We start from the raw sequence: 56,527 nt of genomic DNA, 5'->3' as shown, positions 1-56,527 counted from the left end.
GCCCGAACTCGGGCAGCCGGTTCCTCCTGGACGGCGAGTTGACCACGGCGGGACGTCACCCGCAGAGCGACATCTTCCTCGACGACGTGACGGTCTCCCGCCGCCATGTGGAGTTCCGCCGGGGACAGGACGGCACCTTCACGGTGTCGGACGTGGGCAGCCTCAACGGCACCTATGTGAACCGCGAGCCCATCGAGTCCGTGGTTCTGTCCAACGGCGACGAGGTGCAGATCGGCAAGTACCGGCTGGTCTTCCACTCGAGCCAGCGGGGCGCCTGACGTCCCGGAGAACCTTCAGGGAAGGTCCATGCTGCGAACACCGACGGGCGGTGCCGGTTCCGGCGCCGCCGGCGCGGGCGACCGGCTGGTCAGCATCGGTACGGTGCTCAACCAGCTGCGCGACGAGTTTCCCGAAGTGACGATCTCCAAGATCCGGTTCCTGGAGGCCGAAGGCCTGGTCGAGCCCCGGCGCACGGCCTCCGGGTACCGGAAGTTCAGCCCGCAGGACGTCGAGCGGCTCGCTCGGATCCTGCGGATGCAGCGGGACCACTACCTTCCGCTGAAGGTGATCCGCGAGCATCTCGACGCCCTGGCCCGGGGCGAGCGGATCGCGCTGCCGGTGCCCGGCCGCCGCGACCCGGCGGCCGACGACGACCCGGCCGACCAGGAGCGGCCGACGGCCGCGCGGATCGGCAGGGCCGAGCTGCTGGCCGCCACCGGGGTCGGCGAGAGCGAACTCGCCGAATGGGAGTCCTACGGTCTGATCGCGGAGACGACGGGCGGCGGCTACGACGCCGGGACCGTGACCGTGGCACGGCTCGTCGCGGACCTCGGGAGGTTCGGTCTCGAACCCCGCCACCTGCGTGGTGTCAAGGCGGCCGCGGACCGCGAGGCGGGGCTGGTGGAGCAGGTGGTCGCGCCGCTGCGCCGGCACCGGAATCCGCAGACCAGAGCCCATGCGGAGGCCACCGCGAAAGAGCTCGCGACCCTCTCCGTACGGCTCCACGCGGCACTGGTCCAGACCGCGCTCGGGGTCCGCCTGCCGTGATCTTGTCCGGGCCCGACTATCCAAACCGGTCGGGCACGTCCTAGGGTTGCTGTGTGAACGAGCTCGACGTTGTGGGTGTCCGGGTCGAAATGCCCTCGAACCAGCCGATCGTGCTCCTGCGCGAAGTGGGAGGCGATCGCTACCTCCCCATCTGGATCGGACCGGGGGAGGCGACGGCCATCGCCTTCGCCCAGCAGGGCATGGCGCCGCCGAGGCCGCTGACGCACGACCTGTTCAAGGACGTGCTGGAAGCCGTCGGCCAGGAGCTGACGCAGGTCCGCATCACCGATCTGAGGGACGGGGTCTTCTATGCCGAGCTGGTCTTCGCCAGCGGCGTGGAGGTGAGTGCCCGGCCGTCGGACGCGATAGCGCTGGCGCTGCGGATGGGTACGCCGATCTTCGGCAGTGACGGTGTCCTGGACGACGCCGGCATCGCGATCCCGGACGAGCAGGAGGACGAGGTGGAGAAGTTCCGCGAGTTCCTCGACCAGATCTCACCGGAGGACTTCGGGAGCCAGTGACCGACGGCCGGGAGCCGTTCGCGGGGCGCTGTCAGAGCATTCGAGTAGCCTTTCCCCGGAGAGGGACACGGGAAACCACCCTCAGGGTGATTATCACTCGGCGTGCCGAGTGTGGCGATCGTTGACGCACCCCAAGTGACTGCCTACCTTCGTGTGGGCAGGTCAAGGACGGAGGGTCGGCGTGATGAGCAGCGCGGACGGTACGGCAGGGAGCTCCCTCGGACGCGTGTCCGGAGAGAGCGGGCCGTATCCGCTTCACGACAGGGTGGGCGACTTCGGCACGGACGCGGGTGAGGGCCTGGCGGACGACGCCGTGGGCTACCGCGGTCCGACGGCCTGTGCGGCGGCCGGCATCACCTACCGCCAACTGGACTACTGGGCGCGCACCGGGCTCGTGGAGCCGAGCGTGCGGCCCGCCTACGGGTCGGGGACACAGCGGCTGTACAGCTTCCGCGACGTCGTCGTCCTGAAGATCGTCAAGCGTTTTCTCGACACGGGCGTGGCCCTGCAGAACATCCGGGCCGCCGTCCAGCACCTGCGGGCGCGGGGCTTTCGGGACCTCGAGCGCATGACGCTCATGAGCGACGGTGCCACCGTGTACGAGTGCTCCTCGCCCGACGAGGTGGTGAGCCTCCTCCAGGGCGGTCAGGGCGTCTTCGGCATCGCCGTGGGCGTCGTCTGGCGCGAGGTGGAGGCGGCCCTCTCGCAGCTGCACGGTGAGCGGGTCGACACCGGTGAGACGCTGATCGGGCACAATCCGGGCGACGAGCTGGCCCGCCGGCGGCGCGACCGGGCCGTCTGAGCCCGCGGCACGGCGGCACCGGGTCCGGCCGGTCTCCTGTCGGTGGGGCCGATGTCAGTGGCATGGGGCAGCATCGGAGGCGTGAGAGCCGCGCCGACGATCCTGCATCTGGACATGGATGCGTTCTTCGCCGCCGCCGAACAGGCGGCGAAGCCAAGCCTGCGCGGAAAACCGGTGATCGTCGGCGGTCTCGGGCCGCGTGGCGTGGTGGCCACCGCCTCCTACGAGGCGCGGCGCTTCGGGGTGCACTCCGCCATGCCGATGGGGCAGGCGCGGCGGCTCGCGCCGAACGCCGCCTATCTGGTGGCGCGCTTCGCCTTCTACCGGTCGATCAGCGAGCAGGTGATGGAGCTGCTCGGGCGGCTGTCGCCGCTCGTGGAGCCGCTGAGCCTGGACGAGGCCTTCGTCGACCTGGAGGCCGGGGGAGTGGCCGACGACAGCGCGAGCGCGCGGGCCGCCGGGGAGCGGCTGCGGGCCGACATCCTGGCCACCACCGGCCTGACCGGTTCCGTCGGGCTCGCCGGATCCAAGATGATCGCCAAGATCGCCTCGGAGGAGGCCAAGCCGGACGGGCTCGTCCTCATCGAGCCGGGTACCGAGCGGGAGCTCCTCGGGCCCCGCTCGGTACGGATCCTGCCCGGCGTCGGTCCGGCCACCGGGGAGCATCTGCGACGAGCCGGGATGACCACGGTCGGAGACCTGGCGGAGGCCGGTGAGGACGAGCTCGTACGGCTCCTGGGGAAGGCGCACGGAGCCTCGCTGTACCGGATGGCCCAGGGGTACGACGACCGGCCCGTGGTGGCCGAGCGGGACGCGAAGTCGGTGTCGGTCGAGGACACCTTCGACGTGGACCTGCACGACCGGGTGCGGATCCGTACGGAGGTGGAGCGGCTCGCCGAGCGGTGCGTGGGGCGGCTGCGCGCCTCGGGGCACTCGGGGCGGACCATCGTGCTCAAGGTGCGGCGCTACGACTTCTCGACGCTGACCCGCTCCGAGACGCTGCGCGGGCCCACCGACGACCCGGTGGTGGTGCGGGAGGCGGCCGCCCGGCTCCTGGAGGCGGTGGACACCACGGGCGGGGTGCGGCTTCTGGGGGTGGGGGTCAGCGGTCTCGCCGACTACACGCAGGAGGATCTCTTCGCCCAGTTCGCGGAGGCGGCACAGGCCACGGTCGGCGGGCGGGACACCGGGGAGGCCGAGGCCGCCGCGGCCCAGCCGGCCGCCTCGCCGCCGGGCGGCCCCGGGCAGGCCGCTCCGGCCGAGGAGCGGCGCTGGTCCCCGGGGCAGGACGTACGGCACGCCGTGCACGGGGCGGGCTGGGTCCAGGGCAGCGGGGTCGGGCGCGTCACCGTCCGCTTCGAGGAGCCCTGGTCCGCGCCGGGGCGGGTGCGGACCTTCGCCGTGGACGATCCGGATCTGGAGCCGTCCGAGCCGCTCCCGCTGGTGCGCGGGACCGGTGGACCGGAGCGCGTGGAGGCGGCGGGTGGCGGAGCGGCGGCCTGACGCGTCGCCGAGCCCCCGAACCCGTACGCCCGGCGGCCTGACGCGGTGCGCGGGTTCTCAGGGGCCGTCCTGGCCCGCCAGGCGCCCGAAGTCCGTGTCCGGGGCGTCGCCGGGCGGGGGCGGCAGGGCGAGGCTGTAGTGACGGTAGAGCTGGAGCTCCTGCTCGGGGGAGAGGTGCCGGCCGACGCCGAAGTCGGGGGCGTCCTTGATCAGCGACCGCTCGTACGGGACGTGGAGCCCGTCGTCGACCAGTTCGCTCGGCGCCAGGGGGACGAAGGCGTCCCGGCTGAAGAGGCCCGTGCGGACGGCGGCCCACTCCGGGACGCCGGTCGCGTCGTCCAGGTACACCTCGTCCACCGTCCCGATTCTGTGTCCGTTCCGGTCGTACGCCTTGCGGCCGATCAGGCTGCGCGGATCGATGTCGGTCTGCACGGTCCCTCCAACTGGTCGCAACTGCTCCACACCCCTACGAAAGTGCACATCCGAGATGTCGGCCACTTGAGCGATGGGCGGCACAACCGCGCTGGTAGGCTGGCTGTGGCTGTCGACCCCGTGCGGGAGAGTCCCCCGGAGAAAACTTTCCGGTGGCGCCGAAGGAGCAAATCCTCCCCGGAATCTCTCAGGCCCCTGTACCGCGCGGACGAGGTCACTCTGGAAAGCAGAGCGGGAGTCCGACGGCATCCGCTCTCACCGACGGTGAAAGCCGGCGTGCCCCCGTGGCGTGCCGGTGAAGCTCTCAGGTTGAGATGACAGAGGGGGAGGCCGTCCGGGCACCCGCGCCGTGGTGCCCCTCGCAGGTCGTGACGACCAGGAGGCCCCCGCACATGACCGCCAACCGCATCCCGCTCTCCGAGCTCGAGCAGGGCATTCCCTTCGAGCAGCGGCACATCGGCCCCGACGCCGAGGCGCGCGCCAAGATGCTCGCCCAGGTCGGGTACGGCTCGCTGGACGAGCTCACCGCCGCCGCGGTGCCGGACGTGATCAAGAACGCCGAGGCACTGGGGCTGCCCGGTGCCCGGACGGAGGCCGAGGTCCTCGCCGAGCTGCGCGACCTCGCCGACCGCAACCAGGTCCTCGCCCCGATGATCGGTCTCGGCTACTACGGGACCTTCACCCCGCCGGTGATCCTGCGGAACGTGATGGAGAACCCCGCCTGGTACACGGCGTACACCCCGTACCAGCCGGAGATCTCCCAGGGCCGCCTGGAGGCCCTGCTGAACTTCCAGACCATGGTCGCCGACCTGACCGGTCTGCCCACCTCGGGCGCCTCCCTCCTCGACGAGAGCACCGCCGCCGCCGAGGCCATGGCGCTCTCGCGGCGCGTCGGCAAGGTCAAGAACGGCGTCTTCGTCGTCGACGCCGACGCCCTGCCGCAGACCATCGCGGTCATCCGGACGCGGGCCGAACCGACCGGGGTCGAGGTCGTCGTCACCGACCTGTCCGCCGGCATCCCGGCCGAGATCGCCGAGCGCGGCGTCTTCGGCGTGCTGCTGCAGTACCCGGGCGCCTCCGGTGCCGTGCGGGACATCAAGCCGGTCATCGACCAGGCCCACGAGCTCGGCGCGATCGTCACCGTCGCCGCCGACCTGCTCGCCCTCACGCTGCTCGCCTCGCCCGGCTCCCTCGGCGCCGACATCGCCGTCGGCACCACCCAGCGCTTCGGCGTGCCGATGGGCTTCGGCGGCCCGCACGCCGGCTACATGGCCGTCCAGGACAAGCACGCCCGCTCCCTTCCCGGCCGTCTCGTCGGCGTCTCCGTCGACGCCGACGGCAACCGCGCCTACCGCCTGGCCCTGCAGACCCGCGAGCAGCACATCCGCCGCGAGAAGGCCACCAGCAACATCTGCACCGCCCAGGTCCTGCTCGCCGTCATGGCCGGCATGTACGCCGTCTACCACGGTCCGGACGGTCTCAAGCAGATCGCCGAGCGCACCCACCGGTACGCCGCGATCCTCGCCGCCGGTCTGCGCGCCGGAGGCGTGGAGCTCGTCCAGGGCGCCTTCTTCGACACCCTGACCGCCCGCGTCCCGGGCCGCGCCGACGCGGTCGTGGCCGCCGCCCGCGAGGCCGGTGTCAACCTGTACCGCGTCGACGCCGACCGCGTGTCGATGTCCTGCGACGAGACCACCACCCGCGCCCAGCTCGCCGCCGTGTGGGGCGCCTTCGGCGTCACCGCCGACGTCGAGGCGCTCGACGCGGTCACCGAGAACGCGCTGCCCGCCGACGCGCTGCGCTCCGACGCGTACCTGACCCACCCGGTCTTCCACGCGCACCGCTCCGAGACCTCGATGCTGCGCTACCTGCGCAGGCTGGCCGACCGCGATTACGCGCTCGACCGCGGCATGATCCCGCTGGGGTCCTGCACCATGAAGCTCAACGCGACGACCGAGATGGAGTCGGTGACCTGGCCCGAGTTCGGCCAGATCCACCCCTTCGCCCCGGTCGAGCAGGCGCAGGGCTACCTCACGCTCATCACCGAGCTGGAGGAGCGCCTCGCCGAGGTCACCGGCTACGACAAGGTCTCCCTCCAGCCGAACGCCGGCTCGCAGGGCGAGCTCGCGGGTCTCCTCGCGGTCCGCGCCTACCACCGCGCCAACGGCGACGAGCAGCGCACGGTCTGCCTCATCCCCTCCTCCGCGCACGGCACCAACGCCGCCTCCGCCGTGATGGCCGGCATGAAGGTCGTCGTCGTCAGGACCGCCGACGACGGCGAGGTCGACGTCGAGGACCTGCGCGCCAAGATCGCGCAGTACCGCGACGAGCTGTCTGTCCTGATGATCACCTACCCGTCGACGCACGGCGTCTTCGAGGAGCACGTCGCGGACATCTGCGCCGAGGTGCACGAGGCCGGCGGCCAGGTGTACGTCGACGGCGCCAACCTCAACGCGCTGGTCGGCCTCGCCAAGCCGGGCAAGTTCGGCGGCGACGTCTCGCACCTGAACCTGCACAAGACCTTCTGCATCCCGCACGGCGGCGGCGGCCCCGGCGTCGGCCCGGTCGCGGTGCGCGAGCACCTCGCCCCGTACCTGCCCAACCACCCGCTCCAGCCCACCGCGGGCCCCGAGACCGGCGTCGGGCCCATCTCGGCCGCGCCGTGGGGTTCCGCCGGCATCCTGCCGATCTCCTGGTCGTACGTCCGCCTCATGGGCGGCGAGGGCCTCAAGCGCGCCACGCAGGTCGCCGTCCTCGCGGCGAACTACATCGCCAAGCGCCTGGAGCCGCACTACCCGGTGCTCTACACCGGTCCGGCCGGACTGGTCGCCCACGAGTGCATCGTGGACCTGCGCCCGCTCTCCAAGGCGACCGGGGTCAGCGTCGACGACATCGCCAAGCGCCTGATCGACTACGGCTTCCACGCGCCGACCATGTCCTTCCCGGTCGCCGGCACGCTGATGATCGAGCCCACCGAGTCCGAGGACCTGGCCGAGCTCGACCGTTTCTGCGACACGATGATCGCGATCCGGGCCGAGATCGAGAAGGTCGCCTCCGGCGTGTGGCCGGCGGACGACAACCCGCTGCGCAACGCCCCGCACACCGCCGCCGCGCTGGGTGGCGAGTGGTCCCACCCGTACACCCGCGACGAGGCCGTCTTCCCGGCCGGCGTCTCGGCCGCGGACAAGTACTGGCCGCCGGTGCGCCGGATCGACGGCGCCTTCGGCGACCGGAACCTGGTCTGCTCCTGCCCGCCGCTGGACGAGTACGACCACTGAGCCGCGCGGCTCGCACGGCCGAGGGCCGGCCCGGAGAACTCTCCGGGCCGGCCCTCGGCCGTTTCCGCCGCGGTCAGGCGGCGGTCGTGACCCGGCCCGTCGTCAGCGGCCGGTGCGGTGCGATGATCTGGCCGTCCGGCAGCAGTTCACCGGTGTCCTCGAAGAGGAGGACGCCGTTGCACAGCAGGCTCCAGCCCTGCTCCGGGTGGTGTGCCATCAGGCGGGCCGCCTCCCGGTCGGGGGAGTCGGCGGTGGGACAGGCAGGCTGGTGCTGGCACATGGGTGGGTTCTTTCGCTGCGTCGTGGTGGATGTCCTGCGGCTCGCGCTCATGGCCGCCCCCGTCGGTCGGTTCGATGGTCCCAGTCTTGCCTCACGGACGGCCTTCCGCAGGGATTTCGGGTCAGCTCGTCCTCTCCCGGGAAGACGCGTCACCCGCAGGGGCGGTTCAGGGCAACCCCCCCGTCCCTTCGGGTGGTTCGGGATGGCCCGAGCGGGCTAGTCCGTACGGGAGGGGTGTTCGGGCGCGGTGTTCGGCGGGATACGGTGCCCGGTCCCGGGCAGCGGTGCGCCCCGTGGTCCGGCCGGACCACGGGGCGGTGTCGGGGTGCGGCGAGGGGGGATCAGGCGGGCGCCGCCGAGCCCGCGAGGGGCGGCGGCGACGCGAGGCGGGTCGTCAGCACGGGCAGGAGGTCGGCGATCCGGTACGGGCGGTGGGCCGCGATCCCGGGTGGCGCCGGGGCCAGCGGCACCAGGAGGTCGGCCGCCGCCGGCGCCGCCGGGGTGCCCTCCTCGTCCGGTTCGGCGTGCAGCCAGAGCGTCAGCATGTAGAGCTCCGGGATGGAGAGCAGCCGGGGCTGGTACAGCGTGGGCAGCGCCTCGGCCTGGGCCAGGGCCCGCTCCGTCGAGAGGACGTAGGGCCCTTCGAAGAAGTGCGAGAAGGACCAGCCGTCCGGTGTGAGCATGGTGTCCCCGGCGGCGATCGCCCGGTCTCCGCTCCGGATGAGGAAGCGCCAGCCGACGAGCCGGGTGCGGGGTGTCACCGCGGAGGGTGCTCCGGGGGCGGCCCCGGGGACGCCGGTGACGCCGAGGACGTGCACGGGCAGCGGGAGTTCGGGGCTCAGCGGCCCCTGTGCGGCCCGCAGTGCGGGAGTTCGGGTCTCGCTCACCGCGGTGGGGGAGCCGAGCGCCGCGAGGACACTGCGGAGGGCCGGCGCGGGGGCCGGGGAACGTCGGAGCATGGTGGGTCGCCTCTCACTCAGGAGACACGGTGACGCGTGGGCAGGTACACGACGGCGCTGTCGGCGAGCGGGGCCAGAGAGGGGCCGTGCGGCCATGGCCGGGCGCCAACACTCTGCCTCGTCCGCGGAGTTTATACGACACGTGTTCACACAGTGTTTCCGCTAGACGGCCCCGTTATTCCTGACAAGACGTCAACAAGCCGTATTACGAGGCACTTGAAACGGAATAGTGACATCGACGGGACCGCCGCCTGCGCATTCCCCGCAGTGGCGGACGGCTGAATGACGACCCCACTCGGTAAGTCAATATGACATTGGTATATGACGTCGCGGAGTGTCCTCGGACCGTGCCGGTGGAGTGCCCGGTGCAGCCTAACCGCCGACGGCTTCGCGCGCAGGGGTTGTGGATCAGCGGGATGGGCACAATCGTCCGTGACACGCGGCCGTCGTGGCGGCCGCCCAGGGCGGGAGGGACCCTTAGATGGGGGAGAAAGTCGTGGCGGACGGGTTCGCCCCGTCCGACCGGCAGCGGTACCGCACGAAACTCCAGCAGTGTCTCGCGGGACTCGCGAGACTGCTGGCGGAGAAGAGGTTCGACCGTCCGAGAAATCTCATGGGACTGGAGATCGAACTCAATCTCGCGGGCGCCGACGGGCTGCCCCGCATGCTCAACGGACCCGTTCTCCAGAAGATCGCGAGCCCCGATTTCCAGACGGAACTCGGAATGTTCAACCTGGAAGTGAACATCGCCCCCCACCGCCTCGCCGGCCGGGTATTCGACCGGCTCGCCGAGGAGGTGAGGACGAGCCTCGGGTACGCCGACCGCAAGGCCGCCGAACTCGACGCGGGCGTGCTCATGATCGGCATACTCCCCACGCTCGCCCAGCGGGATCTGGTCTTCGAGAACCTGTCGGCGGCCGACCGCTACACGCTGCTCAACGACCAGATCCTCGCCGCGCGGGGGGAGGACTTCACCCTCGACATCCACGGCGTCGAACGGCTCCTGTGCACCTCGGAATCGATCGTCCCCGAGGCGGCCTGCACCTCCGTCCAGCTGCACCTCCAGGTCACGCCCGCCCGGTTCGCCGCCGTCTGGAACGCGGCCCAGGCCGTGGCCGGCGTCCAGATAGCCCTGGGGGCCAACGCCCCCTTCGTCTTCGGCCGCGAACTGTGGCGCGAGTCCAGGCCGCCCCTCTTCCTCCAGGCCACCGACACCAGGCCGCCCGAACTCCAGGCCCAGGGCGTACGGCCGCGCACCTGGTTCGGGGAGCGGTGGGTGGACTCGGCGTACGACCTCTTCGAGGAGAACCTGCGCTACTTCCCCGCCCTGCTGCCGATCTGCGACGACGAGGACCCCCTGCTCGCCCTCGACGAGGGCCGGGTGCCGCGCCTTCACGAACTCGTCCTGCACAACGGAACCGTCTACCGCTGGAACCGCCCCGTGTACGGCTGGGTCGACGGCGTCCCCCACCTGCGGGTGGAGAACCGGGTGCTGCCCGCGGGGCCCACCGTCACGGACGTCATCGCCAACGCGGCCTTCTACTACGGCCTCGTGCGCTCGCTCGCCGACGACCCCCGCCCGGTGTGGAGGCGGATGGAGTTCGCGGACGCGGAGGCCAACTTCGACACCGCCTGCCGGCACGGCATCGAGGCGGAGCTGCGCTGGCCCCGGCAGGGGCGCGCCGGCGGGGTCGCCACCCTGCCCGCCGTACGGCTCGTCCTGGACGAGCTGCTGCCGCTCGCCGCGGCCGGGCTCGACGCCTGGCACGTGGAGCCGGCCGACCGGGACTTCTACCTCGGGGTGATCGAACAGCGCTGCCTGCGGCGGGTCAACGGCGCCTCCTGGCAGGCCGACACCTTCCACAAGGCGCGGGGCGACGGCCTGGACCGCGAGGCGGCGCTCGCCGCGACCACCCGCCGCTACCGGGAACTGACGCTGACCGGCGAACCCGTGCACACCTGGCCGGTGGGGACCGGCTGACGCGGCCGGCCCGTCTCCCGCTCCGGTGCCGCCGGCGCGTGCGCGATCATGTCAGGGTGGTCGTGCTCGGGGCGTGACCGGGAACGGGAGACGGGTGTGGTGGTGTCGGAACGACGGATGAGCGAACCCCTGCCGGCCGAGGGGCCGCCGCGCCTCCTGCGCTCCGAGACGCTTCTCGTGCTGGCCCTCTCGCTCGGCGCGAGCGCGGTGTCCTCGCTCATCAGCTTCGTCGGCTCGCTCACCAGGCCCGGGTCGCTCAAGGAGCAGGCGGCCACGCTCAACGGCTCGTACGCGCCCGGGCGGCCGTGGCTCGACCTGTCCTGGCAGCTGTTCGGCATCGCCACGGCGCTGGTGCCCGTCCTCCTCGTGGCGCACCTGCTGCTGCGGGAGGGCGCCGGGATGCGGGCGATCGGCTTCGACCGGACGCGGCCCTGGCCGGACCTGGGGCGCGGGGCGCTGGTCGCCGCCGCGATCGGCGGCGCGGGCCTCGCCTTCTACCTGGCGGCGCGGGCGTCCGGATTCAACCTGACCGTGGTGCCGGAGTCGCTGCCCGAGGTGTGGTGGAAGTACCCCGTCCTGATCCTCTCCGCGGTGCAGAACTCCGTGGTGGAGGAGGTGATCGTCGTCGGCTACCTGCTGCGCCGTCTGGACGGGCTGGGCTGGTCGCCGGTGGCGGCGCTGGCGGCCAGCTCGGTGCTGCGCGGCTCGTACCACCTCTACCAGGGTGTCGGCGGCTTCGTCGGCAACGTCGTCATGGGCGTCGTCTTCGTGCTCCTTTACCGGCGCTGGGGACGGGTCGGTCCGCTGGTGGTGGCGCACGCCCTGCTCGACATCGTGGCCTTCGTCGGCTACGGACTGCTGGCGGGCGAGGTGGGCTGGCTGCCGACCGTCTGACGGCGGGCGTGTGACGAAGGGGCGTACGGCACCGTGCCGTACGCCCCTTCGCCGTACGGCAGGGGGCGGCGGCCGGTCGGTCAGGCGTGCAGCTCGCCGTCGATGACCGTGCGCGCGTGCCCGGTGAGGAGCGTGCGGTCGCCGCGCAGCCTGGTCCGCACGAAGCCGGTGCGGGTGCCGCCCTGCAGGCCGGTCAGATCGTCCCGTCCGAACCGGGCCGCCCAGTACGGGGCGAGCGCCGTGTGGGCGCTGCCGGTGACCGGGTCCTCGTCGATCCCGAGGGCGGGGAAGAAGCAGCGCGAGACGAAGTCGTGCCCCGCGTCCGGGTGCCGGGCGGCGGCGGTCGTGACGATCCCGCGCGAGGACATGCCCTTCAGGGCGGCGAAATCGGGGGCGAGGGACCTGACGGCCGTCTCGTCACGGAGTTCCACCAGGAGGTCTCCGAGGTGCGCGGCCGTGTCGTGGACGGCGACCACCTCGGCGCCGAGCGCCCGCGCGAGGCCCTCCGGAGCGGCGACGGGCGTGTGGGAGGAGGTCGGGAAGTCCATCGTGATCGCGCCGTCGTCCTCCGCGGTGGCGCCGAGAACCCCGCTGCGCGTCGCGAAGCGGACGGGACCGTCCGCCCGGCCGGTGGAGCGCAGGACGTGGGCGGTGGCGAGGGTGGCGTGGCCGCACATGTCGACCTCGGTGGTCGGGGTGAACCAGCGCAGCGCCCAGTCCGCCTCGCCGCCGGCGGGGAGGGGATGGGCGAAGGCCGTCTCGGAGAGGTTGACCTCGGCCGCCACGGCCCGGAGCCAGTCGTCCTCGGGGAACGACTCGAGGAGCAGGACCCCGGCCGGGTTGCCGGAGAAGGGCTGGTCGGTGAAGGCGTCGACGATTCGGATCCGCATGCCCCGGACCGTACCCGTGCGGCCGGAGCACCGGCCAAGGCCAATCCGGGATCACTGGACCGGCCCCTCGCTTGTCGAGCGAGTGCTTCCGATATATCGTTGAAACATCGCGACAGTTCATAGAAGGAAAATCGAAGGAAGGAGCGTTGCGATGCGTTCTCATGGACACGGATACGGGCACGGCCCCGGAGGGGGACACCGCGGACCCGGGCCCCGAGGTGACGTCGACGGCCGCCGCGCCGCCTTCGGCCCCTTCGGGCCGGGCTTCGGCGGCGGTCCCTTCGGTGGGGGTCCCTTCGGCGGTGGGCGCGGGCGCGGCGGAGGCCGCGGGCGGGCGCGGCGCGGCGATGTGCGGGCCTCGATCCTGGCCCTGCTGAAGGACCGCCCGATGCACGGCTACGAGATGATCCAGGAGATCGGCGACCGCAGCGGCGGGGCATGGAAGCCCAGCCCCGGCTCGGTCTACCCGACCCTCCAGATGCTGGAGGACGAGGGGCTGATCGTCAGCGAGAGCGAGGGCGGCAAGAAGCTGTTCACGCTCACCGAGGCCGGACGCGCCGAGGCCGGCTCGGGACCCGAGGCCCCGTGGGAGGAGGCCGGACGCGGCGTCGACTGGGAGGCCGTGAACGAGATCCGGCAGGCCGGTCTCGGTCTGATGGAGGCGTTCGGGCAGGTCTGGAAGACCGGCAGCGCCGAGCAGCGGCAGAAGGCGGTCGACGTGCTCAACGACGCCCGCAAGAAGCTGTACCTCATCCTGGCCGACGAGCACTGAGGCGGCCGTGGCCCGCCCGCCGACGGCCCATCAGTTGCGGTGGGCCGTCAGCTCCGCCGTGGCCGGACCCGCGCCGTGGCCGATCCACCAGATCTCGGCCGAGTCGAAGGAGTCCGAGGCGCGGGGCGCGCCCTCGTCCTCGTGGCAGTGGTACGCGGCCCAGAACAGGTCGGCCCGCAGCGCGTCGCGCGGGGCGTACACCCGGTACACGTACTGCCGCCCGTCACGTGCGGGCAGGCCCACCATCCAGAACACATGGGAAGGGACGCACGGGACGGGGTGCGTGGTTGCCGGGGCGGCGCCACGCAAGGCGGCGCGCGCTTCCCCGGGTGAACTCACGCGATCTCATCCGTAAGGAGGAGGAACCGTGTGCCCGTACCCCACTCCGGTGGGATGCGGACATGCTCCTCACCGGCGATGTGCCCGAGCGCCGGGGCTGATGAGCTGGAAGGGTGCACAGTCCCGTCCCGCATCCGGCTCCCCACACGAGCCGGCCCCCGCACCCGCCCGCTCCGCCGCAGACGCACCCCGGGCCGTCCGCCGCGCCGGACGCGGCCGGCGCCGTGCGGCAGGACGACGGAGCGGTGACGGACGGGAGAGTGAGGGTGGCCGAAGGAATGCGGCCGGGCGCCGGGGCGGAGCCGGCCGAAGGGGCGGGGCCGGGAGCCGCCCCCGTTCCCCGGGCGGGCACCCCCTCCGCCGTACGGCTCCCGCGACAGCCCCCGGCCCTGCGTGGGGATCTCGCGGCCGGACTCGCCCCGGTGCTCGCGACCGTCGTGACGGGCGCGCGCCGCAGGGCGCTGCGGGACGGCGACCGCCAGATCGACACCGCGCACCTCCTGCACGCGCTCGTCGAGTCGGACCCCGAGGCCGGCGCCGCCTTCGACAGCGGCCACCAGCGGGCCCGGGTCCTCGGCTATCTCGTCCAGCGGTCCATCGGTTACGGCCTGCGCTGGCAGCGCTCGGTCGAGGAGTCCGCCGCCCGCCGGGCCCTCCCCGCCGTGCGCGGGGCGACCGGAGCCGGAGGCCGGGGCTCCGCCTGGTCACCCGCGGCCGCCACCGCCCTGGAGGAGGCCTTCCGGAGGGCCGCCGCGCGCGGCGAGGAGCACGCCCGCGGCCTCGACGTGCTCGCCGTCGTGGCCGCCGACCCCGAGAGCCGGGCCGCCGAGGTGCTGCGCGGCGCCGGTGTCGACCCGGTGGCCCTGGCCGCCCGCGCCGAGGAGCGGATCGCGTCCCGGGCGGCGGGGCGGACCGGTGACCGGATCGAAGGGCGGCCCGTGGGGCGGATCGAGGCCCTTCCGGCGGCGGGCGAACCGTCCCGGAAGGGGGCGTCTCAACAGGTGTGACGGAGGTGACGCTGCTGACCGCCTCCTGTCATGATGGCCCGATGCACGCGTCTCAGGGGAAGAGCGCCGGCCTGGGACTCGCCCTGGCCTCGGCCCTCGCATTCGGTGGTTCGGGAGTGGCGGCCAAGCCGCTCATCGAAGCGGGTCTCGACCCGCTGCACGTCGTCTGGCTCCGCGTCGCCGGCGCCGCGCTCGTCATGCTCCCGGTGGCCTGGCGCCACCGGGAGCTCCTGCGCCGCAAACCGGCCCTGCTCGCCGGCTTCGGCCTGCTCGCCGTCGCCGGTGTCCAGGCCTTCTACTTCGCGTCGATCTCCCGCATCCCGGTCGGCGTCGCCCTGCTCATCGAGTACCTCGCCCCGGCCCTCGTCCTCGGCTGGGTCCGCTTCGTGCAGCGTCGGCCCGTCACCCGCGCCGCCGCGCTCGGCGTCGTCCTCGCCGTCGGCGGCCTCGCCTGCGTCGTCCAGGTCTGGTCCGGACTGAGCTTCGACCTCCTCGGCCTGCTCCTCGCCCTCGGCGCCGCCTGTTGCCAGGTCGGTTACTTCGTCCTCTCCGACCAGGGCGCCGACGAGGACGGCCAGGCCGACCCGCTCGGTGTCATCGCGTACGGACTGCTCATCGGTGCCCTCGTCCTCACCGCCGTGGCCCGCCCGTGGCGCATGGACACGTCCGTCCTCGCCGGCAGCGCCGACATGGACGGCACCGCCGTGCCCGCCTGGCTGCTGCTCGGCTGGATCGTGCTGATCGCCACCGTCCTCGCGTACGTCACCGGCGTCGTCTCGGTCCGCCGGCTCTCGCCGCAGGTCGCCGGCGTGGTGGCCTGCCTGGAAGCGGTGATCGCCACCGTCCTGGCCTGGGTGCTCCTCGGCGAGCACCTGAAGGCGCCCCAGATCATCGGCGGCGCGGTCGTCCTGATCGGCGCCTTCATCGCCCAGTCCGCCACCCCGAAGGCCCCGGCGGGACCGGTCGCCGGGTCCGGGGACGGGCCGGACGGCGAGGGCCGTGAGAAGCCGGACGGCGAGCGGGCGGACGGGCCGGAAACCCGGTTGTCCGCCGGACGGCCCACCCCCTAGGGTGCCGATCATGCACGCGAACGTTCTTCCGCCGCCCGCCGCCTAGGCGCGCGGCGAGCCTTCCGACGAAGACGCGGCTCGGCCCGGCGGATCTCCGCCCCGAGCGGTTCGTCGCTGCCCGCGCGCGGATCCAGCGACCACCGTTCCCCCGTCTTCCACGGAGAAGTCACGTGTCCACCACCTCGGGATCCACCCTGTCCACCGGGCGGAGTCTGCTCTGTCTCATCGTCGCCGGCATCGCCTGGGGCACGGCCGGTGCCGCCGCCTCACTCGTCTTCCGCGCCGGAGACATGGGCCCCCTCGCCCTCTCCTTCTGGCGCTGCGCCGGCGGGCTCGTCCTGCTCCTGGGCGCGCTCGCGCTGCGACCCCGGCGGGCCGCCGCCGGCACCCCCGAACCGCGCCGCCGCCGGCTCGTCCGCGTCCTCGGCACCGGACTCGGCCTCACCGTCTTCCAGAGCGCCTACTTCGCCGCCGTCCAGACCACCGGCCTCGCCGTCGCCACCGTCGTCACCCTGGGCGCCGGGCCCGTCCTCATCGCGGCCGGCGCCCGGCTCACCCTGGGCGAGCGCCTCGGCGCCGGCGGTCTCGCCGCCGTCACCGGAGCCCTCGCCGGCCTCGCCGTCCTCGTCCTCGGCGGCGGTGAGGCGGAGGTCCGACCGTTCGGCGTCTTCCTGGCCGTCGTCTCCGCCGCCGGATACGCGGCGATCACCCTGCTCACCCGGTGGCTCGGCCGCGACGGCGGCCGTACGGACGCCCTCTCGACCACCACGTGGGCCTTCGCCGTCGGGGCCGTCGGCCTGCTGCCCCTGGCCGCCGCCGAGGGACTGGTCCCGCACACCGGCGAGCCGGTGCGGACGCTGCTCCTCCTGCTGTACGTGGCGGCCGTGCCGACCGCGCTCGCGTACGCGCTGTATTTCGCCGGGGCCGCGGTCGTCCGGTCCGCCACCGTGTCCGTGATCATGCTCCTGGAACCGGTGAGCGCCGCCGTCATGGCCGTCACGCTGCTCGGTGAACGGCTCACCGCCGCCACCGTCCTCGGCACCGTGCTGCTCCTCGCCGCCGTCACCGGCCTCGCCCTCGCCGAGGCGAGGGCGGCGGTGGACCGGCAGCGGCGACGGGGCACCGGCCCCGACGCGGACGCGGCGCCGGCCTGGGCCGTGTCCGGAAAGTAGCGGCCTCGCGCGGGCTTACCGCGTGGCGGGCGTGACCTGCCCGGCAGGCGGGGCGCGGGCGCGGACAGCCGTTCGGGGCGTCCCGCCCGGTGGCGAACGGGGCCGCCGGGCGTACTGACCGGGCCGTACCCCGGCGCGTACCCTGGCACGGACAGGAGCGACGCCCCGGGGAGGACGACGTGACCGCACGCCAGACATGGACCGTGGACCGGCTTCATCACGTGCTGCCGCACTCGGCGTCCCGTCAGCAGCTCCTCGCCGACGTGAACCTCACCCCGATCGAGGAACTGCCGGCGGTCCTGGAGCGGTGGGCGGCGGTGGCCGAGAGCCTCGACGCCGCGGCCGGCCGGATCGAGACCGCCCGGGTCTCCGCGAAGGTGACGGGGGAGCTGCCCCTGGACCTGGCGGCGGACGACCGGACGGGCGAGGTCCTGCGGGACGCCGGAACCCGTGACGCGCGGGGGCGGGGAGCGGAGTGACCTACCGGCTCCACTTCTCGGCCGACGTGTTCGAGACGTACAAGCAGCTGCCCGACGGGGCCCGTCGTGACCTCGCCGTCTGCCTGGTCGACGCCCAGCAGGACCCGCTGGCCCGCTCCGAACCGTACGGGCAGGACGACGGCATCGTCCGTACGGTCGCGCGCGGCCACGTCACCGCGGTCATCCTGATCGGCCACGACACCCGGACCCTCACGGTCCTCACCATCGCGTACGCGGGCGGCGAGTAGACGCCCTGCCGGCCGGTGTCACGGCGCGCCGGGGTCTGTCGCTCCGGTGCTACCCGGCGGTAATCTGCCGGTCCGTCACCCACCGGGGAGTGGTATGGGGACCGTCACGCGCTTCGATCCCGTCGCCGAGCACGAGCGGACCAGGGCCGCCCTGGCCGGAGCCGTACCGCGTCTGGTGCGCCTGGTGCGCGACGCCCCCGACCCGGACGCGGGCTCCGGGGTACCGGCCTGGACGGTGGGCGACGTCGGCGCCCACCTCGCGGCGGTGTACCTCGCCTTCCACTCCGCCGTCTCCGGCGACGGGTTCCTGGACCGGCACGACGTCGTGCCGGCCGGCGACCTGTCGTTCACCGACCGGATCACGGCCGTGAACGCCCGGTCCGTGGAGCTCTTCCGCGGGCTCACGGGCGGTGCGTGCGCCGACTTCCTCGCGGAGCGGGGTGCCGTGTTCCTCCGGGACACCGAGGGTCTCGCACCCGACACCCCCGTCGCCGTGCCCTGGTACGGCGAGGGCGCGACGCTCGACCTCTCGGTGGTGACCGGCCTGATGCTCAGTGAGAGCCTCGTTCACGGTCTCGACATCGCGCGCGGCGCGGGGCTGCCGTGGCCGATCGGCGCGGAGGAGGCCGCACTGGTGATCGGGCAGGTCATGCCGGCGCTGATGACCCTGGCCGTGGACGAGAAGCGGGCCCGGGGCGTGCGCGTCGCCTTCGACCTCGTCGTCAGAGGCGGCCCGCGGCTCGCCGTCGTCGTCGAGGACGGGACGGCGACCGTGACCCGTGACGCGCCGCCGCGCGCCTACGACTGCCGGATCACGGCGGAGCCGAGGACGTTCCTGCTCGTCGCCTTCCGGCGCGTGCCGGTGTGGAAGGCGATCGCACGGGGTGGCATGCGGGCGGGCGGCCGCAGGCCCTGGCTCGCCCCCCCGGCTCGGCGTGCTCGTCTCCGCCCCCTGACCCGGCCTGGGTGATGGACCGTCAGGTGGCGGGCGTTTCCGGCCCGGGGGAGGTCGCCGGCGTCACCGACGGGCCGCGGCGGAGCTGATGGGCGCGGGCGGCGAGGTCTCCGGGGCCCCGGCGCTCGGCGAGCCGGGCCGACACGCGCTCCCGGACCTCCGGCGGCTTGTTGCCGGCGTACTTGAACTTCGCCCGGACCCCGGTCACTTCCAGGCGCAGCCCGCGGATGCCCGGCAGCATGCGGCCGAAGGGCGCCTCGCCCGGAACGGCCGGCATCGTGCCGCCGTCCGGCTGGAAGTGGGCCACCTGCCGGTTGAGCAGCTCGGCCTTCTCGGCCGGGTCGTCCACCACGTGCGCCGTGCAGCGCAGTTGGACGGCGGCGTAGTACGAGGTCGGAGTGCCGTGTTCGGGCGGCGCGCCCTCGGGGGCGGTCCAGGGGCCGGGCACGTACACGTAGTCGTCCACGACGCTGAGCAGGACCACCGGGTGTGCCTCCAGGGCGTGCCACAGCGGGTTGGGGCGGGCGAGGTGGGTGACGGCCTCGCCGTACGGGCCCGGCTCGGCGTCGTACCGGAAGTGCAGGGGCTGCACCCACGGCGGTTCACCGGGGAGGCCGTTCACGGCGAGCTGCCCGAAGTCGTGGCGGGAGAGCCAGTCACGCCACTCGCCCTCGTCGTGGGCGGCGTCCCAGGGGTGGATCAGCACGACGGGGTCTCCTCGGGGCGCGGCCGGACGAGCGCGGCGAGGTAGCCGGGCAGGGCGACGGACGGGTCGAGGTCGGCGGCCGGCTCGGGGGTGCCGTACCCCCTGCGGACCGGGACGACGCCGGTCCAGTGGGGGAGGCCGAGGTCCTCGGGGTCGTCGTTGGGGCCGCCGGTGCGGACCTTCGCGGAGACCTCCGCGAGGTCGAGGCGGAGGACGGCGGTGGCGGCGAGTTCCTTGGCGTTCGCGGGGCGCGCGTCGCGCGAGCGGCCGGGCACGACCTGGTCCACCAGGGCGTCGAGGGCGGTGCGCACCTCCTCCGGGTCGGTGACCTGGTGGGCGGTGCCGTGCACGACGACCGAGCGGTAGTTGAGGGAGTGGTGGAAGGCGGAGCGGGCGAGCACCAGGCCGTCGACGTGGGTCACGGTCAGGCAGACGGGCAGACCGGGGGCGTCCTCGCCGCGGCCGGCGGCCCGCAGCGGGCGCGAGCCGGTGGAGCCGTGGACGTAGAGCCGGCCGCCGACCCGGCCGTAGAGCGTGGGGAGGACGACGGGGGCGCCGTCGCGGACGAAGCCGAGGTGGCAGACCGAGCCCTCGTCGAGTATCGCGTGGACGAGGTCCTTGTCGTACGAGGCGCGGTGGCGGGAGCGGGTCGGGACGGTCCGGCCGGTCGGCGGATAGGTGTCCGGCGTGGCACTCATTGTGCTCTCCATTGCACTAGTGCATAATGTGTTTTGTGCTAGGAGAATATCGGATCGAAGGCCGCCGCGCATCGGAGATCGCCGCCAGCGTGGAACGCGGAGTGGGAACGGGAGCGCTCGAACCGGGGCGGCTCCTGCCACCGCTCAGGGAGTTGGCGACGGAGCTCGGGGTGAACCCCAACACCGTCGCCGCCGCCTACCGCACCCTGCGCGAGCGCGGCGTCATCGAGACCGACGGCCGGCGCGGCAGCCGGGTCCGCCCCCGGCCCGCCACGACCGCGCGCGGCTCGATCCGGGTGGAGGCCCCGCCCGGTGTCCGGGACGTGAGCGACGGAAACCCCGACCCCGACCTGCTCCCGAGACTGGACGAGGCCCTCGCCGAGGTCGCCCGCCGCTACGCCGAGGCGCCCGGGGTGTACGGCCAGGCGCCGGTGGACGGGGAGTTCGCGGAGCTCGCCCGTGCCGCCTTCGACGCCGACGGGGTGCCGGCCGGTCCGGTCGGTGTCGCCTCCGGCTCCCTGGACGCCATCGAGAGGGTGCTCGCCGCCCGGCTGCGGCCCGGCGACGCCGTCGCCGTCGAGGACCCGGGGTGGGGCAGCCTGCTCGACCTCGTGCCGGCGCTCGGCCTGCGGCCGGTCCCCATGGCCCTGGACGACGAGGGTCCGCTGCCCGGGGAGGTCGAGCGGGCGATCGTCCGGGACGGGGCCCGCGCGGTCGTCGTCACCGACCGGGCGCAGAATCCGACCGGCGCCTGTGTCACCCGGGAACGCGCGCGGCACCTGCGGGCGGTGCTCGCCGCCCGGCCCGACGTGCTGCTGGTGGAGGACGACCACGGCCACGGCATCGTGGCGCAGCCGCTGCACCCGCTGGCGGGTGTCACCGACCACTGGGTGCTGGTCCGCTCGGTCGCCAAGGCCTACGGCCCGGACCTGCGGATCGCCGCCTTCACCGGGGACGCCGAGACCGTCGACCGGGTGCTGGGGCGCCAGCGCCTCGGTCCCGGCTGGGTGAGCCGACTGCTCCAGCGGACCGTCGCGCACCTCTGGACCACCGACGCCCTCGACCCGGCCCGCGTCGCCCGCTCGTACGGGGCGCGGCGCGACGGACTCGTCCGGGCCCTGGCCCGGCGGGGCGTCGAGGCGCACGGGCGCGGCGGCATGAACGTCTGGGTGCCGGTGGCCGACGAGACGGGCGCGGTGACGGCGCTCCTGGCCGCCGGCTGGGCGGTCGCCCCCGGGGCGCGCTTCCGCCTCGCGACCGGGCCGGCCGTCCGGCTCACCGTCTCGCGGCTCGCCCCCCGGGACATCGAGCCCCTGGCCGAGGCCGTGGCCCGCGCGGCGGGGCCGGCGCAGGCCAGGAGTTACGGGTAGGGCGCGTCCGCCCGACGGCCGCGAGCGGCCCCGCCGCGCGGGCGGGGCCGCTCGGTGCGGTGCTGGCGGCGGTGAGGGGGGCCGGGCTGCCCGTCCGGCTTCGTACCGGCGGCCGGTTCCTGGGCGCACACCTGCCAGTTCGGGCCATCCGCCGGGGCGGGCATCGGTGGCGGTGAGGCTCGTGGCGGGGTCCAGGGACTGGCGGGCGCTCGTGATGACGGGCCTCACGTGATGACGGGCCTCACGTGCGGACGGCCTCCGGGCGGGTCGCCACCCCCGGCGGGGCGGCGTGTCCGGCCGGCGGCTCGGCGGCCGGACGCGGGGCGGTGGGGGAGCGGCGGGTCTGCGTCAGGGCCGCGCCCGCGAGCACCACGAGCGCGCCGACCGGCGTGTTCCAGCTGAGCCGCTCGTCCAGGAGCGCGACTCCCGCCGCCGTGGCGATGACCGGGATGAAGTACGTGACCATGGAGGCGGTCGTCGGTCCCACCTCCGCCACGACGCCGTACTGGAGGAGCATCGCGTACCCCGTGCCGAGGGCGCCGAGCGCGATCACCGCCAGCAGCGGCACGATCTCGACCGACTCCGGTACGGAGGTGAACAGCGGTGTCACCAGGGCCAGTTGCACGGTTGCGACGCCCACCTGCGAGGCCGCCAGGGACAGATGCGAGGTGCCGGTGCCGCTCAGGGTCCTGCGCACGTAGATCCAGCCCACCGCGTAGCTGAAGGAGGCGAGCAGGGCCAGCGCCGTGCCGGTCACGTCCAGGCCCGAGAAGCCCTGCCAGGCCCCGAGCACCGTGAGCACCCCCATGAAACCGATGCCGAGCCCCGCCGCCCGCACCCGCGTGGGGCGGTCCTCGGAGAGCGCCACCAGCGACAGCGCCATGCCCCACAGGGGCGTCGTCGCGTTGCAGATACCCGCCAGGGTCGAAGGGATCGACAGCTCCGCGTACGCGAACAGCGAGAACGGCAGGGCGTTGAGGAGGAACGCCGCCACCGTCAGATGGCCCCAGACGCGGGCACCGCGCGGCAGCCGGTCCCGCTTCACGACGAGAGCGACGGCCAGCACCGCCGTACCGAACAGCAGGCGGCCGAAGGTCACCTGGAACGGTGCGAAGCCCTCGGTCCCCACCTTGATGAGGAGGAAGCTGAAGCCCCAGATCAGGGCCAGCGCGCCGAAACGGACACGCCAGTCCAGCAAGGGGGACGGTCGTCCGGGGGTGGCGGGGGAAGGCGGGGTGCGGGTGGCTGCGGGGCTCATGCCCCACAGCGTGACCGGCCCCCACGTCTTAGAACAAGCGAGAATTCTTCGACCCCTTGTCTTAGGATCGCTTACATGTTGAATCTGGAGCGCCTGCGCACCCTCGACGCCGTGGCACGGCACGGCTCGGTCAGCGGCGCGGCCGAGGGCCTGCACGTCACCACCTCCGCCGTCTCCCAGCAACTCTCCAAGCTCGAACGGGAGGTGGGGCAGCGGCTCCTCGCCAAGAACGGGCGGGGTGTCCGGCTCACCGACGCCGGGTTCCTGCTCGCCGAGCACGCGGCCGCCATCCTCGCCCAGGTCCAGCGCGCCCAGGCCGACATCGAGGCCCAGCGCGGCCAGGTGGTCGGCGAGGTCCGGCTCGCCGCCTTCCCGACGGCCGCGCGCGGACTGTTCCCCGGCGCGCTCACCGCCCTCCGCGCCGGCCACCCGGACCTGCGCGTGCGAACCACCGAGATGGAGCCGGAGCCGGGCGTGCGCGCGGTGCTGCGCGGCGACGCGGACCTGGCGATCGTCCTGGACTGGAGCAACAAGCGCGCCCCGGTGCCCGGCGGCCTGGAGCGGGCGCACCTCCTGGACGACAGCGCCGACGTCGCCCTGCCCGCCGGGCACCGGTTCGCCGGGCGCGAGGCGGTGGACCTCGCGGACTTCGCCGACGAGGAGTGGGTGTCCTGGCCGGAGGGCGAGTTCTGCCACGACTGGCTGATGTTCACCCTCCGCTCGCAGGGCATCGAACCCCGCCTCGGCCACTTCGCGGGCGAACACCACACCCAACTGGCCCTGGTCGCCGCCGGGTTCGGCGTGTGTGTGACTCCCAGGCTCGGCCGGCCCCAGCCGGAGGGCGTCGTGTTCGTGCCCGTACGGCAGCAGGTGCGGCGGCACATCTACGCCACCTGGCGCGGGGACGCCGGCCGGCGTCCCTCGGTCCGGGCGGTCGTGGAGGCGCTGCGGGCCGCCGCCGAACCCCTCGGCGGCTGAGCGGCGGTCCACGGGACCGGTCCCGGGGAGAGATCCTTCCGGCCGGAGCCCCCGGCGCGGACGCGGGACCCCCGGCCTCCTCAGCCGAAGCTGATCTCCTCCCCGACGACCTGGATCGGCATCGGCGGCAGGGGCTCCTTGGCCGGCCCCGACGTCACGCTGCCGTCCGACAGGTCGAAGCGGCTCTGGTGGCAGGGGCACACGATCGCCCCCGCCTCCACGCGGCCGACGGTGCATCCCGCGTGGGGGCAGGTGGAGGAGAAGGCCTTGAACTCGCCCGGCTTCGGCTGGGTGATCACCACCCCGTGTCCGGCCACGACCTTCCCGCCGCCGACCGGGACCTCCCCAACCGTGGCGAGGACGGCGCCCTCGCCCCCGCCGTCCGTCTTCCCGTCCGGTTCCCGCCGCTCGCCCGTTCCGCCGCCGCAGGCGGCGAGCGCCGCCGCCAGACCCGCGCCACCCGCCGCCGAGACCACCGTCCGGCGCGCCACTCCGCTCATGCCGCTTCCCTTCCCCGGGGACATTGCCGGATCCGACGGTACGGCTCCGAGGTACGGCCCGTGCGCGGTACGGGCACTTCGCCACCCCGGCCGTTCGCGTGAGGGTGCCGGTCCGGCGGGACCGGCACCGTTTCCGGGCGCCCGGAGCGGACAGTCGCCCCCCATGATGAAGACAACGACCACACCGGCCTCCCGGGCCCGCCCCGGCAGCACCGGCCCCCGGCACGCGACCGTCGCCCGCGCCCAGGGCCTGTTCAACATCGTCGGCGGCGCGTGGCCGCTGCTCTCGCTGCGGACGTTCGAGTGGGTGTACGGGCCGAAGGCCGACGACTGGCTGCAGAAGACCAGTGGCGGCCTGCTGGCCTCGGCGGGCTGGAGCATGCTGCGGGCCGCGAACGACCCCGAGGGCCTGCGGCACGCACGCAGGGTGGGCATCGGCACGGCCCTCACCTTCCTGGCCGTCGACCTCGTGTACGTCCCCCGGGGCAGGATCCGCCCGACCTACCTGATGGACGCGGCGAAGGAGATCGCCTGGCTCGTGGCCTGGTGGCGGGCGGGCCCGCTGCCCCCGCGCGCGGTCTCCGGCCCCGGCGCACCCCGCCGGGCGGGCACCGGCCGGCGCCCCGCGTGGCTCCGTACGCTCCCCGGCGGGCGGTGAGCCGTGCGCGCCCCGGCCTCTTCGCTCCCCGGTCTCGCCGCCCGCCTCGCACACGCGGTCGCCCGGCGGCGGCACGCCCCCGCCCTCCATCCGCACGGGGTCCGGGCCACCGGTGTCCTGCGCGTCCGCCCGGCCGGCGTCCGGTGGGGCGTCCCGTGGCTCGACGAGCCGGCCGACCACCCGGTGCGGCTGCGCTGGTCCCGCGCGCTCGGCCTGCCCGCCGGGCTGCCCGACGGCCTGGGGATCGCCCTGCGGGTCCCCGACGCGGGCGGCCCCGGACAACCGCTGGACCTGCTGTTCACCAGCAGCGGCAGCGGCCGCTGGACCCGGCACCTGCCGCTGCCGCGCCGCGACGCGCTGGCCGGTCCCTGCTCGACGCTCCTCTCCTACCGGCTCGGCGACCGGACGGCCGTCCTGGCCCTCCGTCCCCTGCCCGGCCCCGATCTCAGGGTCCCCGGGACCCTCGCCGGGCTCCGCGCGGCACTGCGCGCCGGCCCCCTGACCTTCGCGCTGTGCGCGGTGGGGCCGCGGAACACCTGGCACGTGCTGGGGACGCTCACCACCGGAACGCCGCAGGAGGGACCGCCCGAGGCCACCGACGCCTACGACCCGTACCTGCACCGCCTGCCCGGCCTGCGCCCGACCTCCCGCCTCGCCCGGCTGCGCGAGGCCGCCTACGCCGCCTCGCGCACGGGCAGAGGGGCCACGGCCCGATGACGGCGGTCCGCGCGCATCGGCGGACCGATTCCGGGCAGCCGCCGCCAGAGAGCGGAGCCGTCCCCTCCGCGCCGTTGGACGACTGGGCCCCCGGAGGGCCCCGGGAACAGAGGAGGAACCGTCATGGCGGATGTCAGCCCCATCGACGTGCAGAAGGCCCTCAAGGGGGCCGAGTACCCGGCGAGCGGTGACGACCTGGTCTCCGTGGCCAGGAAGAACGGTGCCGACGACGCCGTCGTGAGGAAGCTGGAGGACTCGGGGTCGAAGCGGTACGACGGCCCCGACGACGTCCAGAAGTCGGTCTTCGGAGGCGGCTCCTAGCCGGCCCCCGGCACGGACACGGGCCGTGCGGCCCGCCCCGCGCGCCCCGGCGACCGCCCGGGGCGCGCGGACGTGTGTACCCGCACCCTGGGAAGCCGCCGTCCCGGCGCGGCCCGCCCCGCCCGTACAGGAGCCGTCAAGACGGCCGGGGCCCGCGTCAGAGGAGCGTCAACGGAGCCCGCGGGCGGGCCGGGCGGGGGTTTTCCTCGTACGGGTCCCCCCGGCGCCCCGCTTCCCCGCGGGCCGGGGCGGACCCTTCGTACCGTCTTCGACCTCCGGGAGCTCACGATGGCCGACGTGGCCTTCGTCCTCATGACCCTCGCGGTCTTCGCGCTGGTGGCCCTGACCGCCAAGGGGGTGGCCGGGCAGTGACCGCAGAGAACGTCGTCGGTCTGCTCGTGGCCGCCGCCCTCGTGGGATATCTCGTCCTCGCCCTCCTCAAGCCGGAGAGGTTCTGAGGCCGTACATGAGTCCCGTTCTCGCTGGAATCCTCCAGCTCCTCGCGCTGGTCGTGGCCCTCGGTCTGGCATACCGGCCCCTGGGCGACCACATGGCCCGCGTCTACACCTCCTCCCGGCACCTGCGCGCCGAGCGGTGGATCTACCGGGCGATCGGCGCCGACCCCGACACGGAGATGCGCTGGCCCGCCTACCTGCGCGGGGTGCTCGCCTTCTCGGCGGCCGGCGTGCTGTTCCTGTACCTGCTCCAGCGGCTCCAGGGCTCGCTGCCCGGCTCCCTCGGCTTCGTGTCGATCGACCCGGACCAGGCGTTCAACACGGCCGCGTCCTTCGTCTCCAACACCAACTGGCAGTCGTACGCGGGCGAGCAGGCCATGGGCCACCTCGTGCAGACCGGCGGCCTGGCGGTGCAGAACTTCGTCTCGGCCGCGGTGGGCATGGCGGTCGCGGTCGCGTTCGTCCGCGGCTTCGCCCGCTCCCGTACGGGTGAGCTGGGCAACTTCTGGGCCGATCTGGTCCGGGGCGTGACCCGCGTCCTGCTGCCGCTGTCCGTGGCCGGCGCGCTCGTCCTGGTCGCCTGCGGCACGATCCAGAACTTCTCCGGCATCCACGAGGTCGGCCGCTTCCTCGGCGGCACCCAGCAGTGGAACGGAGGCGCGGTCGCCTCCCAGGAGGCGATCAAGAACCTGGGCACCAACGGCGGCGGCTACTTCAACGCCAACTCCGCCCACCCCTTCGAGAATCCGAACCCGGTCTCCAACCTCTTCCAGATCTTCCTGATCCTCCTCGTCCCCGTCGCGCTGACCCGGACCTTCGGCCGGATGGTCGGCTCGGTACGGCAGGGGTACGCGATCCTCGCCACGATGGGCGTCATCTGGCTGGTCCTCACCGCCCTCATGCTGGCCACCGAGTTCGCGGGCCGGGGTCCCGCCTTCGAGCTCGCGGGCGGGGCCATGGAAGGCAAGGAGACCCGGTTCGGCATCGCCGGTTCCTCGCTCTTCGCGGTGGCCACCACGCTCACGTCGACCGGCGCCGTCAACTCCTTCCACTCCTCCTTCACCGGCTTCGGCGGCGGGATCGCGATGCTGGGCATGCAGCTCGGCGAGATCGCCCCCGGCGGGGTGGGCTCCGGCCTCTACGGCATGCTGATCATGGCGGTCGTCGCCGTCTTCCTCGCCGGACTGATGGTCGGCCGCACGCCCGAGTACCTGGGCAGGAAGATCGGCAGCCGCGAGATCACCCACGCCGCCTGCTACCTCCTGGTCACGCCCGCGCTGGTGCTCGGCCTGACCGCGGCCTCGGTCTCCCTCGACGGCCCGGCGGGGGCCACGACGAACTCCGGGGCCCACGGGTTCTCCGAGATCCTCTACGCCTACACCTCCGCCGCCCAGAACAACGGCTCCGCCTTCGCCGGTCTGAACGCGGACACCCCCTGGTTCAACACCACCCTCGGGATCGCGATGCTGCTCGGCCGCTTCCTGCCCATGGTGTTCGTGCTCGCCCTCGCCGGCTCACTGGCCCGGCAGGTGCCCGTGCCCGCGACCGCGGGCACCCTGCGCACCGAGAAGCCGTTGTTCTCCGGTCTCCTCGCCGGCACCGTCGCGATCGTCGCCGGTCTCACCTACTTCCCGGCCCTCGCCCTGGGCCCGCTCGCCGAAGGGCTCGCAGCATGAGCACCACCACACGCACACCCGCCTCCCCGCCGGTCCCCGCACCGGCCCCCACCCCCGAGCAGGTGTCCGGCACCCGCCGTCTGCTCGCCGCGCTGCCGGACGCGGCGCGCAAGCTCGACCCCCGGGTCATGGTCAGAACGCCCGTGATGTTCGTGGTGCTCGTCGGCTCGGTCTTCACCACCGTCCTCGCGCTCCGCGAGCCGGGTGACCTCTTCGGCTGGGCGATCGCCGGCTGGCTGTGGCTCACCACGCTCTTCGCCAACCTCGCGGAGGCCGTGGCCGAAGGGCGGGGCAAGGCCCAGGCCGACACCCTCCGCAGGGCCAGGACGGGCACGGTCGCCCGCCGGCTGACACCGGGGGGAACGGAGGAGAAGGTGCCCGGCACCGAGCTGCGCGTCGGTGACCGCGTGGTCTGCGAGGCCGGGGACGTCATACCCGGTGACGGTGACGTCGTGGAAGGCGTCGCCTCCGTCGACGAGTCCGCCGTCACCGGGGAGTCGGCGCCCGTCATCCGCGAGTCGGGCGGTGACCGCTCGGCGGTCACCGGCGGGACGAGGGTGCTGTCCGACCGGATCGTCGTCACGATCACCGCCAGGCCCGGAGAGACCTTCATCGACCGCATGATCCGCCTCGTCGAGGGCGCCGACCGGCAGAAGACCCCGAACGAGATCGCCCTCACCATCCTGCTGGCCTCGCTCACCCTCGTCTTCCTGCTCGCCGTCGTCACCCTCAAGCCCTTCGCGATGTACGCGGGCGCCGACGGACAGACGTCCCTCGTCGTGCTGACCGCCCTCCTCGTGTGCCTCATCCCGACGACGATCGGCGCCCTGCTCTCCGCGATCGGCATCGCGGGCATGGACCGGCTCGTCCGGCGCAACGTCCTGGCCCGGTCCGGCCGGGCCGTCGAGGCGGCCGGGGACGTCTCCACCCTCCTCCTGGACAAGACGGGCACCATCACGCTCGGCAACCGGCGGGCCGCCGCCTTCCTGCCCGTGCCCGGGGTGACGGAGGCGGAGGTCGCCGAGGCCGCACAGCTGTCCTCGCTCGCGGACGAGACCCCCGAAGGCCGCTCGATCGTGGCCCTCGCCCACGGGACGTACCGGGTGAGCGAGCGCCACCCGGACGAACTCCCGCACGCGACCTGGATCGCGTTCTCCGCCCGGACCCGCATGTCGGGCGTGGACGACGGCGGGCGCCGGATCCGCAAGGGCGCCGCCGGTTCCGTCCTCGCCTGGGTGGAGGAGCACGGCGGCACCGTCCCCGATGACGCCCGTGAGCTCACCGACCGCATCGCCGCGGCCGGCGGCACCCCGCTCCTCGTCGCCGTCGAGGACACCGGCCGTGCCCGCGTCCTGGGTGTGATCCACCTCAAGGACGTCGTGAAGGACGGCATGCGGGCCCGGTTCGCGGAACTGCGCCGCATGGGCATCAGAACCGTCATGATCACCGGTGACAACCCGCTCACCGCCAAGGCCATCGCCGAGGAGGCGGGTGTCGACGACTACCTCGCCGAGGCCACCCCCGAGGACAAACTCGCGCTCATCAAGCGCGAGCAGGCCGGCGGCAAGCTCGTCGCGATGACCGGCGACGGGACGAACGACGCCCCCGCGCTCGCCCAGGCCGACGTCGGCGTCGCCATGAACACGGGCACGTCGGCCGCCAAGGAGGCCGGCAACATGGTCGACCTCGACTCCGACCCGACCAAACTCATCGAGATCGTCGAGATCGGCAAACAGCTCCTCATCACCCGCGGGGCCCTGACCACCTTCTCCCTCGCCAACGACGTGGCGAAGTACTTCGCCGTCATCCCCGCCCTGTTCGCGGCGGCGTACCCGTCGCTGGACCGGCTCAACGTCATGCGCCTGGCCTCGCCCGAGTCGGCGATCCTCTCCGCCGTCATCTTCAACGCGCTGATCATCCTGGCCCTCGTGCCGCTCGCCCTGCGGGGCGTGCGCCACCGGGCCGCGGGCGCCGACGCCCTGCTCCGCCGCAATCTCGGCCTCTACGGCCTCGGCGGCCTGATCGCCCCCTTCATCGGCATCAAACTCATCGACCTGCTCCTCTCCCTCCTCCCCGGAATCGGCTGACCGCATGAAGAACTCCGCAGGAAGCGCCGGGCGGCTGCTCGGCGCCGGACTCCGCGCGCTCCTCGCCCTGACCGTCCTGTGCGGCGTGCTCCACCCCCTCGCCGTCACCGGCCTCGCCCAGGCCGTCTTCCCCTCCCGGGCCAACGGCTCCGAGATCACCGACGCCGGCGGCCGGACCGTCGGCTCCGCCCTCGTCGGACAGCGCTACGACCTGCCCCTGGCGGCGGGTGAGAAGACGGCCGCCCCGGACCTGAGGTGGTTCCAGCCGCGCCCCTCCCGGGGCCTCGGCGCCAACAGCGTCAACACCCGCCACAGCCTGCTGGTGTCCGGCGCCACCAACCGTTCGGGCGACAACGCCGAGCTGATCCGGTGGGTGACGGAGGCCAGGGCCGCGGTGGTACGGGACAACTCCACGCCCACCCACCCGGTACGGCTCTCCGACGTGCCCCCGGACGCCGTCACCTCCTCGGGCTCGGGCCTCGACCCGCACATCTCCCCGGAGTACGCGCGCCTCCAGGTCCACCGTGTCGCCGAGCGCAACCACCTGCCGGCGGGGAAGGTCGAGGCCCTCGTCGCCGGCCACACCGAGGGCCGGGTCCTGGGCTTCCTCGGCGAACCCCGCGTCAACGTCCTGAAGTTGAACATCGCCCTCAGGGCGATGACGGACGGCGACCGGTCGCCCTCACGTCCCTGACCCGCCACCGGGCCGTCATTCGGGCCGTGTCCCGGGCCGGGGGAGGGGCGGCGGCACGGAGACGGCTACGGCGGCCGCGAATCCGGGCGGGACGGGGACGTCGGCCACGGACCAGCCAGGTACGGAGGCCGGTACCGGTCCCGTCCCCGCGTACATCCGGTCCACCCCGCCCGCGAGGCCCGTGCCCGTCCCCTTCAGATACGCCTCCTTGCGCGCCCAGCAGCGGGCGAAGGCCGCCGGCCGCTCCTCCGGCGGCAGGGCCGCCAACTCGACGCCCTCCGACGGATGCAGGCTTCCCGCCACCGCGTTGGCCACCGACACCGCGGGCCGCGCCTCGACGTCCACGCCCAGCGGCCGGGCGGCCAGCCCGAGCAGCACGAGATCCCCGCTGTGCGAGAGCGAGAAATGAACGGCGGCGCCCCGCACGGCCGGACGGCCGTGCGGGGCGCCGCAGAGCGGACAGGGCTCCCGGACGAGGACGACCTCCTCCGGCCGGACGTCCAGGAAGCGGCCGAGCAGCCGGCGCAGGGCGCCGTGCGCGGCGAGATACCGGGCCCGGTCCTCCTCGCGTACGAACGCGTTCCAGCGGGCCCGTTCCCCGGCGTCGAGCAGCTCGTACGCTCCGGGGTCCGGTGCCACCCGGACCAGCCAGAGCGAGGCCGCCGTGCCGTTGGCGACCGGTGGAACGTCCACGTCCGGCGTCTCGCCGGCACGGAGGCCGCGCACGGGCAGCAGCGCGATGGTCATGCCACCCAGTCTGCCGGGCCGGCCGGCGGACCGTCAGAGCAGATCGCGCCGCTCGTTCTCCGTGACCGTCGGGGCGACGGGCGGGACCACCATCCGGCGGCGCCGCAGGATGCTCGTGTAGACCGCGGTCCCGATGATGCCGACCGCCATCAGGATCAGACCCACCAGATCGAGGTTGACTCCGTCGAGCTCCCAGTCCGCCGCGAAGGTGAGTATGGCCCCGACCGCGATCAGGATGATGCACAGTCCCAGACCCATGGTGTTCCTCCTCGGGGGTTGATGTGCATCGGGTACCCCCGACCCCGCGGCCCATGCCCTCCGGAGCGCGGTCGCCGCCGCCCGACGCCCCGTCAACCGCGCGGCGGGCCCGCCGTCCAGACCGTCCCCCGCGCCTCGTACTCCAGCATCGCCTCCAGACCGAGCGCCGCGTCGACGCCCAGCTCCCGGCGGACCAGCCACAGCGCCAGGTCGAGGCCGGACGTGACGCCCCCGGCCGTCACCAGGTCCCCGTCGTCCACCACCCTCGCCCGCTTCAGCACCCCGCCCTGGCGCTCCAGGTCGGCGCGGGCCCGGTGGTGGGTCGTGCAGGGCCGGCCACGCGTCACCCCGGCGGCCGAGAGCAGCATGACGCCGGTGCACAGCGCGGCGATCGTCAGGCCGGGACGGCGGGCCTCGGCCAGGGCGCGCGGCAGGGCGCCACGCCGGATCTCGGCCCACACCCCCGGGTCGTCCCGCCGGGCGTAACCGCCGCCCGGCACCACGAGGAGGTCCGCCTCGCCGGGAGCCCAGCCGTGCTCCACGCGGAGGGTGGTCCCGAAGGCGGCGGTGATCGTCCCCGGTCCGTCCAGGGTGACGTACCGGACGTCCACCGCGCGGTCGGTGAAGAAGTCCGAGGCGGAGAACACCTCGTACGGGGCGGCGAGGTCCAGCTCCTCCACGCCGGGGAAGAGGACCACCTGGACGCGCAGCGGATCCCCCGCGCCGGGGGCGGGGGAGGGGGCGGTGCCGCTCGCGGCGGCCGGGGCGGCGGTGATGCCGGTCGCGAGGCCGGCGGCGCCGAGGGCGGTCGCGGTGCGCAGCAGGGTACGTCGGTTCACGCGGGTCACCTCTGAAGGTCGGTAGGGGTACGGGGTGCGGCGAAGGGGCGGCTCACGCGGTGTTCACCGTGCCGCGGCGCTCGTACTCGAGGACCTCCTCCGCGAACAGGGCGGTGTCCGGGCCGAGGAAGCGCTCGACGAGCCAGATGCCCAGGTCGATGCCGGAGGTGACGCCTCCGCAGGTCACCAGGTCGCCGTCGTCCACGACCCGGCCCGCGACCACGCGTCCGCCCTGCGCCCGCAGGTCCGCCAGGGCGATGTGGTGCGTGGTGCAGCGGCGCCCGGTGGTCAGACCGGCGGCGGAGAGCAGCATGGTGCCCGAGCAGACCGCCGCCATGACCAGGCCGTCCCGGCGGGCCGAGGCGAGGGCGCGGGGCAGGGTGCCGCGCGTGATCTCCCGCTGGAGGCCGGACCCCTCGCCGTACCCGCCGCCGGGGACGATGATCACGTCGGCGGAGCGCGGGGACCAGGCGTCCCGGCAGAGGATCTCCATGCCGGCGGAGGTCGTCACCCGGCGCGAGCCGCCGACGGTGACGAAGGACTGCGCGAGACGCTCCTCGCCGACGATGCCGAAGACCTCGATGTGACCGGCGAAGTCCTGCTCCTCGACGCCGTCGTAGAGGACGGTGTGCACACGCAGCGGGCGTCCGGCGCGGGGCGGCGGCGGGGTGCGAGAGGGCATGACGAACCTCCGGGAGGACGGTGCGAAGTGGGAACGCGTCCAGTCTTCCGGGGCGCGGCGGGCGCCGACACCGGCGCTCGTGCCCCTGGTGCGGAAGATACGGCCAGGGGCACGGGCGCCCGGCCCCTCAGGCGCGGAAGGCGGCCCGGTACGCCGACGGTGTCGTGCCCACCTGGCGCGCGAAGTGGTGGCGGAGCGTCTCGACCGACCCGAACCCGGTCGCCTCGGCGACCCTGGTCAGCGGGAGCCCCGTCGTCTCCAGGAGCTCCCGGGCGCGCTGCACGCGCTGGGCGAGCAGCCAGCGCAGCGGGGTCGTCCCGGTCTGGGCCCGGAAGTGCCGGGCCAGGCTGCGGCGGCTCATCATCGCGTGCGCGGCGATGTCGGCCAGGGTGAGCGGCTCGCCGAGCTTGCCGCGCATCCACTCCAGGGTCGCGCCGAGGTCGGCGGAGTCCGTCTCCGGCGTCCGGTACTCGATGAACTGCGCCTGGCCGCCCGTGCGCTGGGGCGGCATGACCAGGAGGCGGGCGGCTCCCGCCGCGACCGCCGCGCCGTGGTCCCGCCGCACCAGGTGGAGGCAGAGGTCCAGGCCCGCGGCGATCCCGGCGGAGGTGAGCACCTGGCCCTCGTCCACGTACAGCACCGACGGGTCGACGACCGTGCCCGGGAACCGCTCCGCGAGGGCGTCGGCGAACCGCCAGTGGGTCGTCGCCCGGCGCCCGTCCAGGAGCCCGGCGTGCGCGAGGGCGAAGGCACCCGTGCAGATCGACGCGATCCGGGCCCCGCCGGCCGCCGCCTCCCGCAGGATGCCGATCCCGCGCGGGTCGGGAGTCCGCTCGGCGGGTATCCCCGGGACGATCACCGTGTCCGCGGCGAGCGCCTCCTCCCAGCCGTACGAGGAGGAGATGCGGAAGGGAGTCGTCGGCCCCGCCGTCGCCACCGTGTCCCGGTCGGCACAGACGCGCACCTCGTACGCGGGCGTACCGTCCGGGGATTGGGGGATCGCGAACACCTGGCAGGGGATGGCGAGATCGAAGGCCGACACACCGTCGAGTGCGAGAACCGCGACCACGTGCATACGGCCGGAGCGTACGCCATGACCGCGCCGGCCCCGCCGCCGCCCCGGACCGCCGCCGTCCCCGACCGTCGGTCCCCCGGACGGTCCGCTTCCCGCACGGTCGGTTTCCGGGGCCGCGGGGACACGGGGCGGGCGGCCGGTCGTGCCGGGGGAGGCCCGGAGGTACGGTGGCCGCGGGGCACCGGCGGCCGGCCCCGGCAGGTGACGGCCGACGACCGGGAGCCCCGGGCGCACCACCCCGGTGCCGCTGGGCCGGGTCCCGGCCCGGGCTCCCCGGCGAGACGCAGGAGAACCATGACGACCGACCGGACGACACCCCCGCCCGCGCGGACGGCCGCTCCCGGGGCGGACCGGGAGGCGACGGAGCACGCCGGACCGCTGCTGGTGCACGCGAACTTCGCCTCGGACCTGGCGGTCGGGCTGCGGGCGACGGCCGTCCTCGGCCAGTGGGCCGAACAGGCACCGCGCACGATGTGGCTGCTGCGGCCCGGGGACGTCCTCCTGACCCCCGTCCCGCTCCCCGGGGCCTTCCAGGAGTACGCGGCACGCCTGCTCGGCCTGTCCGCAGGGGACGTGACCGTCGTCCCCGTGCCGCCGTGCCCCGGCGTCCCCTTCGCGGAGGCCGTCGAACGGGCCGGTCTGCTGCCCGCCGTACGGGAACTGGTGGCGGCCCGGCCGGGGATCGCCCTCCTGCCGACCGCCCTGGACGAGTCCGCGGCCGCCTTCGCCCGTGACCTCGGGATCCCGGTCACCCCGTACGGGCGGGAGGAGCCCACCCCGGAGGCGCTGAAGGCCACCTCGCAGCTCAACACGAAGTCCGGCTTCCGGGCCGCGGCGGCCGCGCTCGGCCTCCGCGTGCCCGAGGGCCGGGTCTGCCGCCACGCGGAGCTGGACGCGCTCGTGGCGCGCATGATCCGGGACCACCGCGCGGTCGTGGTGAAGCCCGACCGCTCCGCCGGAGGGCACGGCCTCACGTTCGTCCGGGCCGCCGCGCCCGGGCAGGCGCCCGGGCCGTTGTCCCTGCCGCCCGTGGACGACACCTGGGTGGTGGAGGAGTGCGTGGACGTGGCGCACTCGCTCAGCACGCAGGCCTGGACGGGACCCGCCGGGACGGCGGTCCTCTTCAGCGGCGAGATGCGCACCAGGGACGGCTCGTTCACCGGCTACGAGGCCCCCCTGCGCGGACCGGCGGCCGCGGCGCGCGGTGAACTGGAGGAGTGGGCCCGGGTGTTCGGCACGCACCTGGGACGGCACGGCTACGCCGGCCCGTTCTCCCTGGACGCCGTCGTGACCCGGCGGGGCGTCCTCCACGCCAACGAGAGCAACGTGCGGCGCACCGCCACCACCACCCCGCACGCCATGGTCACCCGGCTCGCGCGGGCGGCGGGCCGGGACGACCCGGCCTGGTGCATGGGCCGCCGGCGGGCCCCCGCCCCGTACACCTTCGAACAGGCCGTCCGCCTCCTGGACGACAGCGGCCTCGGGTGGTCGGCCGGGCGGGGCGAGGGCGCGGTCCTGTACGCGGGCCCGCCCACCGACGGCCGCACCTGGCGCCATGTCACGATCGCCCCGACCGGCCCCCGGCTCGACGCCCTGGAGGAACGCCTGACGCGGGTTCTGGGCCCCGTGGTGTGACCCGGACGCCACTCAGTCCCCCGCCAGCGCGTCCGGCAGCAGGCTCCACCACGTGGCCAGCGTCTCCGCGCCTTGGGCCAGGGCCTCCACCTCGACGCGTTCGTCGCCGCTGTGCCACCGGTCCTCCAGCAGACCCGTGCCGTAGAACAGGACCGGCGCGCCGAGCGCCCGCGCGAGCTGCGCGGCGGGCGCGGCGCCCCCGTTGCGCATCCGGGCGACGGGCCGGTCCCGGCCCGCGCCGACGGCCCGCTCCAGGGCCCGGAAGGCCGGGTGGCCGAGCGGTGTCGCGTAGGGGTCGGACCGGGTGCCGGGGAGGTCGAGCTCGTACGTGAAACCGGGGCCGACCCGTGCCGCCACCCACTCCCGCAGGCTCTCCGCGACCTCGTCCGCCCGCTGGTCCGGCACCAGCCGCAGGACGAGGCCGGCGGTGGCGGTGGCGGGTACGACGCCGAGGCCGGGGAACCGCGGATGCCCGCCGGACAGGCTGGTCACCTCGACGGCGGGCCGCAGCCACACCCGCTCCGTGATGCCGTACCCCGCCTCACCCGGCGCGCCGAGCGCCCCGGTCCTGCGCGTCCACTCCCGCTCGTCCAGGTCCGCTCCGGCCAGCCGCGCCCGCTCGTCGTCCGGCGGCGACTCCACCCGGTCGTAGAAGCCGTCGAGGGTGATCCGGCCGTTCTCGTCGTGCAGCGCACCGAGGACGCGGCACAGTTCGGTCAGCGGGTTGCCGACGGCTCCGGCGACGGCCCCGTTGTGGACGTCCGCCCGCGTCCCGCGCACCGTGAGCGTCGCGCTGACCGAGCCCCGCACCCCCGCGCAGACCGCCGGACGCTCCAGCGACCACAGCATCGTGTCGGAGACCATGACGACATCCGCGCGCAGCGCCTCGGCGTGCCGCTCCAGGAGCTCCCCGAGGTGGACGGAGCCGATCTCCTCCTCGCCCTCGACCAGGAACTTCAGGGTCACGGGCGGCGCGGAGTCCCCCGTGGCGGCGAGCCAGGCCCGCAGCGCCCACAGGTGGCACAGCACCTGCCCCTTGGCGTCGGAGGCGCCCCGGCCGTGGAGCCGGCCCTCGCGCAGCACTCCCGCGAACGGCGCGGTCTCGCGCCAGTCCTCCTCGATGACCGCGTTGACGTCGTGATGGCTGTAGACGAGCACGGTGGGCGCGTCAGGATCGGCGGCGGGCCGGCAGGCGTACACGGCCGGAAGCCCCTCGGTGGGCCACTCCTCGACCACCGGGAACCCGGCGCGGCGGAAGAAGGACTGGAGCAGACGGGCGGAGCGCATCACCTCCACCGCGTGGTCGGGCAGGCAGGACAGGGACGGGACGCGGACCCACTCCGCCAGATCGGCGAGGACGGACTCCGTCTCGCGCCGGACCGCCGCGCGGAGCGTCCCGGGCGGAACGGTCGGAGCGGTCGACGCGGACGCCGCCGGATCGGGCGGGGGAGGGAGCGCTGCCATCGGGGACTCTCCACTTCGGGGCGAGGGCGGGGACAGGGGCCGGCGGCGCGGTGCGCCCCGCCGGCCGGGCGCGCGGGCGCCGGCCACGGGCGGCCCGGCCACCCGCACGCGATCGGCTCCGCCGGCGGCCGGACATCCCTGCGGCTTCCCCCGCACCGGCGTCCCATCCGTGCCGCCCGTCTTTCCGCCCGGTCGGCCGCAGGCGTGACGCGGCACAGTGCGATCAGGTGATTTTTTCGGAATGCCCGTGTCCGTGCGGTTTGCCGCGTGTGGGGTGCTCTACGGTCGGCCTGCCCAGCCGTGTTCTTCCCGATCTTCAGCGGAGTCCCCATGGTCACCTCCACCGAGCCGCCCACCCTCGTTCCCGTGAAGAGGAGAAGCCGGGGGAGGGTCGTCGTGGACTGGCTGACCACGACCGACCACAAGAAGATCGGCCACCTCTACCTGATCACGTCGTTCGTCTTCTTCATCCTGGGCGGGATCCTCGCGCTGGTCATCCGGGCGGAGCTGGCCCGGCCCGGGCTCCAGCTCGTCTCGACGGAGCAGTACAACCAGGCGTTCACCCTGCACGGCACGGTGATGCTGCTGCTGTTCGCCACCCCGACCTTCGCCGGTTTCGCCAACGCGATCATGCCGCTGCAGATCGGCTCCCCGGACGTCGCGTTCCCGCGCCTGAACATGTTCTCGTACTGGCTGTTCCTCTTCGGCGGGCTGATCGCGTTCGCGGGCGTCTTCACCCCGCAGGGCACGGCCGACTTCGGCTGGACCGCGTACACGCCGCTCAGCGGGGGCGAGCGCACCCCGTACGTGGGCGGCGACATGTGGATCATGGGCCTGGCGCTCAGCGGTTTCGGCACGATCCTCGGCGCCGTCAACTTCATCACCACGATCATCTGCATGCGCGCGCCCGGCATGACCATGTTCCGGATGCCGATCTTCACCTGGAACATCCTGCTGACCTCGGTGCTCGTCCTGCTCGCCTTCCCCGTGCTCGCGGCGGCGCTCCTCGTGCTGGAGGCGGACCGGCAGTTCGGGGCGCACGTCTTCGACCCGGCCAACGGCGGGGCCCTGCTGTGGCAGCACCTCTTCTGGTTCTTCGGGCACCCCGAGGTCTACATCATCGCCCTGCCGTTCTTCGGCATCGTCACCGAGATCCTGCCGGTCTTCTCCCGCAAGCCGCTGTTCGGGTACGTCGGCCTCATCGGCGCCACCATCGCGATCGCAGGCCTGTCGGTGACCGTGTGGGCGCACCACATGTTCGCCACCGGCGCGGTGCTGCTGCCCTTCTTCTCCTTCATGACGTTCCTGATCGCCGTGCCGACGGGCGTGAAGTTCTTCAACTGGATCGGCACCATGTGGAAGGGGTCGCTCTCCTTCGAGACGCCGATGCTGTGGTCGATCGGCTTCCTCGTCACCTTCCTCTTCGGCGGCCTGACCGGCATCATCCTCGCCTCGCCGCCGATGGACTTCCACGTCACCGACTCCTACTTCGTCGTCGCGCACTTCCACTACGTGGTCTTCGGCACCGTCGTCTTCGCGATGTTCGCCGGGTTCTACTTCTGGTGGCCGAAGATGACGGGCACGATGCTCGACGAACGCCTCGGCAAGATCCACTTCTGGTCGCTGTTCGTCGGCTTCCACGCCACGTTCCTCGTCCAGCACTGGCTGGGCGCGGAGGGCATGCCCCGGCGGTACGCGGACTACCTGAACGCCGACGGGTTCACCGCCCTCAACACGGTCTCGACCATCGGCGCGTTCCTGCTCGGCACCTCGACCCTGCCGTTCTTCTACAACGTCTGGAAGACCGCCCGCACGGCCCCGCGCGTCACAGTGGACGACCCCTGGGGCTTCGGCCGGTCGCTGGAGTGGGCCACCTCGTGCCCGCCGCCGCGCCACAACTTCGTGACCATGCCCCGCATCCGCTCGGAATCGCCCGCCTTCGACCTGAACTTCCCGAGCCTGGCGGCGCTCGCCCACGGCGGCGGACAGAAGCGCGACATCATCGACGACCCCGACGCCGCCCAGAGCCCCACGCAGGGCAGCGGCCCCGACCGGGAGGCCTGACCCGCATGGCCGTGACCGGTCCGGGAGAACCGCAGGGTTCCACGAGCCGCCCCGGCGGCCCGCCCGTGGCCTCGGGGACGGGCGCCCGCGGGCACGACGACCTCCGCGCGGAGGCGGCCGCCGGCATCGCCCGTATGGAGGGCTACCTCCTCGCCCAGCACGCCCGTACCGAGGCCGCCGAGGCGGGCGCCGCCTTCGCCGGCCGGTTCCCCTGGCTGGGGCCGCACGAGGCGGAGGAGATCGCCCGGGTCTTCGCACAGGAACACCTGGCGCTCCGGCGGCGGATGTTCCAGGCCGCAGTCGTCCGCGCCGACGAACTCCGCCGCGAGTACAGCGACCGTTACGCCTGCCTGCGGCGGCGCCTGGTCACCACCGCCCTCGTCTCCGCCGCCGCCCTGGGCGCCGCGACGGCGCTCGTGTGGACTGCCCTGGCCCGGACCGCGGGCTAGGGGAGCAGGGACGGTGGCGTCCGTCACCGCCCCGCACCCATGACGACACGGCGGCGCCCTTCGGGGGCGCCGCCGTGTCGTCGTACGCGGTCCGTGCCGCACCGGCAGGAAGCGCGCGCCCGGCCGCCCGCAGCTCAGGACATGAGCCGGCGCTGGAGCCAGTCGGCGGCCGTGCGACGGAACTGCCGACGGCTCTCGGCCCGCCGGAAGTCGTGCCCCTCGCCGGGCAGCAGGAGCAGTTCGGCCTCCAGACCGCGCTCGCGGGCGGCGAGCACGATCTGCTCCGACTCCCCCGGCGGCACGTTGGTGTCGTGCGCGCCGTGCACCGCGAGCAGCGGCACCCGCAGGGCGTCGATGCGGCTCATCGGGGACAGCGCCTGGAGCAGCGCCCGGTCCCGCTCCGGATGGCCGTACTTGTGCGCGGCCGACTCCGCCAGCCACGGCTCCGTACCGGCGAAGAAGGTCCCGAAGTCGGACATGCCGCACACGGTCACGCCCGTACGGAACAGGTCCGGGTGCCAGACGAGGGAGGCGAGGGTGAGATATCCACCGTACGAATGACCCATGACCGCGAGGCGGCGCGGATCCGCGAGCCCCGCCTCGACGGCGTGCGCCGCGCAGGCCGCCACGTCCTCGATGGCGTCGAACCGGCCCGTGCCCAGGTCGGCGTCCCGGAACGAACGGCCCCAGCCCGACGACCCCCTGACGTCGGGGGCGAAGACGTCGAGTCCCCGGCCGAGCAGCTCGTGGTAGAGCGGGTCGAAGACCGGGCGCTCCTGCTCCTCGGGGCCGCCGTGGAGGTGGAGGACACAAGGAGCCGGCTCGCCGGGCGGGCGGCCCGGCGCCCGGTGGTACCAGCCGCCGAGCAGCAGCCCGTCGCGGGCCGTCGGCCGCAGCGGAACCGGCCGTACCGGCGGCGGCCCCGGGGGCACGGTCTCCTCGTCCCGGGCCGACCACGGTGTGCGCACCGGCGGCGCCGCCCCCGGCACGTGCCACACCCCGGGCCGCCGCTGGGAGCCGGAGAGCGCGACGAGCATCCCGTACGCCCCCGCGGGCACGACGCGCGTGACCACCTCGTGGTCCAGCGGCACGGGCCGGGGCGCGGGCGGCGTCCCGTTCGGCGCGTCGACCGGCAGGGTCTCCAGCTCGCTCGTCCCGTGGACGTTCCACACCAGGGCCAGGTGTCCGCCGTGCTCCACGGCGGACAGCAGCTCCAGGTCGCACGCCTCACGTGCGGCCTGCACGCGCAGGCCGGTCGCGGCCCCCGAAACGTCCAGGTCCAGGGCGAGCAGAGCGGCGTACTCCCGGTCGTGGTCGCTGCGCAGCCACAGCGTGCGGGCGTCGGCCGAGAAGCGGCCGATCCACGGGTCGCCGTCGGCGACCGGCAGGGTGCAGACGGGCGCGCGGTCCGCGAGGCGCACCACGACCCCCTCGCGGCCCCCGCGCGGCCCGCGCCGCAGCAGCGCGAGGCGGCCGTCCGCGCTGAGGTCGCAGACCCTGAGCGTCGCCGCCTCGCTCTCCTCGGCCAGCAGGACGGGCGCGGTCACACCGGCCGGGTCGAGCAGGTAGGCGGTCAGCACGTCCCGCACCGGCGGGCCGCCCTCCCCGCCGCCGTGCGCCCCGGCGTCGAGAAGGGTGGCGTGCCCGTCGCGTTCCGTCCAGCCCGTAGGCCGCTCGGCGAGGTCGGCCGGGTCGGGCCGGCCGGAGGCGGGTTCTGCGATGGTGACCGCCAGCGCCGAACCGTCCCGGGTCCAGCAGCCGAGGTACGCCGAGGAACCCGGCTCCGCGCCGGCCAGGATCCTGCGGTCGGAGCCGTCCGGCCGGACGCACAGCACCCGGGTGTGACCACTGCCGCCCGGCGCGACCGTGTAGGCGATCCACCGGCCGTCCGGCGACCAGGACACCTCCGTCACATGGTCCGGGCCGGCGTCCAGCAGCCGGGCCTCCTCGCCGTCCAGCGGCGCCGTCCACAGCTGCGGCACGCCCCCGCGGTCGCAGATGAACGCCGCGTACTCCCCGCTCGGGTCCACCGACGGGTACCAGCAGGCGTGCGCCACCAGCCCCCTGGGCGTGTCCAGGGGGCCGGCCGCAGTGGCCAGCGGCTGGGCGGACGGGGCCGTGACGGTCCCCACCGAGCCCTCCGCGGTCAGTCGATGCCGTGCGTCTGCAGCCATATCTCCAGCAGCGCGATCTGCCACAGGGCGTTGGCGCCCCGGTTCGTGCGGTGGTCGTCCGGTGCGGCCAGGAGCCGGGAGACGTACTCCTCCTGGAACAGCCCGCGCCCGCGCGCGGCCGGGGAGGTGAGGGCCTCCCGTACGCGTCCCAGGACGGGCGCGGCCATGTGGCGGATGGCGGGCACCGGGAAGTAGCCCTTCGGCCGGTCCACGACGCTCCTCGGGAGCACCGTGCGCCCGGCGTCCTTGAGGACACCCTTGCCGCCCTGCGCGAGCTTCAGCTCGGGCGGGCAGGCGGCGGCCAGCTCCACCAGCTCGTGGTCGAGGAACGGCACCCGTGCCTCCAGACCCCAGTCCATGGTCATGTTGTCGACCCGCTTCACCGGGTCGTCGATCATCATGACGTGGGTCTCCGTGCGGAGCGCGGCGTCCAGGGCCGTCTCGGCACCGGGTTCCGCCATGTGGCGGCGGATGTACTCCCGCGACGGGTCGCCGGGGGCCAGCATGTGCGGCTGGAGGATCTTCGCCAGCTCGGCGTGCGACCGGTCGGAGTACACGTCGGCGTACCGCTCGGGCTCGTCCTCGCGCGGCACCTCGGCAAGCGCCGGGTACCAGTGGTAGCCGCCGAACACCTCGTCGGCGCCCTGGCCGCTCTGCACGACGCTGACGTCCTTGGAGACCTGCTCCGACAGGAGGTGGAAGGCCACCACGTCGTGGCTGGTCATCGGCTCGCTCATGGCGGCGACCGCGCCGTCCAGGGCGGTCGACACCCGGTCCGAGGGAACCATCAGCTGGTGGTGGTCGGTGTCGAAGTGACGGGCCACCTGATCGGAATAGTGGAACTCGTCGCCGTCCTCGCCGGCCTCCGACTCGAAGCCGACGCTGAAGGTGGCCAGGTCCTTCTGCCCCTCCTCGGCGAGGAGGGCGACGATCAGGCTGGAGTCGAGACCGCCCGAGAGCAGCACGCCCACCGGCACGTCGGCCACCATGCGCCGCCGCACGGCGGTGCGCAGCGACGCGAGGACGGCGTCCCGCCACTCCTCCGGGCCCATCCCGGCCAGGTCGGCGCGGCGGGTGTAGGAGGGCTGCCAGTAGCGGTGGTCCCGGTGCCGGCCGTCCGGTTCGATCACGCGGACCGTCGCGGGCGGGAGCTTGCGCACTCCGGCCAGGACGGTGCGCGGGGCGGGCACCGTGGACTGCCAGCTCATGTAGTGGTGGACGGCGACGGGGTCGAGGGAGGTGTCCACCTCGCCGCCCGCGAGGAGCGCGGGGAGGGTGGAGGCGAACCGCAGCCGGCCGGGCCGCTCGGCGAGGTACATCGGCTTGATGCCGAGCCGGTCCCGGGCGAGCACCACCCGGCCCGTGGCGTGCTCCGCGACGGCGATGGCGAACATGCCGGCGAAGTGCTCGACGAAGTCGGTGCCCCACTGCCGGTAGGCCTTGAGCACGACCTCGGTGTCCGAGGTGGTCTCGAAGCGGTGGCCCAGGCCGCGCAGCTCGTCACGCAGCTGCTGGTAGTTGTAGATGCAGCCGTTGAAGACGCAGGTCAGGCCCGCCTCCTCGTCGGTGAGCGGCTGGGCCGCCCGCTCCGAGAGGTCGATGATCTTCAGCCGCCGGTGTCCGAACGCGACGGCGCCGCGGTGCCACAGGCCCCGGCCGTCGGGGCCGCGCGCAGCCAGCCGGTCGGTCATGCGCTCCACCGCGGCCAGATCGGGCCGCCCTCCGTCGAAGCGGATCTCACCGCTCAGGCCGCACACGCCGGACCTCCCGGGACGTCGGCGACGCGCACAAGGCAGGGCTGGGCATCAGGGCGTTTTCGCATTTTGGGTCACTCCTCGGTGGTGCGGCGGTGCGTGTTCGTTCTCGTACGTTGTCGGGGGAGGGCGCCGGTGACGGCGCCGGCGGCTCAGGAGGCGCTGGCGGCGGGCCGGCCGTCCCAGCCGGCGGGGAGGGGGCGGACCCGGCGGCCGGCCCGGGCGGGCAGGAGCTTCTCGCCCCGCGTCTCGGCGAGGACGGCGTCCACGCCGGCGAGCAGGTCCTCCTCGGCGACCTTCGCGCGCAGCACCGCGGCGGCGCTGCCACGGGCCAGGGCGTCCTCGGCCAGGGAGAGCGTCGTCTCCCAGTCGCCGAACTCCTCCAGCGTCGGCCGGACCTTGCGCAGCAGGCTCCGCACCACGGCGGGGGCGGGCGCGGCGAGCCGGGTCTCCGGATCGACCAGGTCACCTTCGAGACCGGAGCGGGCGGCGCGCCAGGTGGCGGTGCGCAGCCACTCGTGGCGGCCGTCGCACCCGGCGTCACCGGCCTCCCGGACGGCGGCGCAGGCGTCGACCACCAGGGCCCGGAAGAGCGCGGCGATCAGGACGACGGTCTCCACCCGGGGGCAGGCGTCGCAGACGCGCAGTTCCAGGGTCGGCAGGTGCGAGGAGGGCCGGATGTCGTGATAGATCATGCCCGGATCGCTGATGACGCCGGAACTGATCAGCTCCTGGATCGCCCGGTCGTACGCCTCCGCGTCGGCGAAGCACCCGGCGGGCCCCGAGGTGGGCCAGCGCTGCCACACCATGGTCCGCCAGCTCGCGTAACCGGTGTCGGTGCCGAGCCAGTAGGGGGAGCTCGCGGACAGGGCCAGGAGCACCGGCAGCCACGGACCGACGACGCACATCGCGCGTACCGCCGTGTCCCGGTCCGGTACGTCCACGTGCACCTGCGCGCCGCAGATCAGCTGCTCGCCGACCAGTCGGCGGTACTCGTCCGTCATGTGCAGATAGCGCTCGTCGACGGTGGTCGGCACGGTTCCGAGCCGCGTCAGCGGCGCGGTGCCGACGGCCGCGACCGCGAGCCCCTGGGACGAGGCCGCGCGGTCGAGCCGCCGGCGCGAGGTCGACAGGTCCGCCCACAGATCCTGCAGGGACGCGTGCACCCCACTGTTCGACTCGACGGCCGACTGGGCCAGCTCTCGCGTGTACGCGCCGGTGTACCGGGTCAGCCTGCTGAGGATCGCGTCGGCGCGGGGGACGAGTTCCCCGCTCTCGACGTCGATCACATGAAATTCTTCCTCGACCCCGATCCGGACGGTCACGGCGCCTCCTCATGGACGACTTGCTCTCCGACCGGCCCCGTCGGGGTCGACGCTGCCGGTGTGCCCGAACGGGTGCCCGGCATCGGCGAACATATGCCTGTGGTGCTCATGTGAGCGCAGTTGCGCGTGGTGTCACGATGTGCTGCGCGCGCCCTCGTCAGCGGGGGTGCGGCAAGCCGGACGGCGGCTCGGCGACGGGTGTCCGTGCCGGGTCTCCTGTCCGGTGCGCGGGGCGAAGTCACCGATATGCGGTGACAGAACCCTCGGGCGCCACCGCCAAGGTCGGTGGCCTGTGCGGCGGCTGTCACCTCTCGGTGCGCGGGTGTCCTGAGGGAAAGCGCGCCTTCTTTGTTCGTAATTTCGAACGACGTTCGTGATTTTGCTCCACTCGTTGACGCCGTTGTTTCGGGGCGTCTAATTTCGCTGTTCGAAGTTACGAAAGTCGTTCGTAATCTCGAACAGACTTCTTCCGGTCGTCTCGTCGAAGGAGCCATTCCATGCCTGTCGGGCGTTCCGTCCGCCGCCGGGCCGCGGCACTCCTGTCCGCCGGCGCGGCGGCCCTCGCCTGCCTGATGCCCCAGGCGTCGGCCGCTCCGGCGGCCGCCTACCCCGATCCGCTGCCCGTCACCGGCGACGTCACCGTCCACGATCCGGCGGCGATCCGTCTCGAGGACGGAACCTATGTGGTCTACTCCACGCACGGCGGCCTCGAAGCACGCACCTCACGGGACGGCCGCCACTGGCAACGGGCGGGGTCCGCCTTCACCGCGCTTCCCGCCTGGTGGCGTTCCTACTCCGCCGAGAGCGACCCCTGGGCCCCTGAGATCGTGCACCGCAAGGGGCGCTACTGGCTCTACTACGCGGTCTCCTCCTTCGGCTCGAACCGCTCCGCCATCGGGCTCGCCACCTCGCCCAGCGGCAGGCCCGGCACGTGGACCGACCACGGAGAGATCTTCGCGAGCGCCACGACGGACGCCTACAACGCCATCGACCCGGGCATCGTCGAAGGCGGAGGCAGGCTCTGGATGTCCTTCGGCTCCCACTGGACCGGCATCCGCATGGTGGAACTGGACGACCGCACCGGGCGCCCCCTCCCCGCGGCCCCCGTCCACCACCTGGCCACCCGGCCCGACGCCCCCTACGCGGTCGAGGCCCCGGCCATCGTGCGCCGGGGTGGTCACTACTACCTCTTCGTCTCCTACGACCGCTGCTGCGCGGGCGTCGAATCGACGTACAACATCCGCGTCGGCCGTTCCACCTCACCGACCGGCCCCTACACCGGACGCGACGGCAGGCCGATGACACAGGGCGGTGGCGACCTGCTGCTGGCCGGCCACGGCAAGTACCTCGGACCCGGCGGACAGTCGGTGCTCCGTGACCGCGGCCGGGACGTTCTCGTCCACCACTACTACGACGCCGAGGACCAGGGCACTCCCAAGCTCGGCCTCACCCCGCTCTCCTGGAGCGCCGACGGCTGGCCGGTGCCCGCCCGTTGACGGCGACCGCCCGGCACCTCGCACCCCGCCCCACGAAAGGACGTCATGACCCCCGCCCCTGACCACGTCGCCCGGTTCACCCTCGACCCGGCGTTCACCGTCGGTGAGGTGAACCCCCGTCTGTTCGGCTCGTTCGTCGAGCACCTCGGCCGCTGCGTCTACACCGGCGTCTTCGAGCCCGGCCATCCCCTGGCGGACGAGGCGGGCCTGCGCACCGACGTCCTCGACCTCGTACGCGAACTCGGCGTCACGGCCGTCCGCTACCCGGGAGGCAACTTCGTCTCCGGATACCGGTGGGAGGACTCCGTCGGCCCCGTCGAGGACCGGCCCCGCCGTCTCGACCTCGCCTGGCGTTCCACCGAGACCAACCGCTTCGGGCTCAGTGAGTTCATGGCGTTCCTGAAGGAGGTCGGCCCCGAGGCCGAGCCCATGATGGCCGTGAACCTCGGCACCCGGGGCGTGGCCGAGGCCCTCGAACTGCTGGAGTACGCCAACCACCCCGGCGGCACGGCCCTTTCCGACCTGCGGGTCGCCCATGGCGACAAGGAGCCGTTCGGCATCCGCCTCTGGTGCCTCGGCAACGAGATGGACGGTCCGTGGCAGACCGGCCACAAGACGGCGGAGGAGTACGGACGGCTGGCCGCCGAGACCGCGCGCGCCATGCGCCAGATGGACCCGGGCCTCGAACTCGTCGCCTGCGGCTCGTCGAGCCAGGCCATGCCCACCTTCGCGGCCTGGGAGGCGAAGGTCCTGGAGGAGACGTACGACCTCGTCGACCACATATCCCTGCACGCCTACTACGAGGAGAAGGACGGCGACCGCGACTCCTTCCTCGCCTCCGCCGTGGACATGGAGTCGTTCATCGAGAACGTGGTCGCCACCTGCGACCACATCGGCGCCCGGCTGAAGTCCAAGAAGAAGATCAACCTCTCGTTCGACGAGTGGAACGTCTGGTACCTGAGCCGCTTCGAGGCGGAGGCCGCCGAGAACCCGCTCGACTGGCCCGAGGCCCCCCGCCTCCTCGAGGACAGCTACTCCGTCACCGACGCCGTCGTCTTCGGCTCGCTGGTCATCGCGCTGCTGCGGCACGCCGACCGGGTGACGGTCGCCTGCCTCGCCCAACTCGTCAACGTCATCGCCCCGATCATGACCGAACCCGGCGGCCCGGCCTGGCGGCAGACCACCTTCTACCCCTTCGCCCACGCCGCGCGCCACGGCCGCGGCCAGGTCCTCGACGTGCGCGTCGACTCGCCCACGTACTCCACCGCCGTCCATGGCGACGTGCCCCTGCTGCAGGCCACCGCGGTACGGGACCCCGGGACCGGAGCGGTCTCCGTCTTCGCCGTCAACCGCTCGCAGGACCGGCCCCTGCCGCTGCGCGTCGCGCTGGGCGGCATGGACCTCGGCGAGATCGTCGAGCACACCGTCCTCGCCGACGCGGACCCGGACGCCCGCAACACCCTCGACGAGCCGGACCGCGTCACGCCGCACCCGGGTGAGGGAGCCGTGCTGACCGGCTCCGCGCTGAGCGTCACCCTCGAACCGCTGTCCTGGACCATGATCCGCCTGGCCTGACGGGCCGCCCCTGCAGGAAAGCCGCCCTCGGGCGGTTCCGCACCGGAGGGCGGCCCCGGCCGCCCTCCGCCGCACCCCGGGAAAACGAGCCGCAATGCCATCACCCCATCCCAGCCGGCGCCGAGTCCTCGCCGGCTCCCTGAGCGCCCTCGCCACCACCGGCGTCCTCGCCCCGACCGCGAGCTGCGCGCCGCCGGCCTCCGCCTCCGGCCGGACCCGGCTCCGGTTCTGGCACCTCTTCGGCGGCGGTGACGGCGTCAACATGCAGAAGATGCTGGACGCCTTCCGTGCCGCCCACCCGGACGTCGAACTGGAGGCCACCACCCTCCAGTGGGGCGCCCCCTACTACACCAAACTCGGTATGGCGGGCGCCGGGGGCCGTGCGCCGGAGGTCGCCGCGCTCCACATGGCCCGGTTGGCCGGGTTCGGCCCCGGACGGCTGGTCGACCCGTTCGACCCCGATCTGCTCGCCGAGGCGGGCATCCGCCCGGCGGACTTCCCCGAGGACCTGTGGCGGCGCGGCCGGATCGACGGCCGCCAGTACGCCGTCCCCCTCGACACCCACCCCCTCGTGCTCTACTACCAGACCGACATCTGCCGCAAGGCCGGCCTGATGGACGGGACGCGCCTCAAGCCCATCCAAGGAGCCGCGGAGTTCACCGAGGCCCTGCGCGCCGTCAGGAAGGTGACCGGCACGGCCGCCCTCGTCACCGAAACCCTCGGCCCCGACTGCATCACGCCCTGGCGCCTCTTCTCCACCTTCTACTCCCAGACCGGCGGGACCGTCCTCACCCCCGACGGCAAGGGGCAGGCCCTCGACGACGCCAAGGCCCTGCGGGTGCTCGAGTTCATGGCCGGCCTCGTGGGGGAAGGGCTGTGGACGCGCCGCGCCGACTACGCCGCCGCCGTCGGCATCTTCAACCAGGGGCGGACGGCGTTCCACCTGAACGGGGACTGGGAGGTCACCACCTTCCGCACGGGAGGGACGCCCTTCTCGATGACGCGGGTCCCCGCACTGTTCGGACGGGCCACGGCACAGGCCGACTCCCACGCCTTCGTCCTGCCCCACCAGCGCGGGCGCGACACCGTGACGGACAGGGCCGCCTGCGTCTTCGTCGCCTGGATGCTGAAGAACTCCGTCGAATGGGCGGCGGGCGGCCACGTCCCGGCGTACCGGCCCGTCCTCTCGGATCCGGCTTATCTGGCGCTCGATCCGCAGTCCGCCTACCGCGACGTGATCGACGACGTCGTGCTCGACGAACCGGCCTGGTTCGCCGGGTCCGCCTCCCGTATGTGGATCGAACTCGGCGAGGTGTTCTCGACGCTGCTCACCGGCTCCCGCACCCCCCGTGAGGCGCTCTCCGAGGCGAAGCTCCGGCTCGGACGCCTCCTCGACACCCGCAACCCCCTTCCCGGAGTCGTGTCATGACCACGCTCACCCCCGCCGCTCCGGCCCCCGCGGCCTCCGGGGCGGGCCACGGCGCCGTCACGGCCCGCCCCCGGACCGCCCGGAGGAAGTGGACCGAGCACGGCCTCGTCTTCGTGGCCCCCTTCCTGGTCGTCTACGCCCTCTTTCTCGTCTGGCCCCTGATCAGTGGCCTCGAGATGAGCCTGACCAGCGAGAACATCACCGGCACGGAGGCGGAGTTCATCGGCCTGGACAACTACGCGGAGGCGCTGGCCGACCCGCAGATGTGGTCCTCCCTGTGGAACACCGTCTGGTTCACCGTGCTCTCCACCGTCCCGCTCGTGCTGGTCGGACTCGTGCTCGCCCTGCTCGCCCACCAACTGCGGGTCGTGCAGTGGCTCTGGCGGATCAGCTGGTTCGCGCCGTTCCTGCTGCCCTCGGGCGTCGTCTGCATGCTGTTCGCGCAGATGATCTTTCCGCCGGGATTCGGACTCGCCGACCAGCTCCTCGCCTCCGCCGGACTGGAACCCGGCATCGGCTGGCTGAGCGACGAACGCTACGCGATGCTCTCCATCGTCCTGACCACGGTGTGGTGGACGGTCGGGTTCAACTTCCTGCTCTACCTCGCCGCGCTCCAAGCCGTTCCGCAGCACCTGTACGAGGCGGCCGAGCTCGACGGCGCCGGCGCGTGGCGGCGCCTTCGCCACATCACCCTGCCGCTCCTGCGGCGCACCACCGGCCTCGTGCTCGTCCTCCAGGTGCTCGCCTCGCTCAAGATCTTCGATCAGGTCTACCTGATGACCGGCGGAGGACCCGACGACTCCACCCGGCCGATCCTGCAGTACGTCTACCAGCAGGGCTTCACCGGCTACCGGATCGGCTACGCGTCCGCCGTCTCCTACATCTTCTTCGCCCTCATCCTGATCGTCTCCCTGGTCCAGCCCGTACTGGCCCGGCGCAAAGAGGAGGCCGGCACGTGAGCCTCGCCGCCGTCCGTGACCGCACCGTCCGAGCGTCCCGCACCAAGAGCCGGCGGCCCCGCTGGACCGCGGGCAGGATCTCCCTGCTCGCCGTGGCGCTCGTCCTGGCCGCCGCCTGGCTGCTGCCCCTGCTCTGGGCCGTCGCCACCTCGCTCAAACCGGAGGGGGAGACGACCAGGACACCGCTGGAGTGGATCGGCTCGCGGATCACCTTCGAGGCGTACGCCAAGGTGGGGGAGTCGGGCGCCCTGCTGCGGTGGACGGTGAACTCCCTCGTCGTCTCCGGGCTCACCACCCTGCTCACCGTCGTCCTGTGCGCCATGGCCGCCTACGGTTTCACCCGGACCGTGTTCCGGGGACGCAGGATCCTGTACGGCCTGGTCCTGGCCGGGATCATGGTGCCGCCCCAGGTCCTCATCGCGCCGCTGTTCACGCAGATGGTCCGCATGGGGCTCGTGGACACCTACTGGGGTGTGATCCTGCCCCAGGTCGCCGTGCCCGCCATGGTGTTCATCCTGGTGAAGTTCTTCGAAGGGGTGCCCAGGGAACTGGAAGAGGCCGCCTTCGTCGACGGCGCCGGGCGCTGGCGGGTCTTCTGGACGATCGTCATGCCGCTGTCCCGGCCGGTCCTCGCGGCGGTCGCGATCTTCACCTTCATCTCCACGTGGAACAACTTCCTGTGGCCGTTCCTCGTGACCACGGACCCCCAGGCCATGACGCTCCCGGTGGGGCTGGTCAACGTCCAGTCCGGCTTCGGAGTCCGGTACGCCCAGATCATGGCCTCCTTGGTGATCGCGGGCCTCCCCCTGCTGGTCGTCTTCGCCCTCTTCCAGCGGCAGATCGTGCGGGGCATCGCCCACACGGGCCTGGCCGGGCAGTGAACCGAGGTCATGAACGACGTTCGGCGTCGCGCACGCAGGGGCGGGGGACCGACCGCGCTTCCGGCGCCGGGACCGTGCCCGGGTGTCCGCGGCCCACGGATCGGGGGACACGGGTCCCTCTTCGGAGGATGGAACATGGGTGACACCATCACCAACTGGGCGGGGAACATCACCTTCGGCGCGGCGGGCCTCAGGGTCCCCGGCTCGGTCGAGGAACTCCAGGAGCTGGTGGCCGGCTCCCGCGCCGTACGAGCCCTGGGAACGGGGCATTCCTTCAACGCGATCGCCGACACCACCGGGGACCTGGTGTCCACGGCGGGCCTGCCCCGCGTGCTCGACATCGACAGGCGGGCCCGTACCGTCACGGTGAGCGGCGGAACCCGTTTCGGGGAGATCACCGGCCTCCTCCACGAGGCCGGACTCGCCCTGCACAACCTGGGTTCGCTGCCCCACATCTCGATCGCCGGAGCCTGTGCGACCGGCACGCACGGGTCGGGGGACGGCAACGGCACCCTCGCCTCCGCCGTACGGGCCGTCACGTACATATCGGCCTCCGGGGAATTGGTGACGACGGAGCGGGGCGACGAACACTTCGAGGGCTCCGTGGTCGCCCTCGGTGCCCTCGGTGTCGTCACCACGCTGACGCTGGATCTGGTGCCGGCCTTCGACGTCCGGCAGTGGGTCTACGAGAACCTGCCCGTCGCCGCCCTCCGCGGCGGCTTCGACGAGGTGATGTCCGCCGCGTACAGCGTCAGCCTCTTCACGCGCTGGAGGGGGGACCTGATCGACCAGGTGTGGCTCAAGCGGCGCGCGGACGACCCGGGGGCGGCGGACGAGCCGTCACGGTGGCTCGGTGCCGTGCGGGCCGACGGCCCGAGACACCCCGTCCCCGGCATGCCGGCCGATTCCTGCACCCCGCAGCTGGGCCTGCCGGGCCCGTCACCGTTCCGGCTGCCGCACTTCAGGCTGGAGCACACCCCGAGCAGCGGCGACGAACTGCAGTCGGAGTACTTCGTCGCCCGTGCGGACGCCGTCGCGGCCTTCGACGCCCTGCACGCCGTACGGGACGTTTTCGCCCCCCATCTGCACGTGGGGGAGATCCGGAGCGTGGCCGCGGACGGCCTCTGGCTCAGCCCGGTCCATCAATGGGACTCCGTGGCCTTCCACTTCACCTGGCTGCCCGACACCGCCGCCGTGACGAAGGCGCTGCACGTGATCGAGAACGTCCTCGCTCCCTTCGCAGCCCGGCCGCACTGGGGCAAGCTCTTCGTCGCGGAGCCCGACGCCCTGCGCGGTCTCTACCCCTCGTACGACCGTTTCGCGCGGCTGGCGGAGGCCGCCGACCCCCGGGGAGTGTTCCGCAACGACTTCATCGCCCGCTGCTTCCCCCGGTGAACCGGCCGCTCGCCGAGGCCGGGTGCGCCGCCGGGAACGGGTGACGGACGCGGGCTCCCGGGACGCACCCTGTTAGCGCTCATCTTGCTCTACCCCCCAAGGCCGGAGCCCCGTGCTCCCCACCGTTTCCGGGAGCGGCGTGATCCTGCCTCCTGGTGTGTGAAGTCGCGTGTCCGTCCCTCGTGTCCGGTGCCGAATATGCGACAGAACCGTTCCGGACTCTTGCCCAAAGGAAATGTGAGCGTTAACAATCTGCGGGGGTGAACGGTCGCCCCGTTCCCTGGCGACGAGAGAGATCGGCGACGCCCGCCCGCCCCCGGGGCCAGGGGCCCCGAGCACCGACGAGCACCCGGGGCCCGCCCCTGCCCGCACCGCCCACAGAGAGCACGACGACGTCCCCGCACTTCCGTCCCAAGGAGAGCCGCCTTGCGCCCACGCACCCGCACCACCAGAAAGGCCGGTGTCCTCACCGGCGGCCTGCTGGCCACCTCACTGGCAGCCGGCCTCCTCACCCAGACCCCGGCGGCGGCGGACCCCGCCGTGACCGACTACACCCTCTCCGTCGACGCCGCCGGCACGGGACCGGCGATCGACCCCACCATGTACGGCGTCTTCTTCGAAGACATCAACAACGCGGCCGACGGCGGCCTCTACGCCGAACTCGTACAGAACCGCTCCTTCGAGTTCGGCCCCGCCGACAACCGGTCCTACACCCCGCTGACCTCCTGGCAGCAGACCGCGTCCGGCGGCGCCACGGGCACCCTCAAGGTCGTCGACGACGCCGAACGGCTCAACGAGCGCAACCGCAACCACCTGCGCGTCGACCTCGCCGGCACGGGCGGCACCACCGGCCGCTTCGGCGTCGTCAACAGCGGCTACGGGGCGGGCATCGCCCTCAAGGAGGGCAGGCGGTACGACTTCTCCGTCTGGGCGCGCACGGACAATCCGGCCGGCACCCGTCTCACGGCCGACCTGCGCACCGCCGACGGCACCGTCCTGACCGCGCCGCTCGGCATCACCGTGCGCGGCGACCGGTGGACCAGGTACACCGGCACGCTCGTCCCCAAGGTGACCACCACCGCGGGACGGCTCGCGGTGACGGCCGCCGGCTCCGGGACCCTCCGCCTCGACATGGTCTCGCTCTTCCCCCGCGACACCTACAAGGGCCGTCCGAACGGGCTGCGCAAGGACCTCGCCGAGAAGATCGCCGCGCTCAACCCCGGCTTCCTGCGCTTCCCCGGCGGCTGCCTGGTCAACACCGGCAGTCACCACGCCTACGAGGCCCCGGACTGGGAGCGCCGACGCTCCTACCAGTGGAAGGACACCATCGGCCCCGTCGAGCAGCGGGCCGTCAACGCCAACTTCTGGGGCTACCACCAGAGCTACGGCCTCGGCTACTACGAGTACTTCCAGTTCGCCGAGGACATCGGCGCGATGCCGCTGCCCGTCGTGCCCGCCCTGGTCACCGGCTGCGGGCAGAACCAGGCCACCGACGACCCGGCCCTGCTGAAGCGGCACATCCAGGACACCCTGGACCTGATCGAGTTCGCCAACGGCCCCGTCACCTCCACCTGGGGCCGCAAGCGCGCCGAGATGGGCCACCCGAAGCCCTTCGGCCTGACCCACCTGGGCGTCGGCAACGAGGAGAATCTGCCCGACGCCTTCTTCGCCCGCTTCACCGAGTTCCGCAAGGCCATCACGGCCGAGCACCCGGAGATCACGATCGTCTCCAACTCGGGCCCCGCCTCCGAGGGCGCCACCTTCGACCGGCTGTGGGACCTCAACCGCCGGGCGGGCGTCGACATGGTCGACGAGCACTACTACAACTCCCCGCAGTGGTTCCTGGAGAACAACGACCGCTACGACTCCTACGACCGCAACGGCCCCAAGGTCTTCCTCGGCGAGTACGCCTCCCGCGACAACCGCTTCGCGAACGCCCTGTCCGAGGCGGCGTTCATGACCGGCCTGGAGCGCAACGCCGACGTCGTCAAGCTCGCCTCGTACGCTCCGTTGCTCGCCGACGTGGACAAGAACCAGTGGCGGCCCGACATGATCTGGTTCGACAACAACCGCTCCTGGGGCTCGACCAGTTACGAGGTCCAGAAGCTGTTCATGAACAACACCGGCGACCGGGTCGTGCCGAGCCGCGCCTCCGCCACCCCCTCCGTCTCCGGACCGATCACCGGCGCGGTCGGCCTGTCGACCTGGGCCACCAGCGCCGCCTACGACGACGTCGAGGTCACCGCGGCGGACGGCACCACCCTGCTGAAGGACGACTTCTCCGCCGGGGCCTCCCGATGGACGCCGGCCGCCGGGCGCGGCACCTGGGCCGTCCAGGACGGGGCGTACGTCCAGACCGACGAGGCCGCCGAGGACACCCTGGTCACCGCGGGCGACCCGGGCTGGCACGACTACGACCTGAAGGTCAGGGCCACGAAGAAGTCCGGTAAGGAAGGGTTCCTGGTCGCCTTCGGCGTACGCGGTACCGGCAACCACTACTGGTGGAACCTCGGCGGCTGGGGCAACACCCGGTCCGCCGTCGAGAAGGCCGCCGACGGAGGCAAGCAGACCCTGCTGGAGCACCCCACCACCATCGAGACGGGCCGCGCCTACGACATCCGCGTCCAGGTGCGGGGCCGCCAGGTCACCCTCTACCTCGACGGGCAGAAGTGGGGTTCGTTCACCGACGACAAGGCCGCCGAACCCTTCCGGCAGGTGGTGACCCGGGACAAGGGCGACCTTGTCGTCAAGGTCGTCAACGCCCAGGCCACCGCGGCCCGTACGAGCATCGACCTCGGCACCTCCAAGGTCGCCCCGACGGCCCGCGTGACCACCCTCTCGGGCGCGCCGGACGCCGTGAACAGCGCCGACGCCCACCCGATCCGGCCGCGGACGTCGACGCTGGAAGGCATCGGGCGGACCTTCACGTACACCTTCCCCGCCCACTCGGTCACCTTCCTGCGCGTCGCGACCAGGTAGGGGAACAGGCGGCGAACCGCACCGCCGCCCCGCGCCCCGGCCGGGAAGGACCCCTTCCCGACCGGGGCGCACACACGGCAGGCCCCACCGGACAGGCGGACCCGGCGACGGCCACGGACCCGGGCAGGTCACCGCCGTCGGCTCGGCCACAGCACACCGGCGATCACCCTCGGTTACTATGCTCACTTCATGCCGGAGGCCGGCGGCAGGGGGCGCGCGCCGTCGACGGTCCGCCGGGGAGGGGGAGACCGGCTCGGCAGGCGAAACTCCCCGGATGCTCCCCAGCGCCGTCGACCAGTGACCCCGGCCTCCACGCCCCCGGAGAAGTGGTCCGTGGAGTGCAAGGTCGAAGAGATGGGTGGCCCGGGAAAGTGTTGGAAGAGGTCGTAGCGACCCGCTATGTCACGCCCTTGCGTGAGGGCGGCTCGCTCCCCGGGATCGTCGAGGCCGACGATCTGGGCACGTACGTCATGAAGTTCACCGGCGCCGGGCAGGGGCGCAAGACCCTCGTGGCCGAGGTCGTCTGCGGGCAGCTCGCCCGCCGGCTCGGGCTGCGGGTGCCCGAGCTCGTCACGATCCAGCTCGACCCGGTCATCGGGC

53 protein-coding genes and 1 riboswitch (2 of these 54 running past the window's edge) are annotated in these 56,527 nt (G+C 73.4%); of the genes, 35 read left to right on the top strand and 18 right to left on the bottom strand.

The features are described 5' to 3' along the window. From ACFY60_RS16765 to ACFY60_RS16745, 5 genes are all read left to right on the top strand, one after another. On the top strand, positions 1–278 hold the 3' portion of the coding sequence (locus ACFY60_RS16765) for an FHA domain-containing protein (RefSeq protein ID WP_309053378.1). 664 nt of this gene lie to the left of the window's left edge; only the last 278 of its 942 coding nucleotides appear in the window; its start codon lies off the left edge, out of view; its stop codon occupies positions 276–278. A gap of 28 nt (positions 279–306) precedes the next feature. Next, complete coding sequence (locus ACFY60_RS16760) at positions 307–1,047, top strand: MerR family transcriptional regulator (RefSeq protein WP_388614696.1); 741 nt, start codon at positions 307–309, stop codon at positions 1,045–1,047. Positions 1,048–1,100: 53 nt separating this feature from the next. After that, positions 1,101–1,568 carry a bifunctional nuclease family protein gene (locus tag ACFY60_RS16755; RefSeq protein WP_309053375.1) on the top strand — a complete coding sequence of 156 codons (468 nt, stop codon included), beginning with the start codon at positions 1,101–1,103 and terminating at the stop codon, positions 1,566–1,568. Positions 1,569–1,752: 184 nt separating this feature from the next. After that, a complete protein-coding gene (locus ACFY60_RS16750) occupies positions 1,753–2,370 on the top strand; it encodes a MerR family transcriptional regulator (RefSeq protein ID WP_388614693.1) in 618 nt (205 codons plus the stop codon). Between the two features lie 81 nt (positions 2,371–2,451). Continuing rightward, a complete protein-coding gene (locus ACFY60_RS16745) occupies positions 2,452–3,873 on the top strand; it encodes a DNA polymerase IV (protein WP_388614690.1) in 1,422 nt (473 codons plus the stop codon). 57 nt (positions 3,874–3,930) lie between these two features. Here ACFY60_RS16745 and ACFY60_RS16740 read toward each other — a convergent pair whose 3' ends face one another. Next, a complete protein-coding gene (locus ACFY60_RS16740) occupies positions 3,931–4,305 on the bottom strand; it encodes a PRC-barrel domain-containing protein (protein ID WP_388614689.1) in 375 nt (124 codons plus the stop codon). 113 nt (positions 4,306–4,418) lie between these two features. Beyond that, positions 4,419–4,518: riboswitch (glycine riboswitch) on the top strand. A 179-nt stretch (positions 4,519–4,697) separates the two neighbouring features. Here ACFY60_RS16740 and gcvP point away from each other — a divergent pair. Further along, a complete protein-coding gene (gcvP, locus tag ACFY60_RS16735) occupies positions 4,698–7,583 on the top strand; it encodes an aminomethyl-transferring glycine dehydrogenase (RefSeq protein ID WP_388614686.1) in 2,886 nt (961 codons plus the stop codon). A 73-nt stretch (positions 7,584–7,656) separates the two neighbouring features. Here the strand turns inward: gcvP and ACFY60_RS16730 are convergent, their stop codons facing one another. Both ACFY60_RS16730 and ACFY60_RS16725 read right to left on the bottom strand, forming a co-directional pair. After that, a complete protein-coding gene (locus tag ACFY60_RS16730; RefSeq protein WP_388614683.1) occupies positions 7,657–7,863 on the bottom strand; it encodes a DUF5999 family protein in 207 nt (68 codons plus the stop codon). Positions 7,864–8,204: 341 nt separating this feature from the next. Next, positions 8,205–8,822, bottom strand: a complete 618-nt coding sequence (locus ACFY60_RS16725; RefSeq protein ID WP_388614681.1) for a hypothetical protein — start codon at positions 8,820–8,822, stop codon at positions 8,205–8,207. Positions 8,823–9,303: 481 nt separating this feature from the next. Between ACFY60_RS16725 and ACFY60_RS16720 the strand changes: the two genes are divergently transcribed. Together ACFY60_RS16720 and ACFY60_RS16715 are read left to right on the top strand one after the other, a co-directional pair. Beyond that, the gene (locus tag ACFY60_RS16720) at positions 9,304–10,803 is read left to right on the top strand and encodes a glutamate--cysteine ligase (protein ID WP_388614679.1); all 1,500 of its coding nucleotides are present in this window, start codon (positions 9,304–9,306) and stop codon (positions 10,801–10,803) included. Between the two features lie 117 nt (positions 10,804–10,920). Further along, complete coding sequence (locus tag ACFY60_RS16715) at positions 10,921–11,697, top strand: CPBP family intramembrane glutamic endopeptidase (RefSeq protein WP_388614676.1); 777 nt, start codon at positions 10,921–10,923, stop codon at positions 11,695–11,697. Positions 11,698–11,777: 80 nt separating this feature from the next. On the opposite strand, the gene ACFY60_RS16710 is transcribed toward ACFY60_RS16715, so the two are convergent. Next, positions 11,778–12,587, bottom strand: a complete 810-nt coding sequence (locus ACFY60_RS16710; RefSeq protein WP_388614674.1) for a PhzF family phenazine biosynthesis protein — start codon at positions 12,585–12,587, stop codon at positions 11,778–11,780. Between the two features lie 151 nt (positions 12,588–12,738). On the opposite strand from ACFY60_RS16710, the gene ACFY60_RS16705 reads away from it, so the two are divergent. Continuing rightward, positions 12,739–13,359 carry a PadR family transcriptional regulator gene (locus tag ACFY60_RS16705; RefSeq protein WP_388614672.1) on the top strand — a complete coding sequence of 207 codons (621 nt, stop codon included), beginning with the start codon at positions 12,739–12,741 and terminating at the stop codon, positions 13,357–13,359. A gap of 30 nt (positions 13,360–13,389) precedes the next feature. Here ACFY60_RS16705 and ACFY60_RS16700 read toward each other — a convergent pair whose 3' ends face one another. Then, on the bottom strand, positions 13,390–13,614 hold the full coding sequence (locus tag ACFY60_RS16700) for a hypothetical protein (protein WP_388614669.1): 225 nt from the start codon (positions 13,612–13,614) through the stop codon (positions 13,390–13,392). Between the two features lie 362 nt (positions 13,615–13,976). Here ACFY60_RS16700 and ACFY60_RS16695 point away from each other — a divergent pair, with 362 nt between their 5' ends. The 6 genes from ACFY60_RS16695 (at position 13,977) to ACFY60_RS16670 (ending at position 18,644) form a co-directional block, all read left to right on the top strand. After that, positions 13,977–14,705 carry a Clp protease N-terminal domain-containing protein gene (locus tag ACFY60_RS16695; RefSeq protein WP_388614741.1) on the top strand — a complete coding sequence of 243 codons (729 nt, stop codon included), beginning with the start codon at positions 13,977–13,979 and terminating at the stop codon, positions 14,703–14,705. Between the two features lie 41 nt (positions 14,706–14,746). Then, complete coding sequence (locus ACFY60_RS16690) at positions 14,747–15,775, top strand: DMT family transporter (RefSeq protein WP_388614666.1); 1,029 nt, start codon at positions 14,747–14,749, stop codon at positions 15,773–15,775. Positions 15,776–15,945: 170 nt separating this feature from the next. Further along, positions 15,946–16,947 (top strand): DMT family transporter, encoded by a 1,002-nt coding sequence (locus ACFY60_RS16685; protein ID WP_388614664.1) that lies wholly within the window; start codon positions 15,946–15,948, stop codon positions 16,945–16,947. A gap of 179 nt (positions 16,948–17,126) precedes the next feature. Further along, positions 17,127–17,426: a hypothetical protein gene (locus ACFY60_RS16680; protein ID WP_345286536.1), complete on the top strand. Its 300-nt coding sequence runs from the start codon at positions 17,127–17,129 to the stop codon at positions 17,424–17,426. Then, positions 17,423–17,674: a hypothetical protein gene (locus ACFY60_RS16675; RefSeq protein WP_388614662.1), complete on the top strand. Its 252-nt coding sequence runs from the start codon at positions 17,423–17,425 to the stop codon at positions 17,672–17,674. Before ACFY60_RS16680 ends, ACFY60_RS16675 begins: the two co-directional genes overlap by 4 nt. Positions 17,675–17,768: 94 nt before the next feature. Next, positions 17,769–18,644 carry a maleylpyruvate isomerase N-terminal domain-containing protein gene (locus ACFY60_RS16670; RefSeq protein ID WP_388614660.1) on the top strand — a complete coding sequence of 292 codons (876 nt, stop codon included), beginning with the start codon at positions 17,769–17,771 and terminating at the stop codon, positions 18,642–18,644. A 7-nt stretch (positions 18,645–18,651) separates the two neighbouring features. On the opposite strand, the gene ACFY60_RS16665 is transcribed toward ACFY60_RS16670, so the two are convergent. Both ACFY60_RS16665 and ACFY60_RS16660 read right to left on the bottom strand, forming a co-directional pair. Next, positions 18,652–19,335, bottom strand: coding sequence for an FMN-binding negative transcriptional regulator (locus tag ACFY60_RS16665; RefSeq protein ID WP_388614657.1), 684 nt, complete (start codon positions 19,333–19,335; stop codon positions 18,652–18,654). Next, positions 19,329–20,033, bottom strand: a complete 705-nt coding sequence (locus tag ACFY60_RS16660) for a pyridoxamine 5'-phosphate oxidase family protein (protein WP_388614656.1) — start codon at positions 20,031–20,033, stop codon at positions 19,329–19,331. Before ACFY60_RS16660 ends, ACFY60_RS16665 begins: the two co-directional genes overlap by 7 nt. 35 nt (positions 20,034–20,068) lie before the next feature. Here ACFY60_RS16660 and ACFY60_RS16655 point away from each other — a divergent pair, with 35 nt between their 5' ends. Next, positions 20,069–21,403: an aminotransferase class I/II-fold pyridoxal phosphate-dependent enzyme gene (locus tag ACFY60_RS16655; RefSeq protein WP_388614653.1), complete on the top strand. Its 1,335-nt coding sequence runs from the start codon at positions 20,069–20,071 to the stop codon at positions 21,401–21,403. Between the two features lie 241 nt (positions 21,404–21,644). Here the strand turns inward: ACFY60_RS16655 and ACFY60_RS16650 are convergent, their stop codons facing one another. Then, on the bottom strand, positions 21,645–22,661 hold the full coding sequence (locus ACFY60_RS16650; RefSeq protein WP_388614650.1) for a DMT family transporter: 1,017 nt from the start codon (positions 22,659–22,661) through the stop codon (positions 21,645–21,647). Positions 22,662–22,736: 75 nt separating this feature from the next. Here ACFY60_RS16650 and ACFY60_RS16645 point away from each other — a divergent pair, with 75 nt between their 5' ends. Then, positions 22,737–23,639, top strand: a complete 903-nt coding sequence (locus ACFY60_RS16645; protein WP_388614648.1) for a LysR family transcriptional regulator — start codon at positions 22,737–22,739, stop codon at positions 23,637–23,639. 80 nt (positions 23,640–23,719) lie between these two features. Here ACFY60_RS16645 and ACFY60_RS16640 read toward each other — a convergent pair whose 3' ends face one another. After that, on the bottom strand, positions 23,720–24,139 hold the full coding sequence (locus ACFY60_RS16640) for a Rieske (2Fe-2S) protein (RefSeq protein ID WP_388614645.1): 420 nt from the start codon (positions 24,137–24,139) through the stop codon (positions 23,720–23,722). A gap of 163 nt (positions 24,140–24,302) precedes the next feature. On the opposite strand from ACFY60_RS16640, the gene ACFY60_RS16635 reads away from it, so the two are divergent. The 7 genes from ACFY60_RS16635 (at position 24,303) to ACFY60_RS16605 (ending at position 30,747) form a co-directional block, all read left to right on the top strand. Further along, positions 24,303–24,797: a hypothetical protein gene (locus tag ACFY60_RS16635; protein ID WP_388614642.1), complete on the top strand. Its 495-nt coding sequence runs from the start codon at positions 24,303–24,305 to the stop codon at positions 24,795–24,797. A gap of 3 nt (positions 24,798–24,800) precedes the next feature. Then, the gene (locus ACFY60_RS16630; protein WP_388614641.1) at positions 24,801–25,514 is read left to right on the top strand and encodes a phosphodiesterase; all 714 of its coding nucleotides are present in this window, start codon (positions 24,801–24,803) and stop codon (positions 25,512–25,514) included. A 123-nt stretch (positions 25,515–25,637) separates the two neighbouring features. Beyond that, the gene (locus ACFY60_RS16625) at positions 25,638–25,835 is read left to right on the top strand and encodes a DUF2795 domain-containing protein (RefSeq protein ID WP_388614639.1); all 198 of its coding nucleotides are present in this window, start codon (positions 25,638–25,640) and stop codon (positions 25,833–25,835) included. Between the two features lie 368 nt (positions 25,836–26,203). After that, entirely contained in the window at positions 26,204–26,293 is a 90-nt protein-coding gene (kdpF, locus tag ACFY60_RS16620) for a K(+)-transporting ATPase subunit F (RefSeq protein ID WP_309053715.1), read from the top strand. A gap of 8 nt (positions 26,294–26,301) precedes the next feature. Further along, complete coding sequence (gene kdpA, locus ACFY60_RS16615) at positions 26,302–27,966, top strand: potassium-transporting ATPase subunit KdpA (protein WP_388614636.1); 1,665 nt, start codon at positions 26,302–26,304, stop codon at positions 27,964–27,966. Next, positions 27,963–30,053, top strand: coding sequence for a potassium-transporting ATPase subunit KdpB (gene kdpB / locus ACFY60_RS16610; RefSeq protein WP_388614633.1), 2,091 nt, complete (start codon positions 27,963–27,965; stop codon positions 30,051–30,053). The genes kdpA and kdpB overlap by 4 nt, the downstream gene beginning before the upstream one ends. 4 nt (positions 30,054–30,057) lie before the next feature. Beyond that, entirely contained in the window at positions 30,058–30,747 is a 690-nt protein-coding gene (locus ACFY60_RS16605) for a potassium-transporting ATPase subunit C (protein WP_388614630.1), read from the top strand. Between the two features lie 15 nt (positions 30,748–30,762). Here the strand turns inward: ACFY60_RS16605 and ACFY60_RS16600 are convergent, their stop codons facing one another. From ACFY60_RS16600 to ACFY60_RS16580, 5 genes are all read right to left on the bottom strand, one after another. After that, complete coding sequence (locus tag ACFY60_RS16600; protein WP_388614627.1) at positions 30,763–31,494, bottom strand: 4'-phosphopantetheinyl transferase family protein; 732 nt, start codon at positions 31,492–31,494, stop codon at positions 30,763–30,765. Between the two features lie 33 nt (positions 31,495–31,527). Beyond that, positions 31,528–31,752 carry a DUF6458 family protein gene (locus ACFY60_RS16595; protein WP_388614624.1) on the bottom strand — a complete coding sequence of 75 codons (225 nt, stop codon included), beginning with the start codon at positions 31,750–31,752 and terminating at the stop codon, positions 31,528–31,530. Between the two features lie 92 nt (positions 31,753–31,844). After that, complete coding sequence (locus ACFY60_RS16590) at positions 31,845–32,591, bottom strand: DJ-1/PfpI family protein (RefSeq protein ID WP_388614622.1); 747 nt, start codon at positions 32,589–32,591, stop codon at positions 31,845–31,847. 52 nt (positions 32,592–32,643) lie between these two features. Next, positions 32,644–33,273 (bottom strand): DJ-1/PfpI family protein, encoded by a 630-nt coding sequence (locus tag ACFY60_RS16585; protein ID WP_388614619.1) that lies wholly within the window; start codon positions 33,271–33,273, stop codon positions 32,644–32,646. A gap of 127 nt (positions 33,274–33,400) precedes the next feature. After that, entirely contained in the window at positions 33,401–34,348 is a 948-nt protein-coding gene (locus tag ACFY60_RS16580) for a GlxA family transcriptional regulator (protein ID WP_388614618.1), read from the bottom strand. A 294-nt stretch (positions 34,349–34,642) separates the two neighbouring features. On the opposite strand from ACFY60_RS16580, the gene ACFY60_RS16575 reads away from it, so the two are divergent. Beyond that, positions 34,643–35,983: a hypothetical protein gene (locus tag ACFY60_RS16575; RefSeq protein ID WP_388614616.1), complete on the top strand. Its 1,341-nt coding sequence runs from the start codon at positions 34,643–34,645 to the stop codon at positions 35,981–35,983. Between the two features lie 12 nt (positions 35,984–35,995). Here ACFY60_RS16575 and ACFY60_RS16570 read toward each other — a convergent pair whose 3' ends face one another. After that, complete coding sequence (locus tag ACFY60_RS16570) at positions 35,996–37,447, bottom strand: M20/M25/M40 family metallo-hydrolase (RefSeq protein WP_388614614.1); 1,452 nt, start codon at positions 37,445–37,447, stop codon at positions 35,996–35,998. Between the two features lie 330 nt (positions 37,448–37,777). On the opposite strand from ACFY60_RS16570, the gene ctaD reads away from it, so the two are divergent. Both ctaD and ACFY60_RS16560 read left to right on the top strand, forming a co-directional pair. Next, a complete protein-coding gene (gene ctaD / locus ACFY60_RS16565; RefSeq protein WP_388614612.1) occupies positions 37,778–39,511 on the top strand; it encodes a cytochrome c oxidase subunit I in 1,734 nt (577 codons plus the stop codon). Positions 39,512–39,516: 5 nt separating this feature from the next. Then, on the top strand, positions 39,517–39,960 hold the full coding sequence (locus ACFY60_RS16560) for a hypothetical protein (RefSeq protein ID WP_388614609.1): 444 nt from the start codon (positions 39,517–39,519) through the stop codon (positions 39,958–39,960). 134 nt (positions 39,961–40,094) lie between these two features. On the opposite strand, the gene ACFY60_RS16555 is transcribed toward ACFY60_RS16560, so the two are convergent. The 3 genes from ACFY60_RS16555 to ACFY60_RS16545 form a co-directional block, all read right to left on the bottom strand. Continuing rightward, positions 40,095–42,134: a S9 family peptidase gene (locus tag ACFY60_RS16555; RefSeq protein WP_388614607.1), complete on the bottom strand. Its 2,040-nt coding sequence runs from the start codon at positions 42,132–42,134 to the stop codon at positions 40,095–40,097. Beyond that, the gene (locus tag ACFY60_RS16550; protein WP_388614604.1) at positions 42,107–43,891 is read right to left on the bottom strand and encodes an N-acetylglutaminylglutamine amidotransferase; all 1,785 of its coding nucleotides are present in this window, start codon (positions 43,889–43,891) and stop codon (positions 42,107–42,109) included. Before ACFY60_RS16550 ends, ACFY60_RS16555 begins: the two co-directional genes overlap by 28 nt. Positions 43,892–44,040: 149 nt before the next feature. Continuing rightward, entirely contained in the window at positions 44,041–45,213 is a 1,173-nt protein-coding gene (locus ACFY60_RS16545) for a glutamate--cysteine ligase (RefSeq protein ID WP_388614601.1), read from the bottom strand. Between the two features lie 497 nt (positions 45,214–45,710). Between ACFY60_RS16545 and ACFY60_RS16540 the strand changes: the two genes are divergently transcribed. The 8 genes from ACFY60_RS16540 to ACFY60_RS16505 form a co-directional block, all read left to right on the top strand. Then, complete coding sequence (locus tag ACFY60_RS16540; RefSeq protein ID WP_388614598.1) at positions 45,711–46,709, top strand: arabinan endo-1,5-alpha-L-arabinosidase; 999 nt, start codon at positions 45,711–45,713, stop codon at positions 46,707–46,709. A gap of 45 nt (positions 46,710–46,754) precedes the next feature. Then, positions 46,755–48,284 carry an alpha-N-arabinofuranosidase gene (locus ACFY60_RS16535; RefSeq protein WP_388614596.1) on the top strand — a complete coding sequence of 510 codons (1,530 nt, stop codon included), beginning with the start codon at positions 46,755–46,757 and terminating at the stop codon, positions 48,282–48,284. A gap of 94 nt (positions 48,285–48,378) precedes the next feature. Next, positions 48,379–49,713, top strand: coding sequence for an extracellular solute-binding protein (locus ACFY60_RS16530; protein WP_388614593.1), 1,335 nt, complete (start codon positions 48,379–48,381; stop codon positions 49,711–49,713). After that, positions 49,710–50,672, top strand: a complete 963-nt coding sequence (locus ACFY60_RS16525) for a carbohydrate ABC transporter permease (RefSeq protein WP_388614590.1) — start codon at positions 49,710–49,712, stop codon at positions 50,670–50,672. The genes ACFY60_RS16530 and ACFY60_RS16525 overlap by 4 nt, the downstream gene beginning before the upstream one ends. Continuing rightward, a complete protein-coding gene (locus tag ACFY60_RS16520; protein ID WP_388614587.1) occupies positions 50,669–51,553 on the top strand; it encodes a carbohydrate ABC transporter permease in 885 nt (294 codons plus the stop codon). Before ACFY60_RS16525 ends, ACFY60_RS16520 begins: the two co-directional genes overlap by 4 nt. A 135-nt stretch (positions 51,554–51,688) precedes the next feature. Then, positions 51,689–52,948 (top strand): FAD-binding protein, encoded by a 1,260-nt coding sequence (locus ACFY60_RS16515; RefSeq protein WP_388614584.1) that lies wholly within the window; start codon positions 51,689–51,691, stop codon positions 52,946–52,948. 426 nt (positions 52,949–53,374) lie between these two features. Then, positions 53,375–55,927 (top strand): alpha-L-arabinofuranosidase C-terminal domain-containing protein, encoded by a 2,553-nt coding sequence (locus tag ACFY60_RS16510; protein ID WP_388614581.1) that lies wholly within the window; start codon positions 53,375–53,377, stop codon positions 55,925–55,927. 371 nt (positions 55,928–56,298) lie between these two features. Continuing rightward, positions 56,299–56,527, top strand: partial view of a HipA family kinase gene (locus tag ACFY60_RS16505; protein WP_388614578.1) — the 5' portion only. 617 nt of this gene lie beyond the right edge of the window; the window shows 229 of its 846 coding nt (coding positions 1–229); it begins with the start codon at positions 56,299–56,301; its stop codon lies beyond the right edge, outside the window.

Source organism: Streptomyces sp. NPDC012827 (genome assembly GCF_042900905.1).
Classification (GTDB): Bacteria; Actinomycetota; Actinomycetes; order Streptomycetales; family Streptomycetaceae; genus Streptomyces; species Streptomyces gulbargensis.
The sequence above is the reverse complement of the archived record's forward strand: the minus strand, read 5'-3'. Positions and strand labels throughout refer to the sequence as shown.

Coding starts and splice junctions, on each gene's coding strand:
- ACFY60_RS16760 (WP_388614696.1), top strand. CDS start 307: ATGCTGCGAACACCGACGGGCGGTGCCGGTTCCGGCGCCGCCGGCGCG.
- ACFY60_RS16750 (WP_388614693.1), top strand. CDS start 1,753: ATGAGCAGCGCGGACGGTACGGCAGGGAGCTCCCTCGGACGCGTGTCC.
- gcvP (WP_388614686.1), top strand. CDS start 4,698: ATGACCGCCAACCGCATCCCGCTCTCCGAGCTCGAGCAGGGCATTCCC.
- ACFY60_RS16730 (WP_388614683.1), bottom strand. CDS start 7,863: ATGTGCCAGCACCAGCCTGCCTGTCCCACCGCCGACTCCCCCGACCGG.
- ACFY60_RS16725 (WP_388614681.1), bottom strand. CDS start 8,822: ATGCTCCGACGTTCCCCGGCCCCCGCGCCGGCCCTCCGCAGTGTCCTC.
- ACFY60_RS16720 (WP_388614679.1), top strand. CDS start 9,304: ATGGGGGAGAAAGTCGTGGCGGACGGGTTCGCCCCGTCCGACCGGCAG.
- ACFY60_RS16715 (WP_388614676.1), top strand. CDS start 10,921: ATGAGCGAACCCCTGCCGGCCGAGGGGCCGCCGCGCCTCCTGCGCTCC.
- ACFY60_RS16710 (WP_388614674.1), bottom strand. CDS start 12,587: ATGCGGATCCGAATCGTCGACGCCTTCACCGACCAGCCCTTCTCCGGC.
- ACFY60_RS16705 (WP_388614672.1), top strand. CDS start 12,739: ATGCGTTCTCATGGACACGGATACGGGCACGGCCCCGGAGGGGGACAC.
- ACFY60_RS16695 (WP_388614741.1), top strand. CDS start 13,977: ATGCGGCCGGGCGCCGGGGCGGAGCCGGCCGAAGGGGCGGGGCCGGGA.
- ACFY60_RS16690 (WP_388614666.1), top strand. CDS start 14,747: ATGCACGCGTCTCAGGGGAAGAGCGCCGGCCTGGGACTCGCCCTGGCC.
- ACFY60_RS16670 (WP_388614660.1), top strand. CDS start 17,769: ATGGGGACCGTCACGCGCTTCGATCCCGTCGCCGAGCACGAGCGGACC.
- ACFY60_RS16660 (WP_388614656.1), bottom strand. CDS start 20,033: ATGAGTGCCACGCCGGACACCTATCCGCCGACCGGCCGGACCGTCCCG.
- ACFY60_RS16650 (WP_388614650.1), bottom strand. CDS start 22,661: ATGAGCCCCGCAGCCACCCGCACCCCGCCTTCCCCCGCCACCCCCGGA.
- ACFY60_RS16645 (WP_388614648.1), top strand. CDS start 22,737: ATGTTGAATCTGGAGCGCCTGCGCACCCTCGACGCCGTGGCACGGCAC.
- ACFY60_RS16640 (WP_388614645.1), bottom strand. CDS start 24,139: ATGAGCGGAGTGGCGCGCCGGACGGTGGTCTCGGCGGCGGGTGGCGCG.
- ACFY60_RS16635 (WP_388614642.1), top strand. CDS start 24,303: ATGATGAAGACAACGACCACACCGGCCTCCCGGGCCCGCCCCGGCAGC.
- ACFY60_RS16625 (WP_388614639.1), top strand. CDS start 25,638: ATGGCGGATGTCAGCCCCATCGACGTGCAGAAGGCCCTCAAGGGGGCC.
- kdpA (WP_388614636.1), top strand. CDS start 26,302: ATGAGTCCCGTTCTCGCTGGAATCCTCCAGCTCCTCGCGCTGGTCGTG.
- kdpB (WP_388614633.1), top strand. CDS start 27,963: ATGAGCACCACCACACGCACACCCGCCTCCCCGCCGGTCCCCGCACCG.
- ACFY60_RS16605 (WP_388614630.1), top strand. CDS start 30,058: ATGAAGAACTCCGCAGGAAGCGCCGGGCGGCTGCTCGGCGCCGGACTC.
- ACFY60_RS16600 (WP_388614627.1), bottom strand. CDS start 31,494: ATGACCATCGCGCTGCTGCCCGTGCGCGGCCTCCGTGCCGGCGAGACG.
- ACFY60_RS16595 (WP_388614624.1), bottom strand. CDS start 31,752: ATGGGTCTGGGACTGTGCATCATCCTGATCGCGGTCGGGGCCATACTC.
- ACFY60_RS16585 (WP_388614619.1), bottom strand. CDS start 33,273: ATGCCCTCTCGCACCCCGCCGCCGCCCCGCGCCGGACGCCCGCTGCGT.
- ACFY60_RS16580 (WP_388614618.1), bottom strand. CDS start 34,348: ATGCACGTGGTCGCGGTTCTCGCACTCGACGGTGTGTCGGCCTTCGAT.
- ACFY60_RS16575 (WP_388614616.1), top strand. CDS start 34,643: ATGACGACCGACCGGACGACACCCCCGCCCGCGCGGACGGCCGCTCCC.
- ACFY60_RS16570 (WP_388614614.1), bottom strand. CDS start 37,447: ATGGCAGCGCTCCCTCCCCCGCCCGATCCGGCGGCGTCCGCGTCGACC.
- ctaD (WP_388614612.1), top strand. CDS start 37,778: ATGGTCACCTCCACCGAGCCGCCCACCCTCGTTCCCGTGAAGAGGAGA.
- ACFY60_RS16560 (WP_388614609.1), top strand. CDS start 39,517: ATGGCCGTGACCGGTCCGGGAGAACCGCAGGGTTCCACGAGCCGCCCC.
- ACFY60_RS16555 (WP_388614607.1), bottom strand. CDS start 42,134: ATGGCTGCAGACGCACGGCATCGACTGACCGCGGAGGGCTCGGTGGGG.
- ACFY60_RS16540 (WP_388614598.1), top strand. CDS start 45,711: ATGCCTGTCGGGCGTTCCGTCCGCCGCCGGGCCGCGGCACTCCTGTCC.
- ACFY60_RS16535 (WP_388614596.1), top strand. CDS start 46,755: ATGACCCCCGCCCCTGACCACGTCGCCCGGTTCACCCTCGACCCGGCG.
- ACFY60_RS16530 (WP_388614593.1), top strand. CDS start 48,379: ATGCCATCACCCCATCCCAGCCGGCGCCGAGTCCTCGCCGGCTCCCTG.
- ACFY60_RS16525 (WP_388614590.1), top strand. CDS start 49,710: ATGACCACGCTCACCCCCGCCGCTCCGGCCCCCGCGGCCTCCGGGGCG.
- ACFY60_RS16515 (WP_388614584.1), top strand. CDS start 51,689: ATGGGTGACACCATCACCAACTGGGCGGGGAACATCACCTTCGGCGCG.